The organism is Kitasatospora sp. NPDC093679 (genome assembly GCF_040683455.1).
Classification (GTDB): Bacteria; Actinomycetota; Actinomycetes; order Streptomycetales; family Streptomycetaceae; genus Kitasatospora; species Kitasatospora arboriphila.
Genome location: NZ_JBFBDW010000052.1, coordinates 1 through 54,766 on the forward strand (window position 1 = coordinate 1; position 54,766 = coordinate 54,766).

General features: G+C 74.3%; 54 protein-coding genes (1 of these 54 cut by a window edge). 15 read left to right on the top strand and 39 right to left on the bottom strand.

All coding sequences use genetic code 11. The features are described from left to right. Positions 1-386: 386 nt before the first annotated feature. On the bottom strand, positions 387-1,652 hold the full coding sequence (gene tyrS, locus AB0O09_RS30870; protein ID WP_363547435.1) for a tyrosine--tRNA ligase: 1,266 nt from the start codon (positions 1,650-1,652) through the stop codon (positions 387-389). A 248-nt stretch (positions 1,653-1,900) separates the two neighbouring features. Here tyrS and AB0O09_RS30875 point away from each other — a divergent pair, with 248 nt between their 5' ends. Beyond that, positions 1,901-2,410 (top strand): HNH endonuclease, encoded by a 510-nt coding sequence (locus AB0O09_RS30875; protein ID WP_344621893.1) that lies wholly within the window; start codon positions 1,901-1,903, stop codon positions 2,408-2,410. Between the two features lie 130 nt (positions 2,411-2,540). Here the strand turns inward: AB0O09_RS30875 and AB0O09_RS30880 are convergent, their stop codons facing one another. The 7 genes from AB0O09_RS30880 to AB0O09_RS30910 form a co-directional block, all read right to left on the bottom strand. Further along, positions 2,541-4,697, bottom strand: coding sequence for a PQQ-binding-like beta-propeller repeat protein (locus AB0O09_RS30880; RefSeq protein ID WP_363547318.1), 2,157 nt, complete (start codon positions 4,695-4,697; stop codon positions 2,541-2,543). 97 nt (positions 4,698-4,794) lie between these two features. Further along, entirely contained in the window at positions 4,795-5,091 is a 297-nt protein-coding gene (locus AB0O09_RS30885) for a 4a-hydroxytetrahydrobiopterin dehydratase (RefSeq protein ID WP_363547321.1), read from the bottom strand. A gap of 111 nt (positions 5,092-5,202) precedes the next feature. Next, positions 5,203-5,970 carry a sulfite exporter TauE/SafE family protein gene (locus AB0O09_RS30890; protein ID WP_344621896.1) on the bottom strand — a complete coding sequence of 256 codons (768 nt, stop codon included), beginning with the start codon at positions 5,968-5,970 and terminating at the stop codon, positions 5,203-5,205. Between the two features lie 130 nt (positions 5,971-6,100). After that, on the bottom strand, positions 6,101-6,883 hold the full coding sequence (locus tag AB0O09_RS30895) for an NAD(P)H-binding protein (protein WP_363547324.1): 783 nt from the start codon (positions 6,881-6,883) through the stop codon (positions 6,101-6,103). A gap of 123 nt (positions 6,884-7,006) precedes the next feature. After that, positions 7,007-7,999: an SPFH domain-containing protein gene (locus AB0O09_RS30900; RefSeq protein ID WP_363547327.1), complete on the bottom strand. Its 993-nt coding sequence runs from the start codon at positions 7,997-7,999 to the stop codon at positions 7,007-7,009. A gap of 9 nt (positions 8,000-8,008) precedes the next feature. Continuing rightward, positions 8,009-8,419, bottom strand: coding sequence for an NfeD family protein (locus AB0O09_RS30905; RefSeq protein WP_317634107.1), 411 nt, complete (start codon positions 8,417-8,419; stop codon positions 8,009-8,011). 221 nt (positions 8,420-8,640) lie between these two features. Continuing rightward, positions 8,641-9,432 carry an ABC transporter ATP-binding protein gene (locus AB0O09_RS30910; protein WP_344621899.1) on the bottom strand — a complete coding sequence of 264 codons (792 nt, stop codon included), beginning with the start codon at positions 9,430-9,432 and terminating at the stop codon, positions 8,641-8,643. A 198-nt stretch (positions 9,433-9,630) separates the two neighbouring features. Between AB0O09_RS30910 and AB0O09_RS30915 the strand changes: the two genes are divergently transcribed. Beyond that, positions 9,631-10,428, top strand: coding sequence for a hypothetical protein (locus tag AB0O09_RS30915; RefSeq protein WP_363547330.1), 798 nt, complete (start codon positions 9,631-9,633; stop codon positions 10,426-10,428). A gap of 60 nt (positions 10,429-10,488) precedes the next feature. Here the strand turns inward: AB0O09_RS30915 and AB0O09_RS30920 are convergent, their stop codons facing one another. From AB0O09_RS30920 to AB0O09_RS30930, 3 genes are all read right to left on the bottom strand, one after another. Next, on the bottom strand, positions 10,489-11,118 hold the full coding sequence (locus AB0O09_RS30920; RefSeq protein WP_344622036.1) for a response regulator transcription factor: 630 nt from the start codon (positions 11,116-11,118) through the stop codon (positions 10,489-10,491). Between the two features lie 10 nt (positions 11,119-11,128). Next, entirely contained in the window at positions 11,129-12,280 is a 1,152-nt protein-coding gene (locus tag AB0O09_RS30925) for a GAF domain-containing sensor histidine kinase (RefSeq protein ID WP_363547333.1), read from the bottom strand. A gap of 144 nt (positions 12,281-12,424) precedes the next feature. Beyond that, positions 12,425-14,989 (bottom strand): FHA domain-containing protein, encoded by a 2,565-nt coding sequence (locus AB0O09_RS30930; protein ID WP_363547336.1) that lies wholly within the window; start codon positions 14,987-14,989, stop codon positions 12,425-12,427. Between the two features lie 218 nt (positions 14,990-15,207). Between AB0O09_RS30930 and serB the strand changes: the two genes are divergently transcribed. Beyond that, positions 15,208-16,464 carry a phosphoserine phosphatase SerB gene (serB, locus tag AB0O09_RS30935; RefSeq protein WP_363547338.1) on the top strand — a complete coding sequence of 419 codons (1,257 nt, stop codon included), beginning with the start codon at positions 15,208-15,210 and terminating at the stop codon, positions 16,462-16,464. 104 nt (positions 16,465-16,568) lie between these two features. Here the strand turns inward: serB and AB0O09_RS30940 are convergent, their stop codons facing one another. The 3 genes from AB0O09_RS30940 to AB0O09_RS30950 form a co-directional block, all read right to left on the bottom strand. Next, positions 16,569-17,096 (bottom strand): histidine phosphatase family protein, encoded by a 528-nt coding sequence (locus tag AB0O09_RS30940; protein WP_363547341.1) that lies wholly within the window; start codon positions 17,094-17,096, stop codon positions 16,569-16,571. A gap of 88 nt (positions 17,097-17,184) precedes the next feature. Beyond that, the gene (locus AB0O09_RS30945; protein WP_263103153.1) at positions 17,185-17,307 is read right to left on the bottom strand and encodes an SGM_5486 family transporter-associated protein; all 123 of its coding nucleotides are present in this window, start codon (positions 17,305-17,307) and stop codon (positions 17,185-17,187) included. Between the two features lie 43 nt (positions 17,308-17,350). Then, positions 17,351-18,643 (bottom strand): MFS transporter, encoded by a 1,293-nt coding sequence (locus tag AB0O09_RS30950; protein WP_363547344.1) that lies wholly within the window; start codon positions 18,641-18,643, stop codon positions 17,351-17,353. Between the two features lie 109 nt (positions 18,644-18,752). Between AB0O09_RS30950 and AB0O09_RS30955 the strand changes: the two genes are divergently transcribed. Then, complete coding sequence (locus AB0O09_RS30955) at positions 18,753-19,436, top strand: FadR/GntR family transcriptional regulator (RefSeq protein ID WP_363547346.1); 684 nt, start codon at positions 18,753-18,755, stop codon at positions 19,434-19,436. 207 nt (positions 19,437-19,643) lie between these two features. On the opposite strand, the gene fabI is transcribed toward AB0O09_RS30955, so the two are convergent. Both fabI and fabG read right to left on the bottom strand, forming a co-directional pair. Next, a complete protein-coding gene (gene fabI, locus AB0O09_RS30960) occupies positions 19,644-20,411 on the bottom strand; it encodes an enoyl-ACP reductase FabI (RefSeq protein ID WP_363547347.1) in 768 nt (255 codons plus the stop codon). A 3-nt stretch (positions 20,412-20,414) separates the two neighbouring features. Beyond that, positions 20,415-21,134 (bottom strand): 3-oxoacyl-[acyl-carrier-protein] reductase, encoded by a 720-nt coding sequence (gene fabG, locus AB0O09_RS30965; RefSeq protein WP_344621908.1) that lies wholly within the window; start codon positions 21,132-21,134, stop codon positions 20,415-20,417. 297 nt (positions 21,135-21,431) lie between these two features. Here fabG and AB0O09_RS30970 point away from each other — a divergent pair, with 297 nt between their 5' ends. From AB0O09_RS30970 to AB0O09_RS30995, 6 genes are all read left to right on the top strand, one after another. Beyond that, positions 21,432-22,568 carry an MBL fold metallo-hydrolase gene (locus AB0O09_RS30970; protein WP_363547350.1) on the top strand — a complete coding sequence of 379 codons (1,137 nt, stop codon included), beginning with the start codon at positions 21,432-21,434 and terminating at the stop codon, positions 22,566-22,568. A gap of 150 nt (positions 22,569-22,718) precedes the next feature. Further along, positions 22,719-24,251, top strand: coding sequence for a TldD/PmbA family protein (locus AB0O09_RS30975; protein ID WP_363547351.1), 1,533 nt, complete (start codon positions 22,719-22,721; stop codon positions 24,249-24,251). After that, positions 24,251-25,648: a metallopeptidase TldD-related protein gene (locus tag AB0O09_RS30980; protein WP_363547354.1), complete on the top strand. Its 1,398-nt coding sequence runs from the start codon at positions 24,251-24,253 to the stop codon at positions 25,646-25,648. Before AB0O09_RS30975 ends, AB0O09_RS30980 begins: the two co-directional genes overlap by 1 nt. A gap of 34 nt (positions 25,649-25,682) precedes the next feature. Continuing rightward, a complete protein-coding gene (locus AB0O09_RS30985; protein WP_363547357.1) occupies positions 25,683-26,228 on the top strand; it encodes an RNA 2'-phosphotransferase in 546 nt (181 codons plus the stop codon). Between the two features lie 86 nt (positions 26,229-26,314). Continuing rightward, positions 26,315-26,707, top strand: coding sequence for a DUF3099 domain-containing protein (locus tag AB0O09_RS30990; RefSeq protein ID WP_363547360.1), 393 nt, complete (start codon positions 26,315-26,317; stop codon positions 26,705-26,707). Positions 26,708-26,987: 280 nt separating this feature from the next. Then, entirely contained in the window at positions 26,988-27,242 is a 255-nt protein-coding gene (locus AB0O09_RS30995; RefSeq protein ID WP_363547362.1) for a hypothetical protein, read from the top strand. Between the two features lie 73 nt (positions 27,243-27,315). Here AB0O09_RS30995 and moaA read toward each other — a convergent pair whose 3' ends face one another. From moaA to AB0O09_RS31015, 4 genes are all read right to left on the bottom strand, one after another. Beyond that, positions 27,316-28,305: a GTP 3',8-cyclase MoaA gene (gene moaA, locus AB0O09_RS31000; protein ID WP_363547364.1), complete on the bottom strand. Its 990-nt coding sequence runs from the start codon at positions 28,303-28,305 to the stop codon at positions 27,316-27,318. A 139-nt stretch (positions 28,306-28,444) separates the two neighbouring features. Next, a complete protein-coding gene (locus AB0O09_RS31005; RefSeq protein WP_363547367.1) occupies positions 28,445-30,055 on the bottom strand; it encodes a cation acetate symporter in 1,611 nt (536 codons plus the stop codon). Beyond that, complete coding sequence (locus tag AB0O09_RS31010) at positions 30,052-30,414, bottom strand: DUF485 domain-containing protein (RefSeq protein WP_363547370.1); 363 nt, start codon at positions 30,412-30,414, stop codon at positions 30,052-30,054. The genes AB0O09_RS31005 and AB0O09_RS31010 overlap by 4 nt, the downstream gene beginning before the upstream one ends. Before the next feature lie 229 nt (positions 30,415-30,643). Next, positions 30,644-31,687 (bottom strand): zinc-dependent alcohol dehydrogenase family protein, encoded by a 1,044-nt coding sequence (locus AB0O09_RS31015; RefSeq protein WP_363547373.1) that lies wholly within the window; start codon positions 31,685-31,687, stop codon positions 30,644-30,646. A gap of 168 nt (positions 31,688-31,855) precedes the next feature. Between AB0O09_RS31015 and AB0O09_RS31020 the strand changes: the two genes are divergently transcribed. Next, a complete protein-coding gene (locus AB0O09_RS31020; protein WP_363547376.1) occupies positions 31,856-32,866 on the top strand; it encodes a DEDDh family exonuclease in 1,011 nt (336 codons plus the stop codon). Between the two features lie 17 nt (positions 32,867-32,883). Continuing rightward, positions 32,884-33,681, top strand: a complete 798-nt coding sequence (locus AB0O09_RS31025) for an SURF1 family protein (RefSeq protein ID WP_363547379.1) — start codon at positions 32,884-32,886, stop codon at positions 33,679-33,681. 66 nt (positions 33,682-33,747) lie between these two features. On the opposite strand, the gene AB0O09_RS31030 is transcribed toward AB0O09_RS31025, so the two are convergent. Continuing rightward, positions 33,748-34,293 carry a hypothetical protein gene (locus tag AB0O09_RS31030; protein WP_363547382.1) on the bottom strand — a complete coding sequence of 182 codons (546 nt, stop codon included), beginning with the start codon at positions 34,291-34,293 and terminating at the stop codon, positions 33,748-33,750. A 132-nt stretch (positions 34,294-34,425) separates the two neighbouring features. On the opposite strand from AB0O09_RS31030, the gene AB0O09_RS31035 reads away from it, so the two are divergent. Next, positions 34,426-35,187, top strand: coding sequence for an SDR family oxidoreductase (locus AB0O09_RS31035; protein ID WP_363547384.1), 762 nt, complete (start codon positions 34,426-34,428; stop codon positions 35,185-35,187). A 33-nt stretch (positions 35,188-35,220) separates the two neighbouring features. Here AB0O09_RS31035 and AB0O09_RS31040 read toward each other — a convergent pair whose 3' ends face one another. The 9 genes from AB0O09_RS31040 to AB0O09_RS31080 all read right to left on the bottom strand — a co-directional run bounded on the left by AB0O09_RS31040 (position 35,221) and on the right by AB0O09_RS31080 (position 42,276). Then, complete coding sequence (locus tag AB0O09_RS31040; protein ID WP_363547386.1) at positions 35,221-35,844, bottom strand: alkaline shock response membrane anchor protein AmaP; 624 nt, start codon at positions 35,842-35,844, stop codon at positions 35,221-35,223. Next, entirely contained in the window at positions 35,841-36,620 is a 780-nt protein-coding gene (locus AB0O09_RS31045) for a DUF6286 domain-containing protein (RefSeq protein WP_363547388.1), read from the bottom strand. Before AB0O09_RS31045 ends, AB0O09_RS31040 begins: the two co-directional genes overlap by 4 nt. Then, the gene (locus AB0O09_RS31050; RefSeq protein ID WP_363547391.1) at positions 36,617-36,955 is read right to left on the bottom strand and encodes a hypothetical protein; all 339 of its coding nucleotides are present in this window, start codon (positions 36,953-36,955) and stop codon (positions 36,617-36,619) included. Before AB0O09_RS31050 ends, AB0O09_RS31045 begins: the two co-directional genes overlap by 4 nt. Further along, on the bottom strand, positions 36,952-37,143 hold the full coding sequence (locus AB0O09_RS31055; RefSeq protein ID WP_030266756.1) for a hypothetical protein: 192 nt from the start codon (positions 37,141-37,143) through the stop codon (positions 36,952-36,954). The genes AB0O09_RS31050 and AB0O09_RS31055 overlap by 4 nt, the downstream gene beginning before the upstream one ends. Before the next feature lie 85 nt (positions 37,144-37,228). Then, positions 37,229-37,690 carry an Asp23/Gls24 family envelope stress response protein gene (locus AB0O09_RS31060; RefSeq protein WP_363547394.1) on the bottom strand — a complete coding sequence of 154 codons (462 nt, stop codon included), beginning with the start codon at positions 37,688-37,690 and terminating at the stop codon, positions 37,229-37,231. 178 nt (positions 37,691-37,868) lie between these two features. Further along, the gene (locus tag AB0O09_RS31065) at positions 37,869-38,675 is read right to left on the bottom strand and encodes an enoyl-CoA hydratase/isomerase family protein (RefSeq protein WP_363547396.1); all 807 of its coding nucleotides are present in this window, start codon (positions 38,673-38,675) and stop codon (positions 37,869-37,871) included. 272 nt (positions 38,676-38,947) lie between these two features. Then, positions 38,948-39,181: a helix-turn-helix domain-containing protein gene (locus AB0O09_RS31070; RefSeq protein WP_030266747.1), complete on the bottom strand. Its 234-nt coding sequence runs from the start codon at positions 39,179-39,181 to the stop codon at positions 38,948-38,950. A 380-nt stretch (positions 39,182-39,561) separates the two neighbouring features. Continuing rightward, positions 39,562-41,160 (bottom strand): ribosomal protection-like ABC-F family protein, encoded by a 1,599-nt coding sequence (gene abc-f / locus AB0O09_RS31075; protein ID WP_344621928.1) that lies wholly within the window; start codon positions 41,158-41,160, stop codon positions 39,562-39,564. Between the two features lie 198 nt (positions 41,161-41,358). Next, positions 41,359-42,276 (bottom strand): hypothetical protein, encoded by a 918-nt coding sequence (locus tag AB0O09_RS31080; protein WP_363547399.1) that lies wholly within the window; start codon positions 42,274-42,276, stop codon positions 41,359-41,361. Positions 42,277-42,617: 341 nt separating this feature from the next. On the opposite strand from AB0O09_RS31080, the gene AB0O09_RS31085 reads away from it, so the two are divergent. After that, complete coding sequence (locus tag AB0O09_RS31085) at positions 42,618-43,703, top strand: glycosyl hydrolase (RefSeq protein ID WP_363547401.1); 1,086 nt, start codon at positions 42,618-42,620, stop codon at positions 43,701-43,703. Here the strand turns inward: AB0O09_RS31085 and AB0O09_RS31090 are convergent. From AB0O09_RS31090 to AB0O09_RS31130, 9 genes are all read right to left on the bottom strand, one after another. After that, entirely contained in the window at positions 43,680-44,834 is a 1,155-nt protein-coding gene (locus AB0O09_RS31090; RefSeq protein ID WP_363547404.1) for a GNAT family N-acetyltransferase, read from the bottom strand. The two genes, AB0O09_RS31085 and AB0O09_RS31090, sit on opposite strands and share 24 nt — an antisense overlap. Beyond that, positions 44,831-45,466 carry a lipopolysaccharide biosynthesis protein gene (locus tag AB0O09_RS31095; RefSeq protein ID WP_363547407.1) on the bottom strand — a complete coding sequence of 212 codons (636 nt, stop codon included), beginning with the start codon at positions 45,464-45,466 and terminating at the stop codon, positions 44,831-44,833. The genes AB0O09_RS31090 and AB0O09_RS31095 overlap by 4 nt, the downstream gene beginning before the upstream one ends. Before the next feature lie 35 nt (positions 45,467-45,501). Continuing rightward, positions 45,502-46,638, bottom strand: coding sequence for a glycosyltransferase (locus tag AB0O09_RS31100; RefSeq protein WP_363547410.1), 1,137 nt, complete (start codon positions 46,636-46,638; stop codon positions 45,502-45,504). Next, entirely contained in the window at positions 46,635-47,438 is an 804-nt protein-coding gene (locus AB0O09_RS31105) for a polysaccharide deacetylase family protein (RefSeq protein ID WP_363547412.1), read from the bottom strand. Before AB0O09_RS31105 ends, AB0O09_RS31100 begins: the two co-directional genes overlap by 4 nt. Next, positions 47,428-49,203: a lipid II flippase MurJ gene (locus AB0O09_RS31110; RefSeq protein ID WP_363547415.1), complete on the bottom strand. Its 1,776-nt coding sequence runs from the start codon at positions 49,201-49,203 to the stop codon at positions 47,428-47,430. The genes AB0O09_RS31105 and AB0O09_RS31110 overlap by 11 nt, the downstream gene beginning before the upstream one ends. Continuing rightward, on the bottom strand, positions 49,200-50,528 hold the full coding sequence (locus tag AB0O09_RS31115) for an O-antigen ligase family protein (RefSeq protein WP_363547418.1): 1,329 nt from the start codon (positions 50,526-50,528) through the stop codon (positions 49,200-49,202). The genes AB0O09_RS31110 and AB0O09_RS31115 overlap by 4 nt, the downstream gene beginning before the upstream one ends. A gap of 1 nt (position 50,529) precedes the next feature. After that, a complete protein-coding gene (locus AB0O09_RS31120; protein ID WP_363547420.1) occupies positions 50,530-52,014 on the bottom strand; it encodes a sugar transferase in 1,485 nt (494 codons plus the stop codon). Positions 52,015-52,298: 284 nt separating this feature from the next. Then, positions 52,299-53,471, bottom strand: a complete 1,173-nt coding sequence (locus AB0O09_RS31125) for a glycosyltransferase (RefSeq protein WP_363547439.1) — start codon at positions 53,469-53,471, stop codon at positions 52,299-52,301. A 166-nt stretch (positions 53,472-53,637) separates the two neighbouring features. After that, the gene (locus tag AB0O09_RS31130) at positions 53,638-54,075 is read right to left on the bottom strand and encodes an SRPBCC family protein (RefSeq protein WP_363547423.1); all 438 of its coding nucleotides are present in this window, start codon (positions 54,073-54,075) and stop codon (positions 53,638-53,640) included. Between the two features lie 126 nt (positions 54,076-54,201). Between AB0O09_RS31130 and AB0O09_RS31135 the strand changes: the two genes are divergently transcribed. Beyond that, positions 54,202-54,766: the 5' portion of a HipA family kinase gene (locus tag AB0O09_RS31135; RefSeq protein WP_363547426.1), read on the top strand. The gene runs 329 nt beyond the window's last position; only the first 565 of its 894 coding nucleotides appear in the window; it begins with the start codon at positions 54,202-54,204; the stop codon falls past the right edge of the window.

Consider the following 54,766-nt stretch of genomic DNA (forward strand, 5'->3'; position numbering starts at 1 on the left):
GTTGAGTTCTCAAGGAACGGACACTTCCTTCGGACCGCCTTCCAGCGGACCCTCCGGGCGTTTCGCTCTTTCGTGTTTCCAGCTTATCAGATCCGCGCCCGGCCGTTTTACCGGGGTTTTTCTGATTCGCTTTCCGCCTTTCGGCGCTCCCGAACTCTACCAGAGTTTTTCGCGTGCATTTCCCGGTCGATTTCTCGAAGGGGTGTGCGACGGTCGACTCGTCGGAGGAAGGGGGCCGTTACCGGTTCGCAACCAGTTTCGGCGACTCGTCCAACGTTAGGGCACTGGACTGCGAGCGTCAAACACCAGGGGCCGGATCTGGCTGGATCCGGCCCCTGTGGGGTGTCGTGGCAGCTCAACCGCGTTGCGGTTCAAGCCACCTGACGTCAGTTCGACGCGACCTCGACCGCGGCGAGATTGCGCTTGCCGCGCCGCAGCACCAGCCAACGGCCGTGCAGCAGGTCCTCGGCGGCCGGGACGGCCTCCTCGTCGGCGACCTTCGCGTTGTTCAGGTAGGCGCCGCCCTCCTTGATGGTGCGGCGGGCACCCGAGCGGCTCGGGGCGAGCCCGGTCTCGACCAGCAGGTCGACGACCGACTGGAGCTCGGTGACCGTGGCCTTCGGCACCTCGGCGAGCGCGGCCGCCAGGGTGGCCGGCTCCAGGTCGGCGAGGTCGCCCTGGCCGAAGAGCGCCTTGGAGGCGGCGACCGCCCGCTCGTACTGCTCGGCGCCGTGCACCATCGTGGTGAGCTCCTCGGCGAGGGCCCGTTGGGCGAGGCGCGCGGCCGGACGCTCCGCGGTGTCCCGCTCCAGCTGCTCGATCTCCTCGCGCGAGCGGAAGGAGAAGATCCGCAGGAAGTTCGAGACGTCCCGGTCGTCCGCGTTCAGCCAGAACTGGTAGAAGGCGTACGGGGTGGTCAGCTCGGGGTCGAGCCAGACCGTTCCGGACTCGGTCTTGCCGAACTTGGTGCCGTCGGCCTTCACGATCAGCGGGGTGGCAAGCGCGTGCACGGACTTGCCCTCGGCCTTGCGGATCAGGTCCGTGCCGGCGGTGAGGTTGCCCCACTGGTCGCTGCCGCCGGTCTGCAGGGCGCAGCCGTAGCGGCGGTTCAGCTCCAGGAAGTCCATGCCCTGGAGGATCTGGTAGCTGAACTCGGTGTAGCTGATGCCCGCGTCGGAGTTGAGCCGGCGGGCGACCGCCTCCTTGGCGATCATGTTGTTGACCCGGAAGTACTTGCCCACGTCGCGCAGCAGGCTGATCGCCGACATGCCGGACGTCCAGTCCAGGTTGTTGACCATGCGGGCCGCGTACTCGCCCTCGAAGTCGAGGAACCTCGAGATCTGGCCGCGCAGGCGCTCCACCCAGCCGGCCACCGTCTCGGGGTCGTTGAGCACGCGCTCGGCGGTCGGCTTGGGGTCGCCGATCAGGCCGGTGGCCCCGCCGACCAGGCCGAGGGGCAGGTTTCCGGCCAGCTGCAGGCGCTTCATGGTGAGGATCTGCACCAGGTTGCCGAGGTGCAGGCTGGGCGCCGTCGGGTCGAAGCCGCAATAGAACGTGACCGGGCCGTCCGCGAACGCCTTGCGCAGTGCGTCCTCGTCGGTGGACAGGGCGATCAGCCCACGCCACCGGAGCTCGTCGACGATGTCCGTCACGGTCACGCTTCTCCTTCGGTCGCGTCCGGCGTTGTCCGCGGCCCGCCGTGGGCCCCGCGCCTGGACGACTCCAGCGTTCTAGAGAGTACGCGCATCGGGCCAGCGGATTTCGGCCCGGCCGGGGGGCGGACGGAAATTCCGTTGTTGCCGGTGGCCACGCGAGTTCACAGTGGACCCACCGCCGAGTGCGGCGAGGACGGGACGGTCGTGCCTGGCGGCACGGCCGCACAGGGGAGGTGGCCGGAACGATGCGCAACACGCTGGTACTGAATGCGAGCTACGAGCCGCTGACGACGGTGTCGCTGAAGCGCGCCGTGGTGCTCGTCCTGCAGGACAAGGCGGTCGTGGAGCACGCCCATCCGCTGGGGATGGTGCGCGGTACCGGTGTGGCCGTTCCGGTCCCCCGGGTGATCAGGCTGAACCGGTACGTGCGGGTGCCCTTCCGACAACACGCGCCGTGGTCGCGGCGGGGCGTGCTCGTCCGGGACCAGCACCAGTGCGCCTACTGCGGCCGCCGGGCGACCACCGTGGACCACCTGGTGCCCAAGTCGCGCGGTGGTGCCGACAGCTGGATGAACACCGTGGCCGCGTGCCCGGAGGACAACCAGCGCAAGGCCGACCGGACGCCCGAGCAGGCCGGGATGAAGCTGCTGCGGCGGCCGTTCGAGCCGACGCCGGAGGCGACGCTGATGCTCGCCCTCGGCCTGCGCGGCAGTGAGCTGCGTGAGCTCGCCGCCTGGCTGCCTGCCAGCGCCTGACCGGCGCTGCCCGACGGGCCGGTGCCCGCACGGGCGCCGGCCGCAGACCGGGGGCGGAGACCCGTCCCCGTGCACCCACGCCGCCGGCCGGCCCGATCGGGGGACGGGCCGGCCGGCGGCGTGGGGTGCGTCAGCCCTTGGCCTGGAATGCGGTGGCGCTGCCGAAGTTGGCCGAGTGCTCGGGGAGCACGACGACCTTGCCGTCGGCGGAGAGCAGCCGGCCGGCCGTGAGCAGCGAGCCGGTGCCCAGCGGGAAGGCGCCGCCCTGGGTCTCCTGGCCGCCCGCGAGGGCGAAGCGGCTGATGTGGGCGGGCTGGTCGAGGCGCTCGTCGACGGCGAGCAGCAGGCCGCCGCCGTCCAGGCCGACCGCGCGGGACTTGCGCTTCTCCGCGACGGCGGTCGTCCAGGTGGGCTTGCCGGTGGCGAGGTCGTAGGCGGTGACCGAGGTGGCCGGGCCGACGCCGTCGGCCGGGCCGAGCGCGGCGACCATGGTGTTCTGGTGGAAGAAGACGGTCGGCGCGGTGTCGAAGGTGCCGCGGCCGACGTCGAGGCGGCCGGCGTCGCCGGTGACCGGGATCTCGGTGGCGGGGTCGCCGGCGGTGCCCCAGGCGAAGATCCGGTCGTCGGCGGGCTTCTCACCGGTGGTCGCGACGACGGCGGGTTCGGCGGAGAGCACGGTGACGGTCTTGGGCTTGTTGTTCAGCCCGCGCCACCACTTCACCTTGCCGTCGGCCGCGTTGAGGGCGACCGCCTGGTCGGTGGGGGTGCTGTCGGCGCAGCTGCTGTGCAGCACGACGGTGGCGCCGCTCGCGCCGCCGGAGAGGCTGCAGAACTTGCCCTGGCCGGTGTACTGCCAGAGGTCCTTGCCGTCCGCGGCGGCCCAGGCGAAGGCCTTGTCCTCGCCGACCGCGACGACCTTGTCGTCGAGGACGGAGACCTTGGCGTCGTAGCCGTCCTTGGTGTCGGAGAGGTTCTTCGTCCAGGCGGTCTTGCCGGTCTTGGTGTCGACGGCGGCGAGGACGGTGCAGGGGCTCTTGGGGTCGCTGCCGTTCCGGAAGAGCACGCCGCCGAGGCCGGCGGTGTTGACCGTCGGGGAGAGGCCGCACGGGGCGGCGCCCTGGCTGGGGGCGGTGACGGACCAGGTGGGCTTGCCGTCGGCGAGGGCGTAGGCCTGCACGCCGGTGCCGTCGGCGCGGACCACCGCGTCGGCGGTGATCCAGGAGCCGGCGAGGGTGTCGTCGGCGGAGGCCGGGGCGCCCGCGGCGGGCTTGGCGGCCCAGGCCTTGGCGTGGGCGACGGTGTAGGTGCGGGCCGCGGCGGAGTCCGAGCCGCCCCCGCCGGACTTCTCGCCGTCGTCGCCGCCGGTCACCAGGACGGCGGCGGTGACCAGGACGGCGAGCGCCGCGGCGCCGGCGCCGGCCCGGATCAGCAGGGTGCGGCGGCCGGGTCCGTGGTCCGCGGAGACGACGGCGGTCGCGGCGGCCCGGGCGCGGTCGGCGATCGAGCGGCGGCCGGCCGGCCCGTTGCCGTCCGTGTCGTCGCGGTCGTCGCCGTACCTGTCGTCGCGGGTGACGACGTAGGGGCTGAGGGTGCCCCCGGAACCGGCCTCGGGGCTGCCGTCGGGGTCGGCCGGGAAGGCCGTGCCCCGGCCGCCGGTGTCCGGGAACCCGACGGTCGGCATCTCCTGCTGCTGGGTCTGCCAGCTGTCCTGCGCCTGGTCGGCCGGGGCGTAGAGCGACGGCTCGGGGGTGATCTGGGCGTACGCGTCGGCGGTGCCGGTGGAGCTCGCGCCGTAGGCGGCGTAGGGGTCGGTGTATCCGGCGTTCGCCTGGTAGGGGTCGCCGGTCTGCTGCTGCGGGATCTGCTCGTAGCCGCCGGCGTAGTAGCCCTGCTGGCCCGTCTGCTGGTCGTACGCCTGCTGCTGGCCCGTCTGCTGGTCGTAGCCCTGCTGCCCCGCCTGCTGCTGGTACGCCTGCTGGTCGTAGCCCTGCTGCTGGTACGCCTGCTGCTGGTAGGCCTGCTGCTGGTAGGCCTGGGCGGTCTGCGGGTCCCAGGCGGCGGTCTGCTGCTGCCATGCCTGCTGGTCGGCGCCCTGCTGCCAGGCCTGCTGGTCCGCCCCGGTCTGGTACGGCTGCTGCTGGGCGGCCGCCCACTGGTCGGCCGGCTGGTCCGTCTGCGGCTGGTACCAGCCCTGCTGCTGCTGGTAGTCCTGGGCGGCGGCGGGCTGCTGCCCGGTGCCGTCGTGCGGGTACCCCTGGTCGTACGTCCGGGGAGGGTCCTGAGCCATGAAATCCGTCCGTCCCGACTGCTGCTGCAAGCGCCCAGCATCTCATGGCGGCCGGAGCACCCCGCCGGAACGGGGTGCGCTGCGGGCTGACCGGGCCTCAGGACGTGGTGCGCAGCACGTCGTCGATGCGGGCGGCGAGGGTGGTGTCGAGGCCGGTGAGGCCGCCCGCGCTGTGGGTGGAGAGGGTGAAGCGCAGGGTGCGCCAGCGGATGTCGATGTCGGGGTGGTGGTCGAGTTCCTCGGCGGCGACGGCGACGGTGTCGACGACCCGGATCGCGGTCATGAAGCTGGCGGTCTCCGCGGTGCGGACGATCGCCTCGCCCTCGCGGTGCCACTCGGGCAGGGCGGCCAGGGCGGTGGTGATCTCGTCCTCGGTCAGCCGGGTTCGGCTCACGGGTGCTCCCGGTGGGTCGCTGGCGGGCCCGCGGCGGGCGGGCCGCCGGCCGCGGGGTGCGTCACAAGGAGCATAGGAAGGCGGGGCCGCCGCGGCCGGGCGACACGGGTGTCAGGTGAGCAGCAGCCGGGTGACGGCGGCGAGGCCGACCACGACGATGACCGTCCGCAGCACGGGCGGGGGCAGGCGGCGTCCGACCTTGGCGCCGATCTGGCCGCCGACCACCGATCCGGCGGCGATGAGCAGCACGGCCGTCCAGTCGATCGGGGCGACGAAGAGGAAGAAGACGGCGGCGACGCCGTTGACGATCAGGGCGAGGACGTTCTTGGTGGCGTTGATCCGCTGCATGTCGTCCTGGAGCAGCATGCCCATCAGGGCGAGCAGCAGGACGCCCTGGGCGGCGCCGAAGTAACCGCCGTACACGCCGGCGAGCAGGACGCCGGCGAAGAGCAGCGGCCCGCCCTCGGTGCTGCTGCTGCCTCCGCCGCGGCCGCGGCGGGCGGCCACGGCGCGGGAGACCCGCGGCTGGATCACGACCAGCACGAGGGCGCAGAGGATCAGCGCGGGGACGATGGCGTCGAAGGCCTTGCTGGGGAGCTTGGTGAGCAGGTAGGCGCCGGTGAGGCCGCCGATCAGGGAGGCGGTGCCGAGGCGGAGCAGCCGGCGGCGCTGGCCGGTGAGTTCGCGGCGGTAGCCGATGACGCCGCTGATCGAGCCGGGCACCAGGCCGAGGGTGTTGGAGACGTTGGCGGTGACGGGCGGCAGGCCGAGGGCGAGCAGCACCGGGAAGGTGATGAGCGTGCCGGAGCCGACGACGGTGTTGATGGTGCCCGCACCCACACCGGCCAGCAGGACCGCCAGCGCTTCCCAGACCGACATCCGTGATTCCCTCCTTCGCTCCTGTCACTAAGGATCATGCCGGAGGAGGGAGGGCCGGGCCAGGGGTGATCCACGATCCGGACCGCTCCGGCCCCGCGGGGGCTCGCCGCCCTCCCGCGGGGCCGGGCGGTCACCGGGCGGGCGTGCGGTTCGGTGCGGTGGCGGCGGCGGTGGCACCCGCCAGCCAGTCGGCGAAGGTCGTCGTGCCGCGGGTGTCGGGCCGGTCCGTGGTGAGGCCGCCGGCGCGCAGGGCCCGGCCGAGGGCACCGGGCAGCGGCAGGGGCAGTTGCAGGACGCGGCGGCCGGTGACGGCCCGCCAGGTGCGGGCGAGTTCGCGGGCGTCGGCCGTCTCCGGGCCGGCGGCCTCCGTCCGGCCGAGGCGGGCGGGCCGTTCGGCGGCGTCCGCGACGGCACGGGCGGCGTCGACGGCGGCGATCGTCTGCAGCCGGGCCTTCGGCACGGTCAGCAGGCGCCAGCGGCCGAGCGCCGCGAAGGCCTCGCCGATCAGTTCGTGGAACTGGGTGATCCGGACGACCGTCCACGGCACCGGGCCCTCGGCGACGGCCCGCTCCTGGGCGGTCTTCACCGCGTAGTAGCCGACCGGCACCCGGTCGCAGCCGACGATCGAGACGCAGACGTGGTGGCCGACGCCGGCGGCGCGTTCGGCGGCGAGGAGGTTCCTGGTGCCGTCGACCAGGGTGCGTTCGGCGCCCTTCGCCGAGCGGCTGTTGGCGGCGTCGACCACGACCTCGCAGCCGGCCAGGGCGGCGGCCAGTCCGGCCCCGGTGGTCAGGTCGACCGGGTGCTCGGGCGAACGGCGGCTCAGCACCCGGACCTCGTGGCCGCGGGCGCGCAGTTCCTCGGTGACGTGGCTTCCCAGCGTCCCCGTTCCTCCGACGATGGCGATTCTCATGCCAGGGGGACGACGCAGCCCGTGCGGGTGTGACATGCCCGGGTGCGACATGCGGAGCCGGCCTGCGCCGGCCCGGTACGGGCGGCGCAGGCCGGAGGGGTCTGCCGGGGCCTTACGGCCGGCTCACTCGGGGTCGATCCGCGGGTACTCGCGGGTGGTCTCGACCCGGGGGCGGGCGATGTGCTTGGTCTCGGTGTCCACCGGGCGCGGGGCGGCCGCGGCGGCCGGGCCGGCGCCGTTGCCGCCGGTCAGACCGGTGAAGGCGCCGCCGAGGCCCTTGAGCGCGTCGCCGACCTCGCTCGGGATGATCCACAGCTTGTTGGAGTCGCCCTTGGCGAGCTCGGGCAGGGTCTGCAGGTACTGGTAGGCGAGCAGCTTCTGGTCGGCGTCGCCCTCGTGGATGGCCTCGAAGACGGTGCGGATCGCGGCGGCCTCACCGTCGGCGCGCAGCACCGCGGCCTGCGCCTCGCCCTCGGCCTGCAGGACGGCGGCCTGCTTCTCGCCCTCGGCGCGCAGGATCTGGGCCTGCCGGGCGCCCTCGGCGGTGAGGATCGCGGCGCGCTTGTCACGGTCGGCGCGCATCTGCTTCTCCATCGAGTCCTGGATGGAGGTCGGCGGCTCGATCGCCTTCAGCTCGACGCGGTTGACGCGGATGCCCCAGCGGCCGGTGGCCTCGTCGAGGACGCCGCGCAGGCCCGCGTTGATGACCTCGCGGGAGGTCAGGGTGGACTCGAGGTCCATCGAGCCGATGATGTTGCGCAGCGTGGTGACGGTGAGCTGCTCGATGGCCTGGATGTAGCTGGCGACCTCGTAGGTCGCGGCCCGCGGGTCGGTCACCTGGTAGTAGATGACGGTGTCGATGTTGACGACCAGGTTGTCCGAGGTGATGACCGGCTGCGGCGGGAACGGCACGACCTGCTCGCGGAGGTCGATGCGGTTGCGGATGGTGTCGATGAACGGCACCACGATGTTGAGTCCCGCGCTCAGCGTGCGGGTGTAGCGGCCGAAGCGCTCCACGATCGCCGCGCTGGCCTGCGGGATCACCTGGATCGTCTTGATCAGCGCGATGAAGGCCACCACGACCAGGACGACCAGCACGATGAGGACGGGTTCCACGATTCTCCCCTAGACGACCAGGGCGGTGGCGCCCTGGATTTCGACGACGTCGACCTGCTGCCCCGGCTCGTAGACACTGCCGGGGTGGAGTGCCCGGGCCGACCAGATCTCGCCGTTGAGCTTGATCCGGCCGCCCTCCCCGTCGACCTTCTCCTGTACGACTGCGGTGGCGCCCTCGAGCGCCTCGATGCCCGTCTTGATCGCCGGGCCCTTCTGCAACTGGCGGTACGCGATCGGCCGGACGAACACCAGGAGGGCGACCGACACCGCGACGAACACCAGGAACTGCGGCACCACCCCGGCCCCGAGCGCCGCGGTGAGCGCCGCGGCACCCGCTCCGATCGCGAACATGGCGAACTCCGGCATCGCGGTGATCACCAGCGGTATGCCGAGGCCGACGGCGGCCAGGAGCCACCAGATCCAGCTGTCCACGACGCCATCCTAGGGAGGGGGATGCTTGTGACGCCTAGCTTCCCGCAGGTGAACAGGCGGAAACCGGCCGCCCGTACGGGGGGCGGGTGTTCAGCGGAGTTCAGTGGTTCAGCGCCACCGGGCGGCGCCGCCGCGGGCACCGGAACGGCCGCCGGGCCGCGCGCCCGCCGGAGCGGGTGCGCGGCCCGGCGGCCGTCGCGGACGGGCGGTCAGCCCATCGGCAGGCCCTGCGCGGACCAGCGGTCGCCGCGGCGCTCCAGGGTCAGCGGCAGGCCGAAGCAGAGCGACAGGTTGCGGGCGGTCAGCTCGGTGTCGATCGGACCGGCGACCAGCACCTTGCCCTGACGGATCATCAGCACGTGGGTGAAGCCCGGGGCGATCTCCTCGACGTGGTGGGTGACCATCACCATCGACGGCGCGTACTCGTCCTGGGCGAGCGCGCCGAGGCGGCGCACCAGGTCCTCGCGGCCGCCGAGGTCGAGGCCGGCGGCCGGCTCGTCCAGCAGCAGCAGTTCGGGGTCGGTCATCAGCGCGCGGGCGATCAGGGTGCGCTTGCGCTCGCCCTCGGAGAGGGTGCCGAACTTGCGGGTCGTGTAACCGGCCATGCCGAGCCGGTCCAGCAGGGCCAGCGCCCGGGCCTCGTCGCTGCTGTCGTACTGCTCGTTCCAGGTGGCCGTCATGCCCCAGGCCGCGGTCAGCACCGTCTGCAGCACGGTCTGCTCGCCGGGCAGCTTGTCGAACATCGCGGCGCTCGCCAGGCCGATCCGGGCCCGCAGCTCGAAGACGTCGACCGAGCCGAGCTTCTCGCCGAGCACCGCGGTGGTGCCGGAGGTCGGGAAGAGGTACGTGGAGGCGACCTGCAGCAGCGTCGTCTTGCCCGCCCCGTTCGGACCCAGGACCACCCAGCGCTCGCCCTCGGCGACCGCCCAGGAGACCCGGTCGATCAGCGCGCGACCCTCCCGGACCACGGAAACGTCGACGAGCTCCAGCACGTCACTCATGCCTAGCCTTCCCCAATGCAGATGTCGGCCGTCCGAGGGCCGGCGGCATCGGGCCTCGGGGTTCGGTCCAGTGGTCTCGACAGTCGGTGCGCGGGCAGCGTACTCCCGCCGGTCCGGCGGGCGGGACGGGATGCGCCGCGCACAGCACAGCCCAAACCTACGCCACGCCGATGGCGGAGTTGTCCGTAGGCTGGCGGGATGCTCGCCACACCTGCCGACAATCCCTTCCTGGAGCCGCGCTCGGCCCGGCTCACCGCCTGGGGCAACGCCCTGCTCGCCGGCTCCGCCTCGCCCGACGACGCCGCCGCGGCCGTCATCGGCGGCGACGAGTCCCACCGGGTCACCGGCCTGCCCGGCGACGCGGACGGCGAGCTGCACGGCCTCACCTGGGCGCTCGGACGGCTCCGCGTCCTCGGCGTCCGCGGGCTGCGGCTCGCACTGCCCTCGGCCGGCCACCCGCTGGGGCTGACCGGGCCGGCTCCGTTCAACGCCGGGGCGATGGGCGCCGGGGAGGCCGTCCTGGCGGTCGGCGTACCGATCGGGCTGGTGCCCGAGGTCAGCGTCTTCGGCCCGGAGGGGGACCGCTCGGCGACCGTGCTGTGGCGCTGCTCGGAGGTCAACGACACCCCGCCGGCGGACGTCCCCTCGCTGCACGAGGCCGAGTTCGAGCTCGCGGACGGGCTGCGGCAGGCCACCGTGCTGCTCACCCGCCTCGACGTCGCCGGCGCCGGGCCCGAGGCGCTGAAGGCGCTGGAGTCGTACCGCCGGCGCGGGCACTTTGAACTGCTGGCGCCGGGGTACCCGGCCCGCGCCGTACGGGTGCTGGAATCCGCCCGGCAGGTGTCGGCCCTGCTGTCGATCGCCGCGGGCGGGCACGGCGCGGCGGTCTCCGCCTCGGAGATGGCGGCCCGCCGCGAGGTCCTCGCCCCGCTGGAGCGCACGGCCCGCCGCGCCCAGGTCGCCGCCTACAACGCCCTCGTCGACGAGCCCCGGTAGGCCGACCACCGGGGGCGCGGGCCGGCGCCCCCGGAGGTGCTCCCCGGCGGGTGCCCGGCCCTACGCCTCGGCGTTGCGGACGGCCCAGAGGGCGGCCTGGGTGCGGTCGGCGAGGTCGAGCTTCATGAGGATGTTGGAGACGTGGGTCTTCACCGTCTTCTCGGAGAGGTGCAGCGCGCGGGCGATCTCGCGGTTGGAGCGGCCGTCCGCGATGTGGCCGAGCACCTCGCGCTCGCGGTCGGTGAGGGTGCCGCCGCGTCCCTGGGCGGGCCGCGGGCCGTCGTCGGAGAGCAGCGCCTCGGCGAGTTCGGGCTGGAGCAGCACGTGTCCGGCGTGCACCGAGCGGATGGCGCCCGCGAGCGCCTCCGGGTCGACGTCCTTGTAGACGTAGCCGGCCGCGCCGGCCCGCAGGGCGGGTACGACGGTGCGGTGCTCGGTGAAGCTGGTGACGATCAGGACCTTGGCCCGGTTGCCCTGGTCGCGGAGGATCTTGAGGGCCTCGATGCCGTCGACGCCGGGCATCTTGAGGTCCATCAGGACGACGTCGGGGGCGAGCTGCTGGGCGAGGGCGGCGCCCTCGGCGCCGTCCGCGGCCTCGCCGACCACCTCGATGTCGTCCTGGACCTCCAGGAAGGTGCGCAGTCCGCGCCGGACGACCTGGTGGTCGTCGACCAGCAGCACGCGGATCATCGACCGGCTGTCAGGCACCGGGGACCTCCATCTCCACGACCGTCCCCTTGCCCGGGGCGGACTCCAGCGTGAGGGTGCCGCCGACGGCGGCGGCGCGGTCCCGCATCGAGACCAGGCCGAGGTGGCGGCCGGCCCGCCGGACGGAGTCGGGGTCGAAGCCCTGCCCGTCGTCGGCGACCCGCAGGACGGCGCCGCGGGCCGGGGTCCCGGCGAGGGTGACGTCGACCGTCCGGGCGCCGGAGTGCCGCAGTGCGTTGTGCAGGGCCTCCTGGGCGACCCTCAGCAGGGCGGCCTCCTGGGCGGCGGGCAGTGCCTTCATGTGCAGGGCGCTGAAGCTGACGGCGGCGGTGTGCGCGCGGTCGAGCACCTGGACCTGGGAGGCGAGGGTGGCGGTGAGGCCGTCCTCCTCCAGTGCGGCGGGGCGCAGTTCGACGACGACGGCGCGCAGTTCGTCGGCGGCCTCGGCGGCGAGGCGGGCGACCTCGGCGAGTTCGGCGCGGGCCCGGTCCGGGTCGCGGTCGACGAGGGTGGCGGCGGCCTTGGCGGTGAGGCGCAGCGAGAAGAGCTTCTGCGAGACGGCGTCGTGCAGGTCGTGCGCGATGCGGGCGCGTTCCCCGGCGAGGGTGAGTTCGCGGCTGCGTTCGTAGAGGCGGGCGTTGGAGAGGGCGAGGGCGGCGTGCGCGGCGAGGATCCGCAGGAGCTCCTCGTCGTGGGCGGTGAAGCCGCCGGGCTTGTTGGCGAGGAAGACGGCGCCGAGGATCTCGGTGCCGTCGACGATCGGCATGCCGAGGAAGTCGGTCATCTCGGGGTGGGCGGCGGGCCAGCCGCCGAAGTCGGGCGCGGTACGGACGTCGGCGAGCCGGGTGGGCGTCAGCTCGTGGAGCATCGCGGCGAGGACGCCGTGCTGGCGGGGCAGCGGGCCGATCGCGCGCCACTGCTCGTCGGTGACGCCGTCGACGACGAACTGGGCGAAGCCGCCGTGGTCGTCGGGGACGCCGAGGGCGGCGTACTCGGCGCCGAGCAGGGCGCGGGCGGAGGCGGTGATCCGCCGGAGGACCTCGCGGACCTCCAGGTGACGGCTCATCGCGAGCACGGCGGTGCTGATCGCCTCGATCCCGCCCAGGCAGGGGTCGCAGGCGGGGGCGGGCTCCTCGGGCGGCATGCCCCCACGCTACCGCCGGGCGGGGGGCCGGGGCATGGGGCGACCGGCCTAGGTCCGGGGGCGTACGGCGGCCTCCGGCCCGGGTACGCCGACGGGCGGCGCCCCCGGTGCCGGGGGTGCCGCCCGTGGTGTGCGGTGCGGGTGTCAGCCCTTCTGCATGACCTCGGGCTCGTGGCGGCGCAGGAAGCGCTGGATGAGGAAGGCGAGGCCGACGGAGATGGCGATCAGGGCGAACCAGTTGAGGAAGAGGTGGCCGACGGTGTGGTCCCACAGCGGGTCGACGACCGGCGTGGGCGGGCGGACGTCGGTGTTGTAGGTGACGGCGGAGCTGTGGGCCAGGTCGAGGGTGTTGCCGGTCGCGGCGAGGCCCCAGCGGCCGGGCATCAGCCAGGCGAACTGCTCCAGGCCGGGCTTGTCGAAGACCTGGAAGATGGCGCCGGTGAAGACCATCTGCACGATGGCGAACATGACCAGCAGCGGCATGGTCTTCTCGGCGGTCTTCACGAGCGCCGAGATGGTCAGGCCGACCAGCATCGAGGTGAAGCTCAGCAGGATCACGCCGATCGCCATCTCGGCGGCGGGCATGCTCTTCAGCAGCAGGCCCTCGGCGGGCAGGTCGCGGGTCTTGAAGGCGATCGCGGAGATGACGCCGCCCTGGACGAAGCTGACCAGGCCGAGCACGACGATCTTGGAGACCAGGTAGGCGGAGCGGGAGAGGCCGGTGGCCCGTTCCCGTTCGTAGATCGCCCGTTCCTTGATCAGTTCTCGGACGGAGTTCGCCGAGCCGGAGAGGCAGGCGCCGAAGGCCACCACCAGCAGGATCATCTTGGCGATGTCGTTGCGTCCGGAGGCCTGGCAGGCGGCCAGTCCGCAGTGGTCGGGGATCAGCACCGAGACCCCGCCGAGGACCAGCGGCAGCACCAGGGAGAGCAGCATGAAGCCCTTGTCGGAGCCGATCACCGCGAGGTAGCGGCTGATCAGCGTCCACAGCTGGGAGCCCCAGCTCTGCGGCTTCGGCGGGCGAACCTGGGCCAGCGGCACGCTCGGGGTGGCGTGCTGCACGGGGGCGTCCACGTCGGCGGAGTACTGCCGGTAGTGGACGGAGCCCTTGTAGCGGCCGGCCCAGTCGTGGTCGGGGTAGTTCTCGAAGGCCTGGAAGACGTCGGCCCAGGTCTCGTAGCCGAAGAAGTGCAGGGCCTCGGACGGCGGGCCGAAGTAGGCCACCGAGCCGCCCGGCGCCATCACCAGCAGCCGGTCGCAGAGCGCGAGTTCGGCCACCGAGTGGGTGACGACGAGGACGGTGCGGCCGTCGTCGGCCAGACCCCGCAGGGTCTGCATGACCTCGCGGTCCATGCCGGGGTCGAGGCCGGAGGTCGGCTCGTCCAGGAAGATCAGGGACGGCTTGGTGAGCAGCTCCAGGGCGACCGAGACGCGCTTCTGCTGGCCGCCGGAGAGGGCGGTGATCCGGTTGTCGGCGCGCTTGTCGAGGCGCAGCTCGTACAGCACCTCGTCGATCCGGCGCTCGCGCTCCGCGGCCTCGGTGTCACCGGGGAAGCGCAGCCGGGCGGCGTACTTGAGGCCGCTGCGGACGGTGAGCTCCTTGTGCAGGATCTCGGACTGCGGCACCAGGCCGATGCGCGAGCGGAGCTCGGCGAACTGCTGGTACAGGTTGTGGTTGTCGTACAGCACCTCGCCGCGGTCGGCGGGGCGGTAGCCGGTCAGGGCGCGCAGCAGGGTGGACTTGCCGGAGCCGGACGGGCCGATGACGGCGACCAGGGACTTCTCCGGGACGGAGAAGGAGACGTCGTTGAGCAGGACCTTCTTGCCGCCCTTGAACTCGACCTCGACGGTCAGGTGGCGGGCGGAGAAGGTGACGGCGCCGGTGTCGACGAACTCCTGCAGCTGGTCGCCGACCAGGACGAAGCTGGAGTGGCCGACCGTCAGGCGGTCCTGCGGGCCCATGAGCTGGCGCTGCACCGGCTGGCCGTTGAGGAAGATGCCGTTGTGGCTGCCGAGGTCGACGATCTCCCATCGGCCGTCGGCGAGCTGCCGCAGCTCCGCGTGGTGGCGGGAGACCTGCAGGTCGGAGACGACGATGTCGTTGTCCAGGGCGCGGCCGATGCGGATGGTGCGCATGCCGGCGGTGAGGTTGCGCACCATGGTCGGGTTGCCGAGCCCGTTCGGCAGCGGCGACCGGCCCTGCTGCGGCGGGACGGGGGCGTGCTGCTGCCCCTGGTGCGGCACGACCGGCTGCGGCGCCGGGGTGTCCCACTGCTGGTGGACGGGCGGCTGCTGGTGCTGCGCCCAGGGCTGCTGGGCGGGTGCCTGGTTGGCCGGGGCCTGGTGAGCGGCCGGCGGCGGTGCGGCCCGGCTGGTCACGGCCTCGTGCACGCCGGGCTGCGGCGCGGGCGCCTGGGCCGGCGCGGAGAACGCGAGCCGGGGCCCGTTCTCGGCGTTGCCGAGGTTGACCACCGCACCGGGGTGGAGCGGCACGTGCTGGGTGCGGGCACCGCCCGCGTAGGTGCCGTTGGTGGATCCGTGGTCCTGCAGCTGCCAGCCCGCCCCGTCGAAGGCGATCGTGGCGTGCCGCCACGAGACCCTGGCGTCCTCGAACGTGAAGTCCGAGGCCGGGTCCCGTCCGATGGTGTACGCGCGGCCCGGCTCCAGGACGGTCTGCTGCCCGTTGAGCTCCAGTACGAGTTGCGGCACGTCCGCCTGCCCCCGCTCTCTCGGTCCCCCGATTGGCTCCCCACGTGGGGAGTTGTGCGTCTGATCTGACGGGGGAATCATTCCAGCCCCGCGGTCGTACCTGAAAGTCACCTCGGCCTTTGTGACCGGGCGGCAACGAAATCGGGGCCGCCGCGTCGTCCCAGCGTGCGGACGCCGGGCGTGGCACCGCGCGCCGGGCGGGTAGCGTGGGAGGCACCATGAACGCGACTGATCCGGCCGCCGAGCCCGGCCCCGCCCAGCAGCCACGGACCGACGACGAGCGGACGCTGCTCGTCAAGGTGTTCGGCAAGGACCGCCCCGGTATCACCGCGGGCCTGTTCGCCACGCTCGCCGAGTACGGCGTGGACGTGATCGACATCGAGCAGGTCGTGACCCGTGGCCGGATAACGCTGTGCGCCCTGGTCACGCCGCCCTCCGGGCAGGCGTCCGAGGGCGGGCTGCGCGTGACGGTGCACCGCTGGGCCGAGGAGCTCAAGCTGCAGGCCGAGATCATCTCCGGCACCGGCGACAACCGGCCGCGCCGCGAGGGCCGCTCGCACGTCACCGTGCTCGGCCACCCGCTGACCGCCGCGGCGGTGGCCGCGCTGGCCGGGCTGGTGAGCGAGGCCGGCGGCAACATCGACCGGGTGTTCCGGCTGGCCAAGTACCCGGTGACCGCGGTGGAGCTGGCCGTCTCCGGTCTGCCGACCGAGCAGCTGCGGGCCCGGCTGGCGCCGGAGGCCTCGGCGCTGGGCGTGGACATCGCGGTGGTCGGCGCCGGCCTGCACCGGCGGGCCAAGCGCCTGGTGGTCATGGACGTCGACTCCACGCTGATCCAGGACGAGGTGATCGAGCTCTTCGCCGCGCACGCCGGCTGCGAGGCGGAGGTCGCCGAGGTGACGGCGGCCGCGATGCGCGGCGAGCTGGACTTCGCGGAGTCGCTGCGGGCCCGCGTCTCGCTGCTGGCCGGACTGGACGCCGCCGTGGTGGAGAAGGTCCGCGCCGAGGTTCGGCTGACTCCGGGCGCCCGCACGCTGATCCGCACCCTGAAGCGGCTCGGCTACCAGGTGGCGATCGTCTCCGGCGGGTTCACCCAGGTCACCGACCACCTGGTCGAGCAGCTGGGGCTGGACTACGCCGCCGCCAACACCCTGGAGGTCGCGGACGGCAGGTTCACCGGCCGGGTCACCGGCGAGATCGTGGACCGCGCGGGCAAGGCCCGCTGGCTGGCCCGGTTCGCCGAGCAGGCCGGGGTGCCGCTGGCGCAGACGGTGGCGATCGGCGACGGCGCCAACGACCTCGACATGCTGAACGCGGCCGGGCTGGGCGTGGCGTTCAACGCGAAGCCGGTGGTCCGCGAGGCCGCGCACACCGCGGTCAACGTGCCGTTCCTGGACACCGTGCTCTACCTGCTGGGCATCACCCGCGACGAGGTCGAGGCGGCGGACGCCCTGGACGGCAGCGTCACCGACTGATCCGGCGGCGGCACCGCACCAGCACGGAGGGTGGCTCGGGCGTAGGCCCCGGCCACCCTTCACGTACCGGCCGTCCCGGCGTACCGGCCGTCCCGGGCCGGGTCTCAGTCCTGCGGCGTGTGGTACGAGTCCAGCTTGGCGACCCCGGGCTCGACCGACTTCCAGGGGCCGGCGAAGCTGAGGACGGCGATCGCGGCGGTCGGGAAGCTGCTGAGCCTCAGCCGGTTGAGCGCGTCCACGTCGCCCTCGTCGCCGGCGAGGACCTGGGTGAGGCCGAGCACGCCCGGGTTGTGGCCGATCAGGATCAGGTCGGCGAACTCGTCCGGGGTCTCCTGGAGCACCGCGATGATCTCGCCCGGGCTGGCCTCGTACACCCGGTCCTCGTAGACCGTGCGGCGCGGGCGCTTGGGCAGTTCGTGCGCCGCCAGCTTCCAGGTCTCCCTGGTGCGCAGCGCGGTGGAGCAGAGCACGTAGTCGGGGTTGATGCCGGAATCGGCCAGCCAGCGGCCCGCCTCCGGCGCCTGGTGCCGCCCGCGGTCGGCCAGCGGCCGCTCGTGGTCGGCCACCTGGTTCGGCCAGTCGGCCTTGGCATGACGGAGAACGATGATCCTTCGGGGTGTGTCGGCGCTCATACCCCTAGAGCTTTGCAGAAAATGTGCTCCCGGGCGCGGGGTCCGCGCGGTCGCCACCCGCAGGAGTGGAGACGGTGTGCGGACCCCGTCAGCCCAGGCGGGCGGCGACCATGGCGATCACGGCGACGAGCACGACCACCCCGGCGATCACGCCCATCAGCTGGAGCAGCTTCTTCTGGCCGTCCTGCGGCTCGGGTTCGAGAACTGGCATGCGCAGAGTGTCGCATTCCGACGGTTCCGTCCGGAAACCGGGGTCAGGCCGTGGCGGGGACGCGGGGCAGTTCGTCCTCGATGTGCCGGGGCCGGCCGGCCAGCGCGCCGAACACCATCTGCGGCACCAGCAGGGCGGCGAGCAGGCCGAGCGGCAGGTACCAGCTGCCGGTGGCCTGGTAGACCGCGCCGACCGCGATCGGCCCGGGGATGGAGATCAGGTAGCCGACGCACTGCGAGAACGCCGACAGCCGCGCCACCCCGCCCGGGGTCCGCGCCCGCAGGCCGATCATGGTGAGGGCCAGCGGGAAGGCGCACATCGACAGGCCGACCAGGCAGGCCCACAGCCAGGAGGCGGTGCCCGCGGCGAACGCCAGGCCCGTGTAGCCGGCGATGCCGCAGATTCCGAGCACCACGACGAACAGCTGCTGGTCGCCGCGCCGGGCGGCGAGGCTCGGCAGCACGAACGAGGCCGGCACGCTCACCGCCATGACCACGGCCAGCAGCACGCCGGAGGCGCCGTCCGAGACCCCGGCGTCCTGGTAGATCTTCGGCAGCCAGCCCATCGTGGCGTAGGCGCTGGTGGCCTGCAGGCCGAGGAAGACGGCGAGCGCCCACGCCGTCCGGCTGCGGACGATCGGCCCGGACGGCTCCGCGGCCGTCCGCCCCTCCCCCTGCGCCGGCCGCCCGCCGCCGGAGCGGTCGCGGCGCAGCAGGGCGACGACCGCCCACAGCACCAGCGCCGCGGCGGCGAGCAGCGACCAGATCCCGAGGCCGGCCCGCCAGCTGCCGCCCATCTCCGCGGTCAGCGGGACGGTGGCGGCGGCGGCCAGCGAGGTGCCGACCGACAGGGCCATCGAGTAGAGGCCGATCATCGGGCCGACCCGGTGCGGGAACCAGCGCTTCACGACCACCGGGAGCAGCACGTTGGAGACCGCGACGCCGGCCAGGGCCACGGCGGTCAGCAGCAGGAAGACGGCGGTGCCGCCGGCGTAGGAGCGGGCCAGCACGCCGAGGGTGATCGCGCCCATGCCGGCCGCGACCACCGCGATCGGGCCGATCCGGCGGGCGAGCGCGGGGGCGGCCAGGCCGAACAGCGCGAAGCAGAGCGAGGGCACCGCCGTGAGCAGGCCGGCGACGCCGGCGCTCATGCCGAGGTCGGCCCGGACGTCGTCGAGCAGCGGACCGAGGCTGGTGACCACGGGGCGCAGGTTGACGGCGGCCAGCGCGATGCCGACGGCGAGGAGGACGGTCTGGAGACGGGCGCGGGAGGGCGCGGGCGCGGCCGGGACGGGCTCGGCGCGGCGGTGGGTGGCGGAGTCCGCTGCGGTCGACATAGCGCCCATCATAGAATGATGGGATGAATGCTCGCGCCAGAACGTCCCGAAACGGCTAAGGTCTGAGGCTCCTCCCCCGGGGGAGCGAGGAAGAGGAGGAGTCCGAGCCATGGCGCTGTCCAGCACCCGCCGAACCCCGCTGTCCGATCAGGTCATCGCGCAGCTGCGGGCCCAGATCACCTCGGGCGAATGGCCGGTCGGCTCCCGCATCCCCACCGAGGCCGCCCTCGTCGAGCAGCTCGGCGTCGCCCGCAACACCGTCCGCGAGGCGGTGAAGGCGCTCGCCCACAACGGCCTGCTCGACATCCGGCAGGGCTCGGGGACGTACGTGCTGGCCACCAGCGAACTCGCCGGCGTCATGCACCGCCGCTTCGCGGACGCCGACCAGTCCCAGGTCGCGGAACTGCGCGCCGCCCTGGAGATGTCCGCCGCCGGGCTGGCCGCCTCCCGGCGCACCGACCGGGACCTCGAACTGCTCGGCTCGGCGCTCGACCGCCGCGAGCGGGCCTGGCACTCCGGCGACCCGGAGGACTTCGTGCAGGCCGACGCGGCCTTCCACTCCGCGGTGGTCGCGGCGGCCCACAACGAGGTGCTCGCCGCGGTCTACGCGGACCTCGGGGAGGTCATGCGGGCGCACCTGCGGCACGACGTCGGCCCCGAGCTGATCGCCGAACGGTACGTCGGCCACGACGGCATCCTCGACGCCATCCGCGGCGGCGACGCCCAGCGGGCCTCCGCCGAGGCCGGCCGCGCCATCGGCGCCTGCGGCAGCGAGGCCGCCCAGAGCGACTAGGGGCAGCGACTCCGGGGGCGCGGGGGCACCTCCCGGCCGAAGGCCGGGGGCGGACTGCGCGCCTCGGGAGCGGCGGGCCCTGTCCGTTCGGGCAAACCCGAAAGGGGCGCGGAGAACTGCGCGAGACGGGAGAGGCCGAGCCCAGCCGTCTTCCGATGCGCGCAGTTCCCCGCGCCCCTCAAGGTGCACCCAGCGGTGCGCGGGCCGTCAGGCGCCGATGGCGTGCAGGCCGCCGTCGACGTGGACGATCTCGCCGGTGGTCTTCGGGAACCAGTCGGAGAGCAGGGCGACGACGCCGCGGCCGGCCGGCTCCGGGTCCGAGAGGTCCCACTTGAGCGGCGAGCGCTGGTTCCAGGTGTCGGCCAGCTCGCCGAAGCCCGGGATGGACTTGGCGGCCATCGAGCCGATCGGGCCCGCCGAGATCAGGTTGCAGCGGATGTTGCGCTCGCCGAGGTCGCGGGCGAGGTACCGGTTGGTCGCCTCCAGCGCGGCCTTCGCCGGGCCCATCCAGTCGTACTTCGGCCAGGCGAACTGCGCGTCGAACGTCAGGCCGACCACCGAGCCGCCGTCCTGCATGAGCGGCAGCAGCGCCATGGTCAGCGACTTCAGCGAGAAGGCGGAGACCTGCATGGCGGTGGCGACGGACTCCCACGGGGTGTTGAGGAAGTTGCCGCCGAGCGCGTCCTGCGGGGCGAAGCCGATCGAGTGGACGATGCCGTCGAGGGTCGGCAGGTGCTCGCGGACCTGGTCGGCGATGCCGGCCAGCTGCTCCTCGCTGGAGACGTCCAGCTCCAGGACCTTCACCGGCTTCGGCAGCTTCTTGGCGATGCGCTCGGTGAGGCTCGGCCGGGGGAAGGCGGTGAGGATGATCTCCGCGCCCTGCTCCTGGGCCAGCTTCGCGGTGTGGAAGGCGATGGACGACTCCATCAGCACACCGGTGATCAGGATGCGCTTGCCCTCAAGGATTCCACTCATGGTTCAGTGACCCATGCCCAATCCGCCGTCGACGGGAATGACGGCTCCGGTGATGTATGCGGCCTCGTCGGAGGAGAGGAAGCGGACCGCGGCGGCGACCTCGGCGGGCGCGGCGTAACGGCCGAGCGGCACGCCGGCGACGATCTCCTTGCGGCGGTCCTCGCTGAGCACGGCGGTCATGTCGGTGTCGACGAAGCCGGGCGCGACCACGTTGATCGTGATGTTGCGGGAGCCGAGCTCGCGGGCGAGGGAGCGCGCGAAGCCCACCAGGCCGGCCTTGGAGGCGGCGTAGTTGGCCTGGCCGGGCGAGCCGAGCAGGCCCACCACGGACGAGATCAGCACCACGCGGCCCTTGCGGGCGCGGAGCATCTTGGTCGCGGCGCGCTTGACCACCCGGAAGGTGCCGGTGAGGTTGGTCTCGATGACGGAGCTGAAGTCGTCCTCGGACATGCGCAGCAGCAGGGTGTCCTTGGTGATGCCGGCGTTGGCCACCAGCACCTCGACGGCGCCCTGCTTCTCCTCGATCTCGGCGAAGGCCGCGTCGACCTGGGCCGCGTCGGTGATGTCGCACTTGACGGCGAGGACCTCGTGCGCGGCCAGCTCGGCCGGGACCTCGCCCGAGCGGCTGGTGATGGCGACCTTGTCGCCGGCTTCGGCGAAGGCCTTGGCGATCGCGAGGCCGATGCCCCGGTTGCCTCCGGTGACGAGAACCGAGCGGCTCAACGATCCACCTCTCTCCGTAGTTGGCGGCGGCCCGTCGAGCGGCGGCCGGTTGGCCGCCGGGCCGCAGCGGTACGCCGTGACGCGTACGCACTGTGACGCTATCGGTCCCGGTGATCCTGCGGCGAATCGACCTCCCACAGGTCCGTCCGGCGGGAACTGTCGCATCCCGACAACGCGTCCGACTTGGACGGGAACAACCGGGCGGGCCGTACCCGTTGCCCTCTGGGCGCCCCGGTCGCGGGCCGCACCATCAGCGAGGCCCGGCACACGGTCGGTGACGAGAGAGCGGGAGCACGGATGACCGAGGTACGGCCCACCGGTTCGACCGGGCGGCGCGGCCGCCTGCTGGCCCTGACCGCGCTGGCCGCCGCGGCGGGCGGCGCGGCGTGGGCGCTGCGCGACCTGCCGGCGGCGTTCGGCGGACGGCCGGACGGCGAGCGCGAGGAGCGGATCCGCCGCTCCCCGCAGTACCGGGACGGCGTGTTCCACAACGCCCCCTCCGAGCTGGCACGCGCGTCCACGCCCGGTGCCGAGACGGTCCGCCGGATGCTGTTCGACCGCGAGGGCCGCACCCCCGCGCTGCCGGTGCCGACGGTGCGCCCGCAGCACGGCGAGCGGCCCGCCGAGGGGGTGGAGGTGGTCTGGTACGGGCACGCCTCCGTGCTGGTGGAGATCGAGGGCAGCCGGGTGCTGCTCGACCCGATCTGGAGCGACCGCTGCTCCCCGTCCGCGCACGTCGGCCCGAAGCGGCTGCACCCCGTGCCGGCCGCGCTCTCCGAGCTGCCGCCGGTGGACGCGGTGCTGATCTCGCACGACCACTACGACCACCTCGACATGGCGACCGTGAAGCGGCTGGTCACCCTGCAGTCGGCGCCGTTCCTGGTGCCGCTGGGCATCGGCAGCCACCTGCGCCGCTGGGGCGTGCCGGAGCACCGGATCATCGAGCTCGACTGGGACGAGACCTGCACCCTGGGCTCGCTCACCCTCACCCTGACCTCGGCGCACCACTTCTCCGGCCGCGGCACCACCCGCAACACCACGCTGTGGGGCTCCTGGGTGATCGCCGGGCCGAACCGCAAGGTGTACTACACCGGCGACTCCGGCTACTTCGAGGGCTACGCGCGGATCGGCGAGCAGCACGGCCCGTTCGACGCGGCGCTGGTGCAGATCGGCGCGTACGACGAGGCGTGGGCCGACATCCACATGACGCCGGAGGACGCCGTCCGCGCCCACCGGGAGCTGAAGGCCGGGCTGCTGGTGCCGGTGCACTGGTGCACCTTCAACCTGGGCCTGCACCCGTGGGCGGAGCCGATCGAGCGGCTGCTGGTGGAGGCCAAGGCGCAGGCCGTGCCGCTGGTCGTGCCGCGGCCCGGCGAGCGGGTCGACGTCGACCAGCCGCAGGAGCTGGACGGCTGGTGGGAGACGGTCGCCTGACGGACCGTCGGTACGGGTGGTGCGGCGGGCGACGCGCGCGGTTTCGGGTGAATTCGCTGGCCCCGGGTGTGTTCGGCGGTCCATGATGCGATGCGGGTTCCCCTGCCCGGGGGCGCCCGCCGCCCCCGACCGTCCGACCCAGGGAGCCCGATGCCGCCCACAAGCCGCACCGTCGACCCGCTGTTCCTCGGCTACCCCTTGCACGCCCTCGCCGACGCCGCTCTCAGCCGGGCCCGCGAACTCGGCGCCGGCCACGCCGACTTCCGCCTGGAGCGGGTCCGCAGCGCCTCCTGGCGGCTGCGCGACGCCCGCCCCTCGGGCACCTCGGACTCGGTGCAGCTCGGCTTCGCCGTCCGCGTCCTGCTCGACGGGGCCTGGGGCTTCGCCGCCGGGGTCGACCTCACCACCGACGCGGCGGCCCGGGTCGCCGAGCAGGCGGTGGCGGTGGCCCGGCTCTCCGGCGGGATCAGCCGTGCCGCCGGCTCCGAGGACGCGGTGGAGCTCGCCGACGAGCCGGTGCACGCCGACGCGGTCTGGGTCTCCGCCTACGACGTCAACCCCTTCGAGGTGCCGGACGCGGAGAAGACCGCCCTGCTCGCCGAGTGGAGCAACCGACTGCTGGCCGCCGAGGGCGTGTCGCACGTGTCCGCGGCCCTGCTGACGGTGCAGGAGAACAAGTTCTACGCGGACACCGCGGGCACCGTCACCACCCAGCAGCGGATCCGGCTGCACCCCTCGCTGGAGGCCACCTCGGTCGACGAGCGCACCGGCGCCTTCGACTCGATGCGCACCCTCGCCCCGCCGGCCGGCCGCGGCTTCGAGTACCTGCGCGGCACCGGCTGGGACTGGGACGCCGAACTCGCCGAGCTGCCCGGTCTGCTGGCCGAGAAGATGAAGGCGCCGAGCGTCGAGGCCGGCCGCTACGACCTGGTGATCGACCCGTCCAACCTGTGGCTGACCATCCACGAGTCGATCGGCCATGCCACCGAGCTGGACCGCGCCCTCGGCTACGAGGCCGCGTACGCGGGCACCTCCTTCGCCACCTTCGACAAGCTCGGCACCCTGAAGTACGGCTCCGAGCTGATGCACGTCACCGGCGACCGCACCGCCGAGCACGGCCTCGCCACCACCGGCTACGACGACGAGGGCGTCGCCACGCAGTCCTGGGACCTCGTCAAGGACGGCGTCCTGGTCGGCTACCAGCTGGACCGGGCGATGGCCCGGCTCAAGGGCCTCGGCCGTTCCAACGGCTGCGCCTTCGCCGACTCCCCCGCGCACGTCCCGGTGCAGCGGATGGCGAACGTCTCGCTGCAGCCCGCCGCCGGCGGCCCCGCCACGGACGGGCTGGTCTCCCAGGTGGAGAACGGGCTGTACATCGTCGGCGACCGCTCCTGGTCGATCGACATGCAGCGCTACAACTTCCAGTTCACCGGCCAGCGCGCCTACGCGATCAAGAACGGCCGCCTCGCCGGGCAGGTCAAGGACTTCGCCTACCAGGCGACCACCACCGACTTCTGGGGCTCGATGAGCGCCGTCGGCGGCCCGCAGACGTACGTGCTCGGCGGCGCCTTCAACTGCGGCAAGGCCCAGCCGGGCCAGGTCGCGGCGGTCAGCCACGGCTGCCCGTCCGCGCTGTTCCGCAACGTCAACGTGCTCAACACCCAGCAGGAGGCCGGTCACTGATGAACGCCGTCAAGCCCCACGAGCTGGTCGAGCGCGCCCTGGAGCTGTCCCGCGCGGACGGCTGCGTCGTCATCGCCGACGAGGACTCCACCGCCAACCTCCGCTGGGCCGGCAACGGCCTCACCACCAACGGCGTCACCCGCGGCCGCCGGCTCACCGTGATCGCCACCGTGGACGGCGCCGAGGGCACCGCGTCCGGCGTGGTCTCCCGCGAGGCCGTCACCCTCGACGAGGTCGAGTCGCTGGTCCGCGCCGCCGAGGCCGCCGCCCGCGACGCCGGGCCCGCCGAGGACGCCCAGCCGCTGATCCCGTCCCGCCCGGCCTCGGCCGACTTCACCGCGCCGCCCGCCGAGACCTCCGCCGAGGTGTTCGCGGCCTTCGCCCCGGCCCTCGGCGAGGCCTTCGCCCGGGCCCGCAAGAACGGCGAGCTGCTGTACGGCTTCGCCCGGCACGAGGTGACCAGCAGCTACCTCGGCACCTCCACCGGCCTGCGGCTGCGGCACGACCAGCCGACCGGCACCGTCGAGCTGAACGCCAAGACCGCCGACCTCACCGGCTCCGCCTGGGCGGGCGCGGCCACCCGCGACTTCACCGACGTCGACGTCACCGAGCTGCACACCGGGCTCACCCGGCGGCTCGGCTGGGGCCGCAAGCGGATCGACCTGCCGGCCGGCCGCTACGAGACGCTGCTGCCGCCCTCCGCCGTCGCCGACCTGCTGGTCTACCTCAGCTGGTCCTCCGGCGGACGGGACGCCGCCGAGGGCCGCACCGTCTTCTCCAAGGCGGGCGGCGGCACCCGGGTCGGCGAGCGACTCAGCCCGCTGCCGCTGACCCTGCGCTCCGACCCGGCCGAGCCGGGCCTGGAGGCCGCGCCGTTCGTCCTCACCCACTCCTCGGGCGACAACGACTCGGTCTTCGACAACGGCCACCCGCTCACCGCCACCGACTGGATCCGCGACGGCGAGCTGGCCAACCTGCTCACCACCCGGCACTCGGCCGGCCTGACCGGCCTGCCGCTGCACCCGCCGGTGGACAACCTCGTCCTGGAGACCGCGGAGCAGTCGTCCGCGCCCACCCTGGAGGAGATGATCGCCCGCACCGAGCGCGGCCTGCTGCTCACCTGCCTCTGGTACATCCGCGAGGTCGACCCGGCGACCCTGCTGCTCACCGGCCTCACCCGGGACGGCGTGTACCTGGTGGAGGACGGCGAAGTGGTCGGCGCGGTCAACAACTTCCGGTTCAACGAGTCGCCGGTCGACATCCTCGGACGGATCACCGAGGTCGGACGCACCGAGCGCTGCCTGCCCCGCGAGTGGGGCGACTGGTTCACCCGGGCGGCGATGCCGCCGGTCCGGGTGGCCGACTTCAACATGAGTTCGGTCAGCCAGGCCTCCTAGCGGAGCCCGGCACGGGGGAGAGGTTCCCGGAACGATGGACGAGAAGCAGACGGTCAGGGTCTCCAAGCGGCTGTCCCGCATCCTGCGGCACGACCCGGGCTCGGTCGGCATCACCCTGGACGGGGCCGGCTGGGTGGGGGTGGACACCCTGCTCGCGGCACTGGCCCGGCACGGCCGGGCGGTCAGCCGGGCCGAACTGGACCACGTCGTGGAGACGAACAACAAGCGCCGGTTCGCCTTCTCCGAGGACGGCCTCTCCATCCGCGCCAGCCAGGGCCACACGGTCGACGTCGACCTCGGGCTGCCGCCCAGCGACCCGCCCGCGGTGCTGTACCACGGCACCACCGGGCGGGTCCTGGACGCGATCTTCCACGAGGGGCTGCGCCCGATGGCCCGCCGGGACGTGCACCTCTCCGCCGACACCGAGACGGCCACCCGGGTCGGCTCCCGGCACGGCCGGCCGGTCGTCCTGCTGGTGGACGCCGCCGCGATGGCCCGCGACGGCCACGTCTTCCGGGTCAGCGCCAACGGCGTCTGGCTGACCGACGCCGTCCCGCCCGACTACCTGCGGAAAGCCTGAGCCCCGGAGCCCCTGTGACGTCCGGCACGGCGTACCGTGAATGGGCCGGACCCACGGGGGCGCGGTGACGGACGAAGGCGGTAACCATGGCGAAGAACTCCGGCAACGGGCAGGTCTTCCGGATCACCGGGGCCCGGACGGGCCTCACGGAGGACGTGCGGGGCCGCCAGCGGCGGTACGTGATCTCGATGCTGGTCCGCACGCTCTGCGTGCTGCTGGCCGTCGTGCTCTGGGACGTCCAACGGGTCCTGGCGTTCATCGCGCTGGCCGGCGGCGTGCTGCTGCCGTACTTCGCGGTGGTGATCGCCAACGCCGGCCGCGAGCGCGCCCCGGGCCTGCCGAGCACCTTCGCGGTGCCGCCGGAGACCCCGCTGATGCTCGGCCCCGGCGGAACGGGCGGCGGCGGACGCCCCGCTCCGAACACCGACGCGGACCCGCGCGCCGACCGGGACGGCGCGGACTCCCCCGCCGCCGACTGAGCCGCGCACGGACGGGTCGACCGATCCGTCCGGTTCTGTCGGCATTCGCCCGGCAGAACCCTCAACAGAGGCTCAGATTAATCATGAAAGGCCTAGCCACACGGGGGTTGTGGCGTGACATACTGCGTACGCGCTCCGCATCCCCCGTCGGAGCGACAGACCGACGCCGGGCGGCTCCCCCCGTGGCTGCCCGGCGTCGTCATGCCCGCGTGCGGGAGCGCTTTCCCGGGGTGCGAGACTGGCCGTGACAGCTCCGGCAGCTCCCCCAGGACGGCCCACCATGGACACCCCCTCGCTCGGCCTCTTCGGCACCGCGGACGCCTCCGCCGGCCCCGACGGCCCGCCGGTCTGCTCGGCGAAGGGCTGCCGCGAGGACGCCCGGTGGGTGCTGGTCTGGAACAACCCCAAGCTGCACACCCCCGACCGCCGGAAGACCTGGCTGGCCTGCGACGACCACCGCGAGCACCTCTCGCAGTTCCTCGGCGTCCGGGGCTTCCTGAAGGAAGTCGTCCCCTTCGAGGACTTCGAGGGGTAGCGAGCTCCTGCCCGAGGCACACGGGTGGTCGGAGGCGGCTGCGTTCCCCCGCCTCCTGCGGTGTCTTCCGTGCTCAGCCGCCGATGGCGGACATCGGGCGGTCGGGCTGGTGGAAGGTCGGGGCGTCGATGCCGGCGCCCGCCTTCTTGCCCCACATGGCCTTCCGCCAGAGTTCGCCGATCTCCGCGTCCGAGGCGCCCGACCGCAGCGCCTCCCGCAGGTCCGTCTCGCCGGTGGCGAACAGGCAGTTGCGGACCTGCCCGTCCGCGGTGAGCCGGGTGCGGTCGCAGGCCCGGCAGAACGGCCGGGTCACCGAGGCGATCACGCCGACCCGCGCGGGGCCGCCGTCCACCAGCCAGCGCTCGGCGGGTGCCGCGCCGCGGGCCGCACTCGGCTCCGGGGTGAGGTCGAAGCGGTCCTGCAGCAGGGCGAGGATCTCCTCGGCCGTGACCATCTGCGAGCGGTCCCAGCCGTGCTGGGCGTCGAGCGGCATCTGCTCGATGAACCGCAGTTCGTAGCCGTGCTCGATGCACCAGGAGAGCAGGTCGGCGGCCTCGTGGTCGTTGACGCCGCGCATCAGGACGGCGTTGAGCTTGACCGGGCTGAGCCCGGCGGCCTCGGCGGCGGCCAGGCCGTCGAGCACGTCGTGGTGGCGGCGGCGCCGGGTGAGGGTGTGGAAGGTGTCCTCGTCGAGGGTGTCGAGCGAGACGTTCACCCGGTCCAGTCCGGCCTGTTTGAGCGCGGCCGCGGTGCGGGCGAGGCCGATGCCGTTGGTGGTGAGGGAGAGCTCGGGCCGGGGCTCCAGTTCGGCGCAGGCGGCGACGATGCCGACCAGGCCGGGCCGCAGCAGCGGCTCGCCGCCGGTGAAGCGGACCTCGCGGACGCCGAGGTCGCGCACCGCGATGCCGACCAGCCGGACGATCTCCTCGTCGGTGAGCAGGGACGGCTTGGCCAGCCACTGCAGGCCCTCCTCGGGCATGCAGTAGGTGCACCGCAGGTTGCAGCGGTCGGTGAGGGACACGCGCAGATCCACGGCCTGCCGGCCGAAGGTGTCGAGCAGCATCGCGGCCCCCTTCCTGAGTGCGCGGGCTCAAAACCCGCGGGCCCGGCCGCCGTTGCGGGCGGGCCGGGCCAGCTTATCGACCGGGGCGGTACCCGTCCGGGGTACGTCCGGTCAGTGGGCTCCGGTCAGTGGGCTCCGGTCAGTGGGCGCCGAGCCCGGTGAGCGAGCGGACCTCCAGTTCAGCGTACTTCGCCGGGTCGGCGGTCTCCTTGGAGAGGAGGGTGCCGATCCAGCCGGCCAGGAAGCCGACCGGGATGGAGACCAGACCGGGGTTCTCCAGCGGGAACCAGTGGAAGTCGCTGTGCGGGAAGAGCGAGTTCTTGCCGCCGGAGACCACCGTGGAGAAGATCACCAGGGTGACCGAGGTGATCAGGCCGGCGTAGACCGAGCTGACGGCGCCGGTGGTGTTGAACCGCTTCCAGAAGAGCGAGTAGAGCAGGGTCGGCAGGTTGGCGGAGGCCGCGACCGCGAAGGCCAGGGCGACCAGGGCGGCGGCGTTCAGCTTGTCCGCGAAGATCGACAGCAGGATGGCGATCGCGCCGATCGCCACCGCGGCCAGCTTCGCCGAGCGGACCTCCTCCTTCTCCGAGGCCTTGCCGCGGCGGATCACGTTGGCCCACAGGTCGTGGGCGAAGGAGGCCGAGGAGGCCAGGGTGAGTCCGGCGACCACGGCGAGGATGGTGGCGAAGGCGACCGCCGAGATCACCGCCAGCAGGATGGCGCCGCCGGTGGAGCCGGCGCCGCCGCCGAGTTCCTGGGCGAGCAGCGGGGCCGCGGTGTTGCCGGCCGCGTTGGACGCCTTGATGGCCTTCGGGCCGACCAGGGCGGCCGCGCCGAAGCCGAGCGCCAGGGTCATCAGGTAGAAGCCGCCGATGATGCCGATCGCCCAGAGCACGGACTTCCGGGCGGCCTTCGCGGTGGGCACGGTGTAGAAGCGCACCAGGATGTGCGGCAGGCCGGCGGTGCCCAGCACCAGGGCGAGGCCGAGGCTGAGGAAGTCCAGCTTGGTGGTGCCGGTGGTGCCGTACTTCAGTCCGGGTTCGAGGAAGGCGGCGCCCTTGCCGCTGGCCTCGGAGGCGGCACCGAGCAGGCCGGAGAGGTTGAAGTGGTACTTGGCGAGCACCAGGACGGTCATCAGCGCGGTGCCGGCGATCAGCAGCACCGCCTTGACGATCTGCACCCAGGTGGTGCCCTTCATGCCGCCGATCGCGACGTAGATCACCATCAGGGCGCCGACCGCGACGATCGTCCAGCGCTTGGCGCCCTCGCCGCTGACCCCGAGCAGCAGGGCGACCAGCGAACCGGCACCGACCATCTGGGCCAGCAGGTAGAAGATCGACACCACGATGGTGGACACGCCGGCGGCGGTGCGCACCGGGCGCTGCCGCATCCGGAAGGCCAGCACGTCGGCCATGGTGTAGCGGCCGGAGTTGCGCAGCGGTTCGGCGACCAGCAGCAGGGCGACCAGCCAGGCCACCAGGAAGCCGATCGAGTAGAGGAAACCGTCGTAGCCGAAGAGCGCGATGGCGCCGGCGATGCCGAGGAAGGACGCGGCGGACATGTAGTCGCCGGAGATGGCGAGGCCGTTCTGGAAGCCGGTGAAGCCGCGGCCGCCGGCGTAGAAGTCGGCGGCGTCCTTGGTCTGCCGGCCGGCCCAGATCGTGATGCCGAGGGTGGCGGCCACGAACAGGCCGAAGAGGGTCATGGTGAGGCCGCGGTGGTCGCTCGCGGCGCTGGCCAGCTGGATCATTCGGCGGCCTCCCGGGGGGTGTGGACGGCGGCGGGCGCGTGGCTCTCGCGGATCGCCTCGGCGGGCGGGTCGAGGCGGCGGTCCGCGTAGCGGGCGTACCAGGCGGCGATGGCGAAGGTGGAGGCGAACTGCAGCAGGCCGAGCACCAGGGCGGTGTTGACGTGGCCGACGACCTTGGTCGCCATGAACGCCGGGGCGTAGCTCGACAGCAGCACGTACAGCAGGTACCAGAGGATGAAGCCGATGGTGACCGGGAAGGCGAAGCTCCGGAAGGCGGACCTGAGGCCGCGGAACTCCTCGCCCTCCTCGATCCGTTGCACGTCTGCGGCGGCGGCCTCGGCGGCCGGCGGAGTGTCCACGCGGTGTCTCCTGACGTCGGCGGGTGCGCGGGTGGATCACTGGGGTGTGAGGGGCATCACAGGCACGGTGCGGCTGCATGCTAGATCCACCCGCGCGGCCCGCGACAGCGTCCGCGCACGATCGGCCGCGGGCTGTCCCCGATCTGGCCGAAAACCGTCCGCACAAACCGCCCGGGGCGGTGCCGCGCGTGCGGCACCGCCCCGGGGGTGCAGAGGGTGTGAGCGTGCGTCAGAAGGTGATGCGGACCTTCAGCGCCTCGCGGTCGTGCATGGCGCGGTAGCCGTCCGGCACCCCGTCGAGGCCGACGGTGCGGTCGAAGACCGGGCCGGGGTCGATCGCGCCGGACAGCACGTCCGGCAGCAGCTCGGGGATGTACGCGCGGGCCGGGGCGACACCGCCGGCCAGCGTCACGTTGCGGCCGAACATCTGGGCGATGTCCACACCGGCGCTGCCGCCGTGCGGCACGCCGACGTAGCCGACCGCGCCGCCGTCCCGGGCGATCGAGATCGCGGTGCGCATCGACTCCTCGGTGCCGACGGCCTCCAGCACCGCGTGCGCGCCCTGACCGCCGGTCAGCTCCTTGACCGCCTCGATCGCGGCCTCGCCGCGCTCGGCGACGACGTCGGTGGCGCCGAAGCTGCGGGCGATCGCGGTGCGCTGCTCGTGCCGGCCCAGCGCGATGATCCGGCCGGCGCCGAGGCGGTGCGCGGCGAGCACGCCGCACAGGCCGACGGCGCCGTCGCCGACCACGGCGACGGTGGCGCCCGGCCGGACGTTCGCGGCGACCGCGGCGTGGTGGCCGGTGCTCATCACGTCGGAGAGGGCGAGCAGGCCCGGCAGCAGCTTCTCCTCGCCGGCCGCCTCCTTCGGCAGCTTGACCAGGGTGCCGTCGGCGAACGGGACGCGGACGGCCTCGCCCTGGCCGCCGTCGGAGCCGACCTCGCCCCAGAAGCCGCCCTGCGGGCAGGAGGTGTGCAGACCCTCGCGGCAGTGGTCGCAGGTGCCGTCGGACCAGACGAACGGGGCGACGACGAAGTCGCCGCGCGTGAATCCGGTCACGTCGGAGCCGACCTCCTCGACGATGCCGAGGAACTCGTGGCCGATCCGCTGGCCGGCCACCCGGGACGCCACACCCCGGTACGCCCACAGGTCGCTGCCGCAGATGCAGGCGTTCACCACCCGCACCACGGCGTCGGTCGGCCGCTGCACGACCGGGTCCGGCACCTCCTCGATCCGGATGTCGTTGGGTCCGTGGATCACGGTGGCGCGCATGGAGCTTCCTTACGGGGTGGGGGGTGGTACGTCGGGGTGCTGACGACCGGGAAGGGTCGCGAGGATGTACGACCACTCCGACGACCACTCTATTCCGGGCGGCCCCGGGCCACCGCCCGCCGCCGATCGACCCGGCCCCGACGCCGGTCGGCCTTAGAGTGGTGCACCATGCATGCGATCCAGTCCCCGTGGGACGGCCTGGCGGCCCCCGCGGCCCTCCCGGCGCCCCGCCCCGCCGCCGAGGCCGACACCGGCTTCGCCGTCGTCGACGTCGAGACCACCGGGCTCGGCCGCACCGACCGGGTCGTCTCGGCGGGCGTCTACCAGCTGGACGCGCAGGGCGAGGTGACGGGGCACTGGTACACGCTGGTCAACCCGGAGCGCGACCCCGGGCCGGTGTGGATCCACGGCCTGACCGCCGAGATGCTGGCCGACGCGCCGACCTTCCCCGAGATCGCCGGGGAGCTGGCCGAGCGGCTGCGCGGGCGGATCATGGTCGCCCACAACGCGCTCTTCGACTGGAACATGATCGCCCGCGAGTTCGCCCGGGCCGGGCTGCGCGCCCCGGTGGAGCAGCGGCTGTGCACCATGGTGCTCTCGCGCGACCTGGGTCTGCCGCTGCCCAACGGCAAGCTGTCCTCGCTCGTCGCGCACTTCGGGGTGCAGCAGCGGCAGGCGCACAACGCGCTGGACGACGCCCGGGTGCTCGCCGAGGCGTTCCGGCCCAGCCTGCAGCTGGCCCGGGAGTTCGGGGTGCCGCTGCCGCTGACCGCCTGCGTGGCCGTCACCGACCTCGGCGAGGACTCCCCCGCGCCGGCCCGCGGCACGTCCTGGTCGTCGTCCTACCGCCCGAGCCGCAAGCGGCCGGCCTGCCCCTACCCGAACCCCGGCCGCTGGCAGGACGGCTCCCCGCTGGTCCAGGGCATGCGGGTGGCGATCACCGGCGACACCGCCACCGAGCGGGAACTGCTGGAGGACCGCGCGGTCGAGGCCGGCCTGCACATCGCGACCTCCGTGAGCCGGCTCACCAGCCTGCTCGTCACCAACGAGCCGGGCAGCTGGAGCGGCAAGGCCCGCAAGGCCCGCGAGCACGGCACGCCGGTGGTGGGCGAGGACGCCTTCCTCCAGCTGCTGCGCGAGGTCGCACCCCACCCCGGTGTCCGGCCCGCGGATCAGTAGGGCGTAGCGTGCCGGGTGTGTACCGATTTCTGCTGTCCCGGCGCTGGGCGGTCATCGCGCTGACCGTGCTGCTGCTGATCCCCGTGATGATCCGTCTGGGGTTCTGGCAGCTGCACCGGCACGAGGCCCGGGTCGCCCGCAACGAGCTGATCGGCCGCAGCCTGAAGGCGGCGCCGGTCGCCTTCGACTCGCTGTCCTCCCCCGGCTTCGCCGTGCCCGGCGACCTGACCTGGCGCACCGTGACGGCCACCGGCAGCTACGACACCGCGCACGAGTTCGTGATCCGCGGGCGCACCGAACCGGACGGCAGCAGCATCGGGTACTTCGTCGTCACGCCGCTGAAGCTGGCGGACGGCCGCGGCTCGGTGCTGGTCAACCGTGGCTGGGTGGACTCCGGCACGGACGCCGCCAGCTACCCCGCGGTGCCGGCGCCGCCGACCGGGCCGGTGACCGTGACCGGCCGGCTGCGGGCCGACGAGACCACCGCCAGCAGCGGCATCCGCGACCGCGGCGGCCTGCCGGAGCGCCAGTACAAGCTGATCAACAGCGGGCAGCAGGCCAAGGCCACCGGCGCCACGGTGCTCGGCGGCTACCTGGAGCTGGTCTCCGCCACCCCGGCCGTCGGCAGCTCCCCGGTGCTGCTGGCCGAGCCGAACCACTCGGACATCGGCCCGCACATGGCGTACGCCGTGCAGTGGTGGCTGTTCGCCGGCCTGCTCCCGGTCGGCCTGGTGATCCTGGCCCGCCGCGAGGCCAAGGAACGCGCCGAGGAGGCCGCCGCGGCGGCCGCGGCCGGGGAGCTCGCCCCCGCGTAGACGTTCCGGCGACGGGGCAGCCGCCCGGGGGAGCCGCCTTCGGGCAGGTGCACCTGCACTCGTGCGTCAGTGCTGGGTGTTCCAGAAGCCGATGGCGAGGGCGCCCCACCAGCCGAGCTGGGAGACCAGGGCGGAGAGGGCGCCGCGCACCAGCAGCCGCCGCTCGGGCCGGCCGGGGCCCGCGGCCTCCAGCCGCTTGGTCAGGGCCGTGGCGTGCACCCCGTTCAGCGCGATCAGCAGCACCAGGAGCAGCTTGACCCGGGTCAGCGGGGAGTCGAGCTGCGGCTCCAGCAGGATGCCGCTGGCGGTGAGGCCGGCCAGGCCCGCCCAGACCGGTACGTGCAGCGGGCCGGTGGACTCCACGGCCTGGGCGAGGGTGCGGCGGCCGAGCAGCCACAGGGCGCCCGTGTAGTCCACGGCGAGCACGGCGCCGAAGCCGACGACCAGCGCCACCAGGTGCACGAAGAGGGCGACGGTGTGCAGCGAGGCGTCGGTCCGCACGTGGCCGGCCGTCCAGGCGCTGCCGGCCCAGAGCACGCAGAGCCCGACCGAGACCAGGAGGCAACGGGCGACCGTCCCGGACAGCGGGGCGAGCTCGTCGGACTCAGGCATGGTGGTGCTCCGTGGGGGTGGGGGAGGGTGAAAGCGAGGTTAGGTTTTCCTAAGTTCTCCCCCCGCGTCAACCCGGCGCCGCGGGGTGGGACCCGATCGACGCCCCGGGCCCGGACCGGGGAGGATGGGCGCATGGATCTCGGACTTCAGCAGAAGGTGTACGTACTGACCGGTGCCACCCGCGGCCTGGGCCTGGCCTCCGCGCGTGAACTGGTCGCCGACGGCGCCCGGGTGGTGGTCAGCGGCCGGCACGAGGAATCGGTGGCCGCGGCGGTGAAGGAGCTGGGCGGGCCGGAGCACGCGCACGGCGTGGTCGCCGACAACGGGGATCCCGCCGCCGCGGGCCTCCTGGTCGAGGCCGCGCGCGAGCGCTTCGGCCGCTTCGACGGCGTGCTGATCAGCGTCGGCGGGCCGACCGCCGGCCCGGTGCTCCGGGCGGAGGACGAGGCCTGGCGGGGCGCCTTCGAGTCGGTCTTCCTCGGTGCGCTGCGGATCGCCCGGACGGCCGCGGCGGAGCTGGCGGAGGGCGGCGTGATCGGCTTCGTGCTGTCCGGTTCCGTCCGTGAGCCGATCTCCGGCCTCGGGATCTCCAACGGGCTCCGGCCAGGTCTGGCGATGGCCGCGAAGTCGCTGGCCGACGAGCTCGGCCCGCGCGGCATCCGGGTCGTCGGCCTGATGCCGGCCCGGATCGACACCGACCGGGTGCGCGAGCTGGACGCCCTGAGCGGCGACGCGTCGGCGGCCCGCGCGCGGGCGAGCGCGGCGATCCCGCTCGGCCGCTACGGCACCCCGGAGGAGTTCGGCAAGGTCGCGGCCTTCCTGCTCTCCCCGGCCGCCTCCTATCTGACGGGTGTGATGGTGCCGGTCGACGGCGGCGCCCTGCGCGGACTCTGACGGGCGCTCACGTCAGCTCGCCGGTGCGGGTGTTCAGACCACCCGGCGTGCCTTCGGTCCGGCGCTGCGGCGCCGGACCGACGCCGTGAGCCTGAGGCGGCAGGGGAGTTCGGCGAGACCGAGGCTCGTGCGGGCGTTCTCCAACGGCCCGTCGTCGAGGGTCCGCACCAGGCGTGCGGTGTCGGCTCCCGGCTCCAGCCGCACGGTGGACCGCAGCAGCAGCCGGTGCGAGGCGCCGCTCGCCCGGACGGTCACCTTGTCGACCTGCGGCAGGTCGATCACCTCGGTCTCCACCGCGTCCTGCAGGGCGCGCTTGCGCATCCGCAGCGCCACGCCCGCCCCGCCGGGGACGGGCACGGTGACGGTGCTGGGGCCTGCCCGGTGCAGTTGGGCGTAGAGCCAGCCGAGGGCGCCGACGACCACCACGGCCGGGACGGCGATGACCACCGGCCAGAACCAGACCCGGTCGGACCAGTCGGCCCGGGTGGCGGCGCCGAGCACCGGCTGGTGCGGCGAGGTGAGCGGCCAGCCGTCCGGCATCGTGGCGTTCAGCCTGCCGTACAGGTCGAGTCCGCCGGCCAGCACCAGCAGGCCGCCGAGCAGCAGGGCGATCCCGATGACCGCGAGGATCGTCCGGTTCACCGCGGACATGCTCATCGGGGTGCCTCCTGGGCGAGCCGGCGGTGGCCGTGCCGCCGGTCGTCCGGCCGGGCCGGGCGGACGGGCTGGATCCGCAGGTCCAACCGGTACGGGCCGAGCAGCGGCACCGCGGCCAGCTCCTCGTTCAACTCCCGTTCCACGGCGATCGGTTCGGCGCTGCCGGTGACGGTGGCGACGGCCCGGTGGCGGCGTGCCTTCACCGTGCACCGCTCGACGCCCTCGATCCCGGTGGCCCGGGCGGACAGCAGCGCGGCCACCCCGGCGCGGTCGATCGCGGCGCCCGGCCGGAGCAGCGGGAGCCAGCGGCGCAGCCCGGGGGCGAAGGCCAGCCAGCAGAGCAGCAGACCGGCCGCCACGGCGCCGCCGGCGATCCCGAGCACCCAGGGGTCGTCGAGGTGGCGGGTCGCGGTCTCCCGCGCGAGGTCGGCCCGCCACTGCCGGGCGGCGTGTCCGGTGCCCTCGGAGATCGCGTCGTACAGCGCGGCCCCGCCGAGCACCAGCAGGCAGGTCACGACCAGCGCGGTGGCGGCCGTCCGCGCCGACCGCGGCCGGTGCGGGCGCTCGTACGGGACGGTCGGGCCCCACTCCTCGGGGCCGCCGCCGGGTTCGGCCTCGGGGTGCGCCAACTCGGCTTCCAGGCCGATGCGTTCGGGCAGTGCGACGCCGGCGCCGATGAGCTGTTCCGGTGCGGCCGGGGCCGGCTCGGCGGCGTACGGCGCGGGCCGGTCCGGTTCGGGTTCCTCCGGCCGGGGCGGGGTCGGCGGTGCGCTCACCGGGCCGTCTCCGGGACGAGGCGCTCGACCAGCAGCGCGACCTCGGTGACGGGGGTGCCGGTGAGTTCGGCGACCCGGCCGGCGGCGGCGTCCCGGCAGAGGTGGGAGAGGCCGGCGAGGTCGGCCGGGTAGGGCAGGTCGAGGTGGAGGGTGACCCTGGCCTTGCCGCCGACCACCAGTACGGTGGCCCGCGGCGGTTTGCCGCGGGCCGTGCGGGCCGCCCAGATCTCGGCGAGGGCCTGCCGGACGGCCTGTTCGGCGAGCCGGGCGTAGACCCGGTCGGCGACCTTGAGCCGTCCGCGGCGGGCCGGGGGGATCGCTGCGGCGGCGGTCACCGCCGGCGCTCCCGGCCGCGGATGAGGTCACCCAGGTCGCCGAGGTCGATGTCGCCCTCCAGCAGCCGCCCGAGGACGAAGCCGACCGCCCCGAGGACGGCGACCAGCAGGAAGGCGGCGAAACCGCCGAAGTACCCGGCGAAGCCCAGGGCCATTCCGGCCACCAGGCCGACCAGCGCCAGGTTCATCCGCTCCTCCTCGTGTCCGGCGGCAGACGGTGCCGCCCGGTGCCGGGTGCTGCTGGGGTGGTGCTGGGGTGGTGCTCCGCGGGTGCTACTGGACGCGGCCGACCGGCTCCGGCTCCTCCTCGTCCGGCTCGTCCGGCAGGTGCACGTCGTTGACGGCGATGTTGACCTCGACGACCTCCAGGCCGGTCATCCGCTCGACGGCGTCGATGACGTTCGCCCGGACCTCGGCCGCCAGCACCGGGATCACCACCCCGTACTCGACGACCAGGGCGATGTCGATGGCGGCCTGCTTCTCGCCGACCTCGGCCTTGACGCCGCGGCCCGCGCCGGACTTCGAGCCGGGGACGCGGTCGCGGACGGCACCGAAGGTCCGGGTGAAGCCGGAGCCGAGGGCGTGGATCCCGGAGATCTCCCGGGCGGCCATCCCGGCGATCTTCTCGATCACGCCGACGGCGAGCGCGGTGCGGCCGCGCTCGGACGCGAGCGTGGTCTCCTCGGGCCCGGTGTGGCCCTTCTGCAGGTCGGCGGGGGTGGGGGTCTGCGGCATGGCGGGGTCTCCTGTGTCGTCTCCAGCTATATCGCAAATCAGCCCAACTCTGACATTTCGCCGCACGGGCCGCGCGTCGGGAGCGGAACGGGACGGCCCGGGCCCCGAACGCCGGGCCGGGGAACGCCGAGGGCCCGGACCGCCGGTGCGGCGGTCCGGGCCCTCGGGGCGGCTGCGGTCAGTCGCCGAGGCCGGCGAGGTCCCGCATCCGGCGGTGCTGGGCGGCCCGCTCGGCGCTGCGCTGCTCGTCGTACGAGCGGCCGCCGGCGCCCTGCAGCAGGGCCTTGGTCTCGATGACGGCGTTGCGCGGCGCGGCGAGCAGCGCGGCGGCCAGGTCGCGGGCGGCGCCCTCCAGCCGCTCCGCCGGGACGGCCAGGTTGGCCAGGCCGATCGCCACGGACTCCTCGGCGCCGACCCAGCGGCCGGTCGCGCAGATCTCCAGCGCCCGGCCGTACCCGACGAGGTCGGTGAGCGGCTTGGTGCCGCCGAGGTCCGGGACGAGGCCGAGCGAGGTCTCCTTCATGGAGAACTGGACGTCCTCGGCGACCACCCGCAGGTCGCAGCCGAGCGCCAGCTGGAAGCCGGCGCCGACCGCGTGGCCCTGGACGGCGGCGACGGTGACCACGTCCGGGCGGCGCCACCAGGTGAAGGCCTCCTGGTACTCGGCGATGGCGGCGCTCGTCTCCTCGTCGCTGCCGGCGGCGAGCTTGAGGAAGGAGTGCTCGCCGGGGATGCCCTCCGGGGTGAACATCTGGCGGTCGAGGCCGGCCGAGAAGGAGACGCCCTCGGCGCGGAGCACCACCACGCGGACGGTGCCGGGCAGGGTGCGGCCGACCGAGGCGAGCGCGCGCCACATCGCCGGGCTCTGCGCGTTGCGGCGCGCAGGGTTGCAGAGCGTGACCAGCGCCAGTTCGCCCTCGACGTCGAGGCGGACGCCGACCTGCGCCCAGTCCTGGGGGTCGGTACCGACGGCGGGAGCGGTCATGGGGGTTACCTCCAGCGGGGGACAGTAGAGCTACTGGAGAGTAACAAAAGCCGGGGCGACCGAACAGGGCCGCGCCGGAAACGACGAACGGCGGCCCGGGAGACCCGGCCGCCGTTCCGTCCGCACGTGCCGGCCGCGCCTCGGGCGCCGCCGGCAACCGCACGGGGGCCGATCCGGCTCGGCTGCTCCACCACCGGATCGCTGCTCGTCCGCGACCGGACCGGGGGCACTCCCCGACCGTCCGACACGGAACCGTCTTGTCTGATGAACCGTCAGGAACCCGCTGCGGCAGTCACCTTGCTCTTGCCGCGCGTCGCACCGCCGCGGCCCCGGAGATTCACCCCGGACTCGCTGAGCATGCGGTGCACGAAGCCGTAGGAGCGACCCGTCTCCTCCGCGAGCGCGCGAATGCTCGCCCCGGAGTCGTACTTCTTCTTGAGATCGGCCGCGAGCTTCTCACGCGCGGCACCTGTTACCCGGCTGCCCTTTTTCAGAGTCTCGGCCACCCGTGCCTCCTCGTAGCTGTGCTCGGTCAGATTCCCATGATCACCCATAGCCAGTCTCCTGGCCACCCATTCGACAAGGTCTGTCCCGGGAAAGCGCAGTCTGCCGGTGGTGCCCGCAGTGCACAAGGGCGCTCACCCTGGGTGCACGCGCCCCCGCGGGCGTCGGCCGCCGGGCGAGAATCGGCTGATCAGAACGGACGGCCCCGCCGCGGAATCGCGGCGGGGCCGTCGTCAACGCATTCACCGGAAGACGCATTCCCGCGGTCTTCGTCGGACCGGGATTTCTACGGTGATCGGCTGATCCGGTGTCTACTCGGCGCCGGAAGTCGGCACTCGGGCGGCATTCGGGCCGGTGCTCGGACCGGCACCCGGGCCTGCTCTCAGGCGAGCGAGACGAGGTCCGCGTACGCCGGGCTCCAGAGGTCCTCGACGCCGTCGGGCAGCAGGATGATCCGCTCCGGCTGGAGCGCGTCGACCGCACCCTCGTCGTGGGTGACCAGCACGACCGCGCCGGTGAAGGAGCGCAGCGCGCCGAGGATCTCCTCGCGGCTGGCCGGGTCCAGGTTGTTGGTGGGCTCGTCGAGCAGCAGCACGTTGGCGCTGGAGACGACCAGGGTGGCCAGCGCGAGCCGGGTCTTCTCACCGCCGGAGAGCACGCCGGCCGGCTTGTCGACGTCGTCGCCGGAGAACAGGAAGGAGCCGAGGATCTTGCGGATCTGCACCAGGTCGGTGTCCGGTGCGGAGGAGCGCATGTTCTCCAGCACCGTGCGGTCCGGGTCCAGGGTCTCGTGCTCCTGGGCGTAGTAGCCGATCTTCAGGCCGTGACCGGGGATCACCTCGCCGGTGTCCGGCTTCTCGACGCCCGCCAGCATCCGCAGCAGGGTGGTCTTGCCGGCGCCGTTGAGGCCGAGCACGACCACCTTGGAGCCGCGGTCGATGGCCAGGTCGACGTCGGTGAAGATCTCCAGCGAGCCGTAGGACTTCGACAGGCCGGAGGCGGTCATCGGGGTCTTGCCGCACGGCGCCGGGTCGGGGAAGCGCAGCTTGGCGACCTTGTCGGAGACCCGCGCCTGCTCCAGGCCGGAGAGCAGCTTCTCGGCGCGGCGGGCCATGTTCTGCGCGGCGACGGTCTTGGTCGCCTTGGCGCGCATCTTGTCGGCCTGCGCGTTGAGGGTGGCGGCCTTCTTCTCGGCGTTGGCGCGCTCGCGCTTGCGGCGCTTCTCGTCGTCCTCGCGCTGCTGCTGGTACTGCTTCCAGCCCATGTTGTAGATGTCGATCGCGGCGCGGTTGGCGTCCAGGTAGAAGACCTTGTTGACGACCGTCTCGACCAGGTCGACGTCGTGCGAGATGACGATGAAGCCGCCCTTGTAGGTCTTCAGGAAGTCCCGCAGCCAGGCGATCGAGTCGGCGTCGAGGTGGTTGGTCGGCTCGTCGAGCAGCAGGATGTCGGCGTCCGAGAAGAGGATCCGGGCCAGCTCCACACGGCGGCGCTGACCGCCGGAGAGGGTGTGCAGCGGCTGGTTGAGGATGCGGTCCGGCAGGCCCAGCGCGGCCGCGATGGTCGCCGCCTCGGCCTCGGCCGCGTAGCCGCCCTTGGTGAGGAACTCGGTCTCCAGGTTGGCGTACTTCTTCATCGCGCGTTCCCGGGTGGCGCCCTGGCCGTTCGCCATCCGGTCCTCGTTCTCGCGCATCTTGCGGAGCACGGTGTCCAGGCCGCGGGCGGAGAGGATGCGGTCCTTGGCGAGGACGTCGAGGTCGCCCGTCCGCGGGTCCTGCGGCAGGTAGCCGACCTCGCCGGTGCGGGTGACCGTGCCGCCCGCCGGGAGGCCCTCGCCGGCCAGCACCTTGGTCATGGTGGTCTTGCCGGCGCCGTTGCGGCCGACCAGGCCGATCCGGTCGCCGGGGGCGATCCGGAAGGACGCGGACTCGATGAGGACGCGGGCGCCGGCGCGCAGCTCCAGGGCGTTCGCGGAAATCATGGCTGGGTCTCTCCAGGGACGGGGGCGGGGCCCGGCGGCCGGGCGGAATGCAGGCGGAAGGGCGGGGCGGCGGCGGGCCTTCGAATGCTCGCCGACCGGCGCCTAATGCCCGGGGAACACAGCCATACGGCCCAGTCTACCGGGCGGCCGGGGATTCCCCCGTGGGCTGTGCCGGGCGCAGCCCGGCCGGACCGCCGCTCAGCCCGTCGGGCAGCCCTCCTGCGGGGAGACCGCCGCGAACGGCAGCTGCGGGCTGGTGCAGACCGTCTCCGGGGCGCCGCGCCGGGTGTCGAAGACCTTGGTGCCGAGGATCGGGCCGTCCTCGACCGTCACCCGGTGGGCGTCCAGGCGCTTGAGCACGACCTCCGGCCCGGCGTTGAGCTGCCAGCCGCGGCCGGCCAGCCGGAAGCCGTTGATGCCGCCGGGCAGCAGCTTGCCGGTGTTCGGTCCGGTGACGCAGGTGCGCGGTACCAGGACGGCGTTGTCGGTGTGCACCGCGCGCAGCGGGTCGTACGAGCAGCCCTGCGGCGGGCGGGAGTTGTAGCGCAGGTCGCCGTCGCGGTCACGGAAGCCCATGGTGAGCGAGGGCGTGACGACGGCCACCCATGGCTCGTCCTCCAGGGCCGTCTGCAGCGCGGCGGCGGCCCGGCGGACCGCGGTGGCCTGCTTCTGCTCCTCGGTGCGGTCGGCGGCGCCGGGCTCGCCGTCCGCGCGCAGCCAGTCGGCCAGGCCCGGCACCGCGCGGTGCCAGCGCACCTGGTGGTCGCTCGGGCGGACCGAGGTGACCAGTCCGTCGTCCCAGACGACGACCGCGCTCTCGCCGGCCATGGCGAGGTGCAGGGCGGTGGCGTCCTCGCGGCGGTAGGACCACAGGTGGTCGCCGGTCGCGCGGTCGTACGCCTCCAGGCCGGGGCCGACCTTCAGCTCCAGCGCTCCCGCGTCCAGGACCTGCGCGCCGACCGGGCTGGCGTCCGCGACGCCCGGCTCCGCGACCCGGTCGCCGAACGGCACCGGGCGGTTGGCGTGCGCGGCGGCACCCGCGCCGAGCACCAGCAGCGCGGCGAGCGCGGGCAGCACGGAACGGCGGGTCAGGCTTCGCAGCGGCTTCCAGGACACGGGCGGAGCGTACCTGCCGCACGCCTGTACGTCAGCCGGAATTCGGGGCACCCCACGGATGTGCGCAGGGTCACGGCGGCCCCGGTGCGGCGCCGTCGACCTGCGGCTCGACGGCGCCGCCCGCGGGCCGCCCGGCCGCCGGGGGCGCCCGCCCGGCGGGGCGACTGTTACACAGGTGGTACGGGCCGCACCGAAATGATCACCGTGCGTGGCACCCGGCGGGGCCTCGGCGGGCGTCCGCGCGAACCACCACTTTCGGGTGATACGGGATATTTCTGACGCCCTGTGGGATTACTGTCGGACGAGCAGCACCCGCCCCCGCACCGCTCCCGGAGTGCCCCATGCGATTCGGCCGTCTCGCGCTGGCCGCCAGCGCGCTGCTGCTGCTGACCACCGCGAGCGTGCCCTCGGGGACACCGCTCAGCCAGACCGCGCGGCACGACGTCTTCTCCGCCGACACCGCGGAGGACGGCCGGCGCGGGGCCGCCCCGAAGCCCGCCGTGCTGCGGCCCCCGCACGAGGTGCCGTTCGGCGCCTTCGTCGGCTCCTGGGACACCTACATCCCGCAGATCGCCAAGCTCTCCGCCTGGCTGCGCAACGCCGACCTGCAGGTCGGCCACACCTACCTGGCGGGCAACGGATGGGCCGACGTCGAGGGCGAGAACCAGGTGCTGGGCCTGTGGTCGCAGTGGCGGCTGCGCGACCCGGCCCGCACCCTGGTGCTCGGCGTGCCGATGCTGGTGCCCAACGAGGGCAACCTGAGCGAGGGGCAGGTGGCCGCACTGCTCGCCCGCGGCACCAAGGGCGAGTTCGACCGGCACTTCCTCAAACTGGCCCGCAAGCTCGTCGCCTTCGGCGGCGGCGACACCGTGCTCACGCTCGGCTGGGAGATGAACGGCACCACCTACAGCTCCCGCTGCCGGCCCGACCCGGCGGCCTGGAAGGCGTACTGGCGCCGGATCGTCACCGTGATGCGCTCGGTGCCCGGCCAACACTTCCGCTTCGACTTCACCCCCACCCGCGGGCTCGACGCGATCCCCTGGACGCGCTGCTACCCGGGCGACGACGTGGTCGACATCATCGGCATGGACGCCTACGACATGCCGGCCGGCGCCTCCTTCGAGGAGATGGTCACCGAGCCCTACGGGCTGCAGGACCAGGTCGAGTTCGCCGCCCGGCGCGGCAAGCCGGTCTCGTACCCGGAGTGGGGGCTGTTCCGCAACGGCGACAACCCCGAGTACGTGCGGCGCATGATCGAGTGGATGCGCACCCACGACACCGCCTACCAGACCGTCACCGACTACTGCCCGCACGGCTTCTGGGGCTGCGACCGCAACCCGCGGTCGGCCGCGGTCTTCCGGCAGCTGATGTCCGGCTCCGAGGGGGCGCCGGGCGGCGTCTCCTCACGCGCGCCGGCGCGCCGCTAGCGCCTCCTTCAGCCGCGGCAGCCGGGCGGTCAGCACGGTCACCGCCGCCTGCCGGGCCAGCACCAGCAGGGCGAGCAGGGCCGCCGCCGGGGCCGGGCCCGGCGGGCCCACCACCAGCCGCTCGTTGCGCAGGGCGTCCGGGCGCCACCGCTGCTTGTACGGCTCCTGGCCGCGCAGCAGGCTGAGCACCGGGATGCCCGCCGCCCGGACCTCGTCCAGCGCCGCCCCGAACAGCAGCCCGGCGATGTCCAGCCGATCGCGCAGCCGCGGATGGGCGCCGTACAGGTAGAGGCCGCCGAAGGACGGGCAGAGCACCACCAGGTTCACCGCGACCAGCTCGCCGTCCAGCCGGAACCGGTGCACGGCGGCCCGGCCGCGGGCCGCCATCGAGGCCGTCGACTCGGCCAGGTGCGCCGCGAACCGCCCGGTGCGGTGCTCGGCGGTGACCCCGCGCCCCTGCCACTGCAGGAAGTGCAGCCGCAGCAGGTCGGCCACCGCCTGCGGCACCTCCTCCGGCGGCGCGGTGTCCACCTGTACCCCGGAGGCGGCGATCTTCCGCAGCTTGATCCGGCTGCGCTGGGCGGTCTTGCCGGACAGCCGCTTGAGCAGCTCCTCGACGGGCAGCGCGGGCAGGTGCTGGCAGAGCGAGTCCCGGTAGCGCCGGGTGGTGCCGCGGTGGTGGGCGAGCACCTGCTGGACGGCGGCCTCCGGGTGCACCTCGCGCAGTTCCAGGCTGTGCCAGGGGCGGCGCAGCGGCAGGGCGGCGGCCAGTTCGGCGGCGGCCCGGCCGCGGCAGTCGTCGTCGAGCAGCACGTCGGTGAAGTCGGCCAGCCCGCCGCCGAGGTTGGTCAGACCGCCCAGGGCCCCGCGGCGGCGCAGGACCGCGGCGCCGGCCAGCCGGCCGTCCCGGCGGACGAGCACCAGCACCAGCGCGCCCGGCCGGCCGTACCGGCGCCACCAGGAGCGCAGCCAGGCGCCGTCCTGGAAGGGGGTGGCGGTGCGACAGCGGGTGGCGAGCGCGTCCCACTCGGCGGCGATCCGGTCGAGGGCGTCGTCCCCTCGGTCCACCTCGGCCGTCCAGACCTCGGCGGCGGCCCCGGCCCGTGCCGGGGCGGGGGTGTCGGTGGTCATCGGACGGCCCCGGCGGGTTGCCGTTCCACCGGCTGCCCGGGCACCGACACGGCGGCGTCGGTGCCGCCCGACCCGGCCGGGCGGCGCCGGGCGGCCATGGCGAGGGCGCCGACCAGCACGCCGGCCGCCCCGCCGACCGCGGTGTCCAGGGCCGCGGACGGCGAGGAGGGGCCGTCCGGGGAGGCGGCCCCGGCCAGCGGGACGAGCTTGACGCCGGTGTCCTGGCTGCTGGTGTTGGCGAAGGCGATCAGCGAGGTCGCCACCGCGTCGGCCGCCCGCACCGCGTCGGCGGCGCGCGGGCCGGTGCCGGTGATCTCGATCATCGGGGCGTCCGGCGAGGTGGTGCCCCGGACGCTGTCCGACAGCGCGGAGACGGTGCGGCCGGTCTTCGCGGCGGCCGCGACCAGCACCTGCGGCTGCCCGGCGAGCCGGCCGTACGCCTGCGCGAAGTTGACCGCGGTGGCGCCCTCCCCCGGGTTCTGCGCGACCACCACCACGTAGGAGTTGGCGGTGTAGGCGGTGGGTGCGACGGCGGCGTAGCCGGCGCCGGCGGCGGCGCCCAGCGGGACGGCAACGGCCACCGGCCACCAGCGGCGGACGGCGGCCCGGACGGATCGGCGCGGTTCGGACATCGGAACTCCTTGGCTCGGTCGGTGGTGTCGCGCGTTCAGGCCCGTAGGGCGGCCGGCCGGGGCGGCGCGGTGCGGGCGGGGCCGAGCCGGTCGTAGAGGTCGGCGAGTTCGGCGGCGATCCGCGCGATGTCGTAGTGGTGGACGGCGGGCGGCGGCGGGAGCCGGCGCGGCGGTGCGGCGCGCAGCCCCTCCAGGGCCTCGGTGTAGGCACCGGCGGTGGACGGCAGCCGGCGGGCGGCGGGGGCGGCGTCCGGGCCGAGCGCGTCCAGGGCCGGGCAGGCGGTGCGCAGCACCGTCAGGCCCGCCGCCAGTGCCTCCAGCACCGTCAGCCCGAAGGTCTCCTCGGTCGAGGGGGCCGCCAGCACGTCCATGGCGGCGAACAGCTCGGGGACGTCGTCGCGTTCGCCGGTGAAGACGGCGGCCACCCCGGCGCGGGCGGCCTGCGCCTCCAGGGCGGCGCGTTCCGGCCCCTCCCCCACCAGCAGCAGCCGGGTGTCCGGGCCGGGCCGGGCGGCCAGCGCGGCCACCGCCTCCATCAGCACCTCGAACCGCTTGCCGGGCACCAGCCGGCCCACCGCGCCGACCGTGAACGCCCGCTCCGGCAGGCCGAGTCGGGCCCGCACGGCGGCCCGGGTGCGGGCCGGCACGGCGTACCCGGCGGCGTCGATGCCGTTGGGCAGCAGGTGGACCCGGTGCGGCGGCACGCCCCAGTCGTGCAACGTGGCGGCGACCTGTCCGGAGACGGCGACGGTCGTCCGGCCGAGGCGCTCGGCGGCCAGGTAGAGCGCCCGGATCCCGCGGCCGGCCGGCCGGCCCTCGATCACCCCGGGGTGCAGCGAGTGCTCGGTGGCCAGCACCGTCCGCACGCCGGCCAGCCGGGCGGCGAGCCGTCCGTACAGCCCGGCCCGGTAGAGGTGGGTGTGCACGGCCTGGTAGCGCCGGTCGCGGATCAGCCGGGTGAGCCGCGGCAGCACCGCGAGGTCGCGGTTGCCGCGCATGTCCAGCTCGTGCACGGCGAAGCCGTCCGCGCGCAGCGCCTCGGCGACCGTGCCCGGGTTGGTGAGGGTGGCCACCTCGCAGTGGTGGCGGTCGGGCAGGTGGCGCAGCAGCAGGTGCAGCTGGCGCTCGGCACCGCCCGCGGCGAGGCCGGTGACCACGTGCAGGACCTTCATCGGAAGGCCTCCTGGCGGGCGGCGGGCACCGGGGCGGCGCGCAGTCCGGTCACGGCGTCCCGCCAGTGGTGCCGGCCCTGCTTGGCGAGCAGCCGCAGCGCGCCGTCGCGGTCGCCGACGTAGCAGCGCGGCAGCGCGAACCGGCCGGTGAGCTCGCCGTGCTCGATGGCGCAGGCGTACTGGTACCCGGCGTCGCGGACGGCCTCCGCCGCGGGCCGGTCGACCGCCCCGTACGGGTAGCAGAAGCCGGTCACCGGGCCGCCGACCAACTGCTCCAGGGCCCGCCGACTGCCGCGGGCCTGGTCGGCGAGCTCGTCCGCGGACAGCCCCGGCAGCCTGCGGTGGGAGAGCCCGTGCGAGCCGATCTCCCAGCCTGCGGCGGCGAGTTCGACCACCTGGTCGACGGTGAGCAGCGGCTTGCGCGGGCCGTCCGGGTCCCAGCCGTTGTGGCCGCCGAGCAGGTCGGGCACCACGTAGGCGCTCGCGGTGAAGCCGTGCCGGCGCAGCACCGGCACGGCGTACCGGACGAAGTCCGCGTAGCCGTCGTCGAAGGTCAGTCCGACCAGCCGGGCGGCGGCGCCCGCGGCCCGGGCCCGGAGGAGTTCGCGGACGCTCACCCCGCGCCGGCCGCTCCGGGCCAGCCAGGCCATCTGTGCGGCGAACCGCTCCGGGCTCACGGTGAGCAGGTACGGGTCGTGCTCCTCGTGGGTGATCGAGTGGTACATCAGGATCCACGGCGCCGACCGGGCCGGGTGCGGCTGGGCGGGCAGGGCGGGGCCACGGGCCGGTTCAGCGTCCATGGGGCTTCCTCTCAGCAGCCTGGGTGACCGGGCCCGCGGCCCGGAGGAGGGCGCGCACCGGGTCACGGACCTCGGATGCGCCGAGGACCGTGCCGAGCCCGGCGAAGACGATCACGACGGTGAGACCGCCGAGCAGGGTGGCCGGCAGCGGCGCGGACGGACCGGAGGCGGCCGCCGCGCCGGCCGCGGCGGCACCGACCGCGGCGGCCAGCAGCCGGGCCTGGCCGCCGAGCACCCGGGACAGGCGCAGCGCGATGCCGCGCAGCAGCAGGCCGCGGAGCAGCAGCACCGCGGCGGCGGTGATGCCGGCCGCGTTGCCGGCCGCGAGGCCGAGGGCGCCGTACCGCGGGGTGGCGGCCAGTCCGACGCCGGCGGTGACCAGCAGGCCGACGGCCATCGCGGCGACCGGGTACCAGTCCAGCGGCCGCAGCCCGGCCGGCTCCGGGTCGCCGGCCCGGCGGACCACCGGCCGCAGCGAGAAGAACGGCCGGACCATCACGCCGATCAGCGCCTGCGCGGGCAGCCCGAAGCTGTAGACCCGGATCACCTCGGCGGTGGCGGCGGTGTCGTGCGCGCCGAACGCGCCGCGCTGGAAGAGCAGCGCGACCACGGAGGGCGCGCAGGCCATCAGGAAGGCGGTGCCGAGCAGCACGACCGCGGCGGCCTGGCCGAGGTCCTTCTCCACCCGGTCGCGGGCGGCGGCGAGGTCCCCGGCGGCCAGCGCCCTGGCGACCAGCGGGAAGGTCACCGTGACGATCAGGATGCCCGCCGTCATGGCGAGCTGGGAGACCTTGGCGGCGTAGTTGAGGTGCGAGATGGTGCCCGGCGGCAGGCCGGAGCCGAGGTAGCGCTCGACGAAGACCTGCGCCTGCCGGGTGAGGGTGAAGGCGGCGACCGGCAGCATCGCCAGCGGGATCAGCACCAGGCCGCCGGCCGCGGCACCGTGGGCCGGGCGGGCCGTCCGTCGGGCGGCCCGGGTCCGTCCGACGGATCCGGCCGGATCGGCGCGCGGCGTCGGGCGCCCGTCCGGGCGCGCGCCCGGCAGGATCCGCCGGACGGGCCCGAGCAGCAGTCCGGTCATCAGCAGGCTGCCGCAGGTGACGCCGAGCGCGGCGGAGCGGACCCCGAGCAGGGCGTGCCCGCCGAGCAGCACGGCGAGGATGCCCAGGTTGTACGCCACGTAGATGCCGGCCGGGGCGGTGAACCGGTGGTGGGCGCGGAGCATCGAGCAGAGGTAGCCGACCACGCCGAACGGCAGCACGGTCAGGGCGGTGATCCGGGTGCAGGTGACGGCGAGCGCGGGGTCGGCCAGGCCGGGGGCGAGCAGGTGGACCAGCGGGCCGGCGCCGACCGCCGCGGCGAGGGTGAGGGTGCACAGCGCGAGCAGCAGCCAGGGCAGCGTGGCGCGCACCAACTGCCGCACCGGGTCCGGGCCGTGCGGGCGTTCCTCGCGCAGCACCAGGGCCAGGCTGAACGCCGGGACCATCAGGAAGGCCATCGCGTCCTCGATCAGCAGCGGCGCGGCGGTCTCCGGCACCGTCCAGGCGACGAGGAAGGCGTCGGTGCCCCGGGTGGCGCCGAAGTACCGGGCGAGCAGCAGGTCGCGGAGCAGGCCGAGACCGGACCCGGCCGCGCTGAGCACCGCGGTGACGCCGAAGGCGCGGGCGACGAAGCCGCCGCGCCGGGGCCGGTCGGCGGCGTGCCGCGGGCCGGGGACGGCGGCGCGGGCGGGCCGGGCGGTCGTGGTCGGGCGGTCGCCGCTCATCGCGCCTCCGGGTCCGCCGGGCCGGGGAAGGCGGCCCGGGCGGCGAGGCCGAGCACCACCGAGGTCAGCACGGTGGTGGTGCCGCCGATGTCGGCGTAGAGGAAGTCGACGAGGATCCAGACCAGCAGGGCGAGCGCGGCCAGGGCGCCGCCGCGGACCCGGCGCAGGCAGCCGGTCAGCAGGGCGAGGAAGAGCGCGGCGTACGCGGTGATGCCCAGCAGTCCCTGCTCGCTGAGCACCAGGAAGTACATGTTGTGGGGCGAGAGCAGCGGTTCGCGCTGGAAACCGATCGTGGCGTCCTCGGCGTCGCTGCCGGAGGAGAGCCGCAGCGGGGCGTGGCCGTCGCGCAGTTGCTGGAAGGCCTTGGGCCCGGCGCCGGTGGCGGGGTGGTCCTGCCAGATCCGTCCGGCGGTCGCCCACAGGTCGTAGCGGTCGCTGACCGACTGGTCGGGGGCGGCCTGCACCGAGCCGATGCTGCCGAGCCGTTCGGCGACGCCGGAGGCGCCGAGGCCGAGTCCGCCGACCAGCACCACCGCGGCGGCCGCGCCGATCACCGCGCAGCGCAGGGCGAGCCGGGCGTCGGCGCGCAGCATCAGCACGGCGACGGCCGCGGCGCAGGCGATCCAGCTGCCGCGGCTGAAGGAGACGGCGAGCGGGAAGGTCAGCAGCGCGGCCGCGGCGTACAGCGCCCGGCGCAGGGCGGGCCGGCCGCCGGGGCCGCGTTCGCCGAGCGCCAGGGCGAGCGCGGCGAGCAGTCCGAAGCTGACCACGGTGGACATCGCCATGATGTCCAGCGCGCCGAAGGTGCCGACGGCCCGGACCGGTTGGCCGGCGTACGAGGCGCCGGTGCGGGTGAGGTACTGCTGCGCTCCGACCGCGCCCTCGACCAGGGCGGCGGCGACGAAGGCGCCCAGCACCAGCCGGCGGTCGCGGCGGGTGCGCAGCGCGCAGGCGACGGCGGCGGGCACCAGCACGAAGATCTGCACCAGTCGGACGAAGCCGGTGGTGCTCGCCTGCGGGTCGATCGAGGCGAGGGTGGCGGCGGCGGCCGCGCAGACCACCGCGCCGAACAGCAGGCAGACCGTGCGCTCCAGCCGGGCGCGGCCGCGCAGCAGGTCGGCGGCGGTGAGGGCGACCAGCAGCAGCGAGGCGAGGTCGGCCGGGGTGACGTGGACGGCGGCGGTGACGTCCTTCTCCCCGGTGGGCACGCAGACCAGCAGCACGGTGGCGGCCGCGGCCGCGGCGGCGGGCCGGGGTGCGGCGGGCAGCCGCCGCCACCACTGCGGCAGCGGCGCGGTGCGGGCCGGCAGCGCTCCTGACGCCACGTCAGCTCCCGTCCGGGTGGAGCATCAGGACGGCGGTGCGGAGCAGGATCTTGGCGTCCTGCCAGAGGCTCCAGCTCTCGATGTAGCGGTTGTCGAAGCGGGCCCGGTCCTCGATGGAGGTGTCCCCGCGCAGGCCGTTGACCTGGGCGAGGCCGGTGAGGCCGGCCGGGACGCGGTGCCGGTCCTGGTACTCGGGGTAGGCCTGGCCGAAGCGCATCACGAAGTAGGGGCGTTCGGGGCGGGGGCCGACCAGGCTCATGTCGCCGCGGACGACGTTCCACAGCTGCGGCAGCTCGTCCAGCGAGGTGCGGCGCAGCAGCCGGCCGACGGCGCCCATCCGGTGGTCCTGCGAGATGTTCCAGCGGGTGGCCGACTCGTGCTCGTTGCTGGGGCGCAGGGTGCGGAACTTCAGCAGGGTGAAGACCTGGCCGTCGAGGCCGGTGCGCTGCTGGCGGAAGAGCACCCCGGGGCCGGTGTCGCAGCGGACGGCGAGCGCGCAGGCGGCCAGCACCGGCGAGAGCAGCAGCAGGCCGAACCCGGCGGCGGCGACGTCCAGGACACGCTTGGCGACCCAGCCGGGGCGGCGGACGGCCGGGCGCTCCAGCGGCAGGCAGGGGAAGCCCCACAGCTGGTCGGTGCCGCGCCGGCCGAGGGCCGCGTACTCGCGCAGCTGGGGCACCACCCAGACCCGGCAGCCGAGCCGGGCGGCGGTGCGCAGCGCGGCGGCGGTCGCGGCGTCGTCGGCGGCACCCTCGGTGGCGATCACGTGGTGGATGCGCTTGCGGCGGATCTGGCTCTCCAGGGCGTCGTGGCCGCCGAGGAGCCGCAGCGGGGCGTCCGGGGCGAGTAGGACGGGCTGGGAGTCCAGGTAGCCGACCGGCCGCAGACCGTACTCGCGGTGTTCGAGCAGGACGGCGGCGATCCGCTGGCCGAGCTGGCCGGCGCCGAGCACCAGGGTCGGGCTGGGGCGCCGGCGGCGGGCGCGGCGCAGCAGGGCGTAGGCGGCGGCCCGGCCCAGGCAGGCGAGCAGGGTGAAGGCGGTGAGCAGTCCGGCGAACCTGAACAGCGCCGCCGGGCCGGGCACGAACCGGCCGAGGCAGGCGGCGAGGGTGACCGCGAAGGAGGTGGAGACGGCGGCGCGTCCGGCGAGGCCGGGGAGGTCGTCGAGCGCGGAGACGGTGAGCCGGCTGCGGTAGAGGCCGCCGGCCAGGTTGAGCGGCAGGAGCAGGCCGAGCAGCGCGGCGGCCAGCGGCGGCGGGCCGGGGACGGTCAGGGCCGCGGCCGCGGCGAGGGCGAGGACGTCGCAGCCGAGGAGCCCGGCCGGGAGGGCGACCCGAGAGCGCAGCGGCCGGCGGTGGCGGCCGACCTGCGGTGCCGGACGCGCCCGGGGACCTGCGGCGGGCCGCTCCAGCAGCTCGGTGCCGAGCCGCCGCCGGGCCGACAGCGGGCCCCCCGGCCGCGGCACGCTCTCGTGGTCAATGGTCATCGGTGCGCGAACTCCCCTGTGGTGTACCCGCGGTCGCGGGGGCGGCCGACCGGCCCGAACCGTGCCCGGTACCGGGCACAACGAAGTGGACCCTCCGAACAGGTGCAAATCAGGCAAAATCAGACAATAGCGATCGCCGTTGTCACTGCGGCGAGTTGACGTGCCGTGTCATGCCACCTGCTCATTGGTCGGACTGTCGGACGACTCGTACGCGGCGCCCCCGACCCGGCGGCGGCTGCGGACTGGGCAGCGGCCCGCGGGGGCTCCCACGGTCGGATAAACGATCAGAATCCCTGGGGGACACGGGAATCGGGGCGACCGGACGGACGCGCGGGCAGTACCGCGCGGTACACCGCCTCCACCTGCTCGACCGTGCGGCGGACGTCGTGCCGGTCCGCCACGTGCGCCCTCGCCAGCCCCCCGCGGCGCGCACAGGCGTCCGGATCGGCCAGCTCCTCGACCAGGCGTTCGGCCAGCGCGGCCGCATCCCCGGGCGGCACCGGCGGCACGGCATCCCCGGGCGGCAGGCACTCGCGCGCCCCGGGCACGTCCGTGAGCAGCACCGGGCGGGCGGCCGCCATCGCCTCCAGCGGGGCCAGCGCCATGCCCTCCCAGCGGGACGGCAGCACCACCAGGTCCGCGGCCGCCAGCCAGGGCCGCGGATCGCCCACCCCGCCGGCCATCAGCACCCGGCGCGGCCCGGGCAGCGCCCGGACCCGCTCGGTCAGCACCGCCTCGTCCGGGCCCCCGCCGACCAGCGCCAGCCCGGCGCCGGGCACGGCCTCGGCCACCCGCGGCCAGGCGTCCAGCAGCACGTCCTGGCCCTTCTGCCGGCAGAGCCGGCCCAGGCAGACGGCGAGCGGGGCTTCCGGGTCCAGTCCGGCGCCGGCCAGCCCGAGCGCGGCGCGGGCGGCCCGCCGGTCGGCGGCGCCGGCGGGCGCGTGGTGCTCCAGGTCGACCCCGTTCGGCACCACCCGCCAGGCGGCCGCGATCCCCGCCGCGGCACCGTCGGCCCGCTCCTGCTCGCTGACGCACACCAGCGCGTGCGCCCAGCGGGCGGCGTACCGCTCCCAGCGCAGGGTGGCCCGGGCCACCGCGCCCTCGACGGCCGCGAAGGACCAGGCGTGCGGCTGGAAGACGGTGGGGACGGACCCGCGCACCGCCAGCCGGCCGGCCAGCCCGGCCTTGGCGCTGTGCAGGTGGAGCACGTCCGGTTCGGCGGCACGCACGATCCGGCGCAGCCGCCGCACCTCCCCCGCGGTGGCGGGGCCCGGTGCCCGGCCGGCCGGCCAGTCCAGCAGTTCCGCACCGGCGGCGGCCGCCTCGGCGCCGAGCAGCCCGTCGGGCGGACAGGCCAGCAGTACCCGGTGGCCCGCCGCGCGCTGCCCGCGGACGAGGTCCACCACCACCCGGGCCACCCCGCCGTCGACCGGCTGCGCGGCATGAAGGATCGTCAGATACACGGCCGCGAGCCTAGGTTGGGGCGGCCTCCGGCGGGCCGGGGATCACCCGTCCCGGGGACGGGGCACCACCCGTACGGCGCGGGCCGTCCGTACGGGTGTGCGCAGTGTCGTACGGTCGATCGACCAGCCGGCGACCGGCTGCTCGACGGCCGCCCGCCTGCTACTCGACCTCGGTGGAGAGCCGGTCGAGGACCGCGCCGTGGATCCGGTTGAGGCCCTTGGGCGCGAAGGTGCGCTCGAAGAAGCCGCCGATGCCGGTCGCACCCTGCCAGGAGGCGTCGACCACGACCCTGGCGCCCTCCCCCGCCGGGGTGACCGTCCAGGTGATCACCATGCTGGAGTTGGCGTCCGTCTCCACCAGGGTCTGCGGCCGCGGCTCGGTCACCGAGAACAGGCAGTCCCGGACCCGCTTCTCGGTGGCCTGCAGCCGCCAGTGCACCTGGGTGCCCGCGCCCGTGCCGCCCGCACGGACCTCGTACTCGCTGTACTGCTCGGGCAGCAGCCGCGGCCGGACGGTGGCGTAGTCGGCGAGCGCCTCGTACACCCGCTGCGGGGACGCCTGGTAGACCCGCTCGGTGATGGCCTGGACCTTGCCCATGGGGGCTCTCCTTCACTGGACTTCGCCGCCGCCGCTCGGGGGGCGCCGGCCGAACGCGCCCAAGCCAACCACACCGGCCCCGCCGCACCCGCGACTCACCCCGGGGCGCGGGTTAGGCTTGCCGGTGTGCTCGATCAGGTGACCGCCCTCCGCTACCTCGATCCGCTGCGTGCCGGCGGGTCGGTGCCCGGCGTGGTCGAGACGGACGACCTGGGCACCTACGTGGTCAAGTTCACCGGCGCGGCCCAGGGTGCCAAGGCCCTCGTCGCCGAGGTGATCGTGGGCGAGCTGGCCCGCCGGCTGGGGCTGCGGGTGCCGCCGCTCGTCCTGGTCGACTTCGACCCCGCCGTCGCCGCCCACGAACCGGACACCGAGATCCAGGACATCCTGCGGTCCAGCGCCGGACTCAACCTCGGCATGGACCTGCTGCCCGGCGCCCGTGACTTCACCCCCGGTGCCCTGCCCGTCGACCCGCTGGAGGCCGGCCGGATCGTCTGGCTGGACGCCCTCACCGGCAACGTCGACCGCACCGTCCACAACCCCAACCTGATGGTCTGGCACCGGCGGCTCTGGCTGATCGACAACGGCGCCGGGCTGATCTTCCATCACCGGTGGTCCGGCGCGGCCGCCTCGGTGCTCAAGCCGTACCCGATGAACGCGCACGCCCTGGGGGCGTTCCGGCCTGCGGTGG

Excerpts from the sequence above, each read along its gene's own strand:
- AB0O09_RS30875 (WP_344621893.1), top strand. The coding sequence starts at position 1,901 with ATGCGCAACACGCTGGTACTGAATGCGAGCTACGAGCCGCTGACGACG.
- AB0O09_RS30880 (WP_363547318.1), bottom strand. The coding sequence starts at position 4,697 with ATGGCTCAGGACCCTCCCCGGACGTACGACCAGGGGTACCCGCACGAC.
- AB0O09_RS30890 (WP_344621896.1), bottom strand. The coding sequence starts at position 5,970 with ATGTCGGTCTGGGAAGCGCTGGCGGTCCTGCTGGCCGGTGTGGGTGCG.
- AB0O09_RS30895 (WP_363547324.1), bottom strand. The coding sequence starts at position 6,883 with ATGAGAATCGCCATCGTCGGAGGAACGGGGACGCTGGGAAGCCACGTC.
- AB0O09_RS30910 (WP_344621899.1), bottom strand. The coding sequence starts at position 9,432 with ATGAGTGACGTGCTGGAGCTCGTCGACGTTTCCGTGGTCCGGGAGGGT.
- AB0O09_RS30915 (WP_363547330.1), top strand. The coding sequence starts at position 9,631 with ATGCTCGCCACACCTGCCGACAATCCCTTCCTGGAGCCGCGCTCGGCC.
- AB0O09_RS30920 (WP_344622036.1), bottom strand. The coding sequence starts at position 11,118 with ATGATCCGCGTGCTGCTGGTCGACGACCACCAGGTCGTCCGGCGCGGA.
- AB0O09_RS30925 (WP_363547333.1), bottom strand. The coding sequence starts at position 12,280 with ATGCCGCCCGAGGAGCCCGCCCCCGCCTGCGACCCCTGCCTGGGCGGG.
- serB (WP_363547338.1), top strand. The coding sequence starts at position 15,208 with ATGAACGCGACTGATCCGGCCGCCGAGCCCGGCCCCGCCCAGCAGCCA.
- AB0O09_RS30940 (WP_363547341.1), bottom strand. The coding sequence starts at position 17,096 with ATGAGCGCCGACACACCCCGAAGGATCATCGTTCTCCGTCATGCCAAG.
- AB0O09_RS30945 (WP_263103153.1), bottom strand. The coding sequence starts at position 17,307 with ATGCCAGTTCTCGAACCCGAGCCGCAGGACGGCCAGAAGAAGCTGCTC.
- AB0O09_RS30950 (WP_363547344.1), bottom strand. The coding sequence starts at position 18,643 with ATGTCGACCGCAGCGGACTCCGCCACCCACCGCCGCGCCGAGCCCGTC.
- AB0O09_RS30955 (WP_363547346.1), top strand. The coding sequence starts at position 18,753 with ATGGCGCTGTCCAGCACCCGCCGAACCCCGCTGTCCGATCAGGTCATC.
- fabI (WP_363547347.1), bottom strand. The coding sequence starts at position 20,411 with ATGAGTGGAATCCTTGAGGGCAAGCGCATCCTGATCACCGGTGTGCTG.
- AB0O09_RS30970 (WP_363547350.1), top strand. The coding sequence starts at position 21,432 with ATGACCGAGGTACGGCCCACCGGTTCGACCGGGCGGCGCGGCCGCCTG.
- AB0O09_RS30975 (WP_363547351.1), top strand. The coding sequence starts at position 22,719 with ATGCCGCCCACAAGCCGCACCGTCGACCCGCTGTTCCTCGGCTACCCC.
- AB0O09_RS30980 (WP_363547354.1), top strand. The coding sequence starts at position 24,251 with ATGAACGCCGTCAAGCCCCACGAGCTGGTCGAGCGCGCCCTGGAGCTG.
- AB0O09_RS30985 (WP_363547357.1), top strand. The coding sequence starts at position 25,683 with ATGGACGAGAAGCAGACGGTCAGGGTCTCCAAGCGGCTGTCCCGCATC.
- AB0O09_RS30990 (WP_363547360.1), top strand. The coding sequence starts at position 26,315 with ATGGCGAAGAACTCCGGCAACGGGCAGGTCTTCCGGATCACCGGGGCC.
- AB0O09_RS30995 (WP_363547362.1), top strand. The coding sequence starts at position 26,988 with ATGGACACCCCCTCGCTCGGCCTCTTCGGCACCGCGGACGCCTCCGCC.
- moaA (WP_363547364.1), bottom strand. The coding sequence starts at position 28,305 with ATGCTGCTCGACACCTTCGGCCGGCAGGCCGTGGATCTGCGCGTGTCC.
- AB0O09_RS31005 (WP_363547367.1), bottom strand. The coding sequence starts at position 30,055 with ATGATCCAGCTGGCCAGCGCCGCGAGCGACCACCGCGGCCTCACCATG.
- AB0O09_RS31015 (WP_363547373.1), bottom strand. The coding sequence starts at position 31,687 with ATGCGCGCCACCGTGATCCACGGACCCAACGACATCCGGATCGAGGAG.
- AB0O09_RS31020 (WP_363547376.1), top strand. The coding sequence starts at position 31,856 with ATGCATGCGATCCAGTCCCCGTGGGACGGCCTGGCGGCCCCCGCGGCC.
- AB0O09_RS31030 (WP_363547382.1), bottom strand. The coding sequence starts at position 34,293 with ATGCCTGAGTCCGACGAGCTCGCCCCGCTGTCCGGGACGGTCGCCCGT.
- AB0O09_RS31035 (WP_363547384.1), top strand. The coding sequence starts at position 34,426 with ATGGATCTCGGACTTCAGCAGAAGGTGTACGTACTGACCGGTGCCACC.
- AB0O09_RS31040 (WP_363547386.1), bottom strand. The coding sequence starts at position 35,844 with ATGAGCATGTCCGCGGTGAACCGGACGATCCTCGCGGTCATCGGGATC.
- AB0O09_RS31055 (WP_030266756.1), bottom strand. The coding sequence starts at position 37,143 with ATGAACCTGGCGCTGGTCGGCCTGGTGGCCGGAATGGCCCTGGGCTTC.
- AB0O09_RS31060 (WP_363547394.1), bottom strand. The coding sequence starts at position 37,690 with ATGCCGCAGACCCCCACCCCCGCCGACCTGCAGAAGGGCCACACCGGG.
- AB0O09_RS31065 (WP_363547396.1), bottom strand. The coding sequence starts at position 38,675 with ATGACCGCTCCCGCCGTCGGTACCGACCCCCAGGACTGGGCGCAGGTC.
- abc-f (WP_344621928.1), bottom strand. The coding sequence starts at position 41,160 with ATGATTTCCGCGAACGCCCTGGAGCTGCGCGCCGGCGCCCGCGTCCTC.
- AB0O09_RS31085 (WP_363547401.1), top strand. The coding sequence starts at position 42,618 with ATGCGATTCGGCCGTCTCGCGCTGGCCGCCAGCGCGCTGCTGCTGCTG.
- AB0O09_RS31090 (WP_363547404.1), bottom strand. The coding sequence starts at position 44,834 with ATGACCACCGACACCCCCGCCCCGGCACGGGCCGGGGCCGCCGCCGAG.
- AB0O09_RS31095 (WP_363547407.1), bottom strand. The coding sequence starts at position 45,466 with ATGTCCGAACCGCGCCGATCCGTCCGGGCCGCCGTCCGCCGCTGGTGG.
- AB0O09_RS31100 (WP_363547410.1), bottom strand. The coding sequence starts at position 46,638 with ATGAAGGTCCTGCACGTGGTCACCGGCCTCGCCGCGGGCGGTGCCGAG.
- AB0O09_RS31105 (WP_363547412.1), bottom strand. The coding sequence starts at position 47,438 with ATGGACGCTGAACCGGCCCGTGGCCCCGCCCTGCCCGCCCAGCCGCAC.
- AB0O09_RS31110 (WP_363547415.1), bottom strand. The coding sequence starts at position 49,203 with ATGAGCGGCGACCGCCCGACCACGACCGCCCGGCCCGCCCGCGCCGCC.
- AB0O09_RS31120 (WP_363547420.1), bottom strand. The coding sequence starts at position 52,014 with ATGACCATTGACCACGAGAGCGTGCCGCGGCCGGGGGGCCCGCTGTCG.
- AB0O09_RS31130 (WP_363547423.1), bottom strand. The coding sequence starts at position 54,075 with ATGGGCAAGGTCCAGGCCATCACCGAGCGGGTCTACCAGGCGTCCCCG.